Origin of the sequence: Pseudomonas sp. GM60 (assembly GCF_000282415.1) — a bacterium.
Taxonomy (GTDB): domain Bacteria; phylum Pseudomonadota; class Gammaproteobacteria; order Pseudomonadales; family Pseudomonadaceae; genus Aquipseudomonas; species Aquipseudomonas migulae.
On sequence record NZ_AKJI01000111.1, the window covers coordinates 1 to 56,600 of the forward strand.

Genomic DNA, 56,600 nt, shown 5'->3' on the forward strand with positions numbered 1-56,600 from the left:
ATATGGCGGCCCCCGCCGCACTGGCGAATTGGCTGAGCACTTCGGTCAGGCTGCCGCCGGGAATGTTGAACGATTTCACCGGGTTCTGCTGTTGCGCCGGCACCTGTGCCGCAAGCGTTGCCGTTGACCAGACGCCCGCCGTCGTTGCCGCCAATAGCCCGACCGTCACTGCGGTCGCCAGACGATCAGACTTGTACACCCGAGACATGCTTACCCTCCCCCAAAAACAATCAATAAAAACTCACTGAGGGATGAGCCGAACGATGTGTATGAAAAGTGCAAAGGCTGGAAAATTATTTTCAGTTCTATCGCGAGCAAGCCCACATTCAGAGCAAATCACCACGCGACACGTCGACCCAATATCGGCTGAACCGGGTGATCCGCAGCGAGAAACCACTCTCCAGCGCAGCCAGCGCCAGGTCGGTGTTATCAATGGGGAAAGCGCCGGACACCTTCAATTGAGCGATACGCGGATCACAGCGCAGCACACCTGTGCGATAGCGCGAAAGGTCAGCCAGCAACTCTGCCAAGGGGCGATTGATGGCAATGATGCTGCCCGTTTGCCAGGCGCCGACGGCTGCGTCGTTGCGCCGTACCGCCCCCAACGAGTGACCATCAAAGTCCAGGGACTGGCCGGCCTCCAGACGCACCGTCGAGCCACCGCCAACCGAACGGACCTCTACGGCCTTCTCGATCACCGCCACCCCGCCGCCCTGTTCAAGGGAACGGACGATAAAACGCGTCCCGAGCGCCAGCACCTCGGCATGACGGGTGAGCACCTTGAAGGGTCGTTGCAAGGGATCGACAGCGGTCGTCACGAGGATCTCGCCACGCAACAGTTCGAGCACACGCTGACGACCGTCAAAATGAAGATTCACCGAGGTGTCGGTATTGAGCAGCAACGAACTGCCATCCGCCAACCGGATCTCACGGCGCTCACCCACGGCGGTGCGAAAATCGGCGAACAGGTTCTGCGAGGTTTCACTGCGCCAGCCCAGCCAGCCCAGCGAACTGGCTGAGGCAAGCACCAGCACACTGCGCAACACCTGACGCCGGGATCGATCAGCTCCACGCAACGCTGGCGATGCCAGGGCGCCCGGCACACTGGCCATCTGCTCGCCGACGTCCGCCATGCGTTGCCAGGCTTGTCGATGAGCAGGGTCGGCGACCAGCCAGTCGTTCCAGGCAGCCAGGTCCGAATCGGTGGCGACACCCGACCGCAGTCGGGCGTACCACTGGGCGGCAACGCTGATCGCCTTCAACTCAACGGGCGAAAGGCTCATGCCAGTTGCAACTGAATCTGCATCAGGCAGCAATGCTCCATGGCTTTGGCCATGTAGTTGTTGACCGTGCGAGAGCTGATATTCAAGCGCTCGGCAATCTGCGGGTAGGTCAAACCGTCGAACTGAGACAGGATGAACGTCTGTTTGACCTTCGTCCCCAATCCTTGCAGCAGGCGGTCGATCTCCATCAGGGCTTGCAACAGGATCGCCTGTTCCTCCAACGAAGGCTGTTGCCATTCGGGCATGGCCGCCAAGGCTTCCAGATAGGCCTGTTCCAACGACCGCCTGCGGAACAGATCGATCAGCAACCCCTTGGCGATCATCGACAGGTAAGGTCGCGGCTCGCGAATATCGAGTGCGTTACGCGCCTTGATGACCCGGACGAAGGTGTCCTGCGTCAGGTCTGCCGCATCGAACGCATTGCCCAGGCGCTTGCGCAACCAGCCATTGAGCCAACCGTGATGGTCGCAATACAGATCATTGACGGCGCTACGCAGGGATAAATCGTTGGCGGACATGACGATGGAATAATTCGCGAGTGATAATGACTCGCATTGTCATGTGTGCAATGGGTGATTTGCAATAGCCACATTGGCTGACAGGCCCCCTGGTACGAGGGCGCGGCTGATGACACGTCTCTGCAAGTTGCACCGGTGCTGCTAGATCGCGTTAGCCAGGCGGCTTGCCTTGAAGGGAATGGCGTTCAAGCAGCCATTCGGTGAAGGAACTGAGTGCTGCCGAGAATTTAGCGGCACGCGAACTCTATTTATTCCGTTACCCAATTTAGCTCGTGACTTAGGCCCGCCACGGTGGAAGAGCCCCTTCGAAAAGTGAAAAGGCTCGACTCAGAAAACTGTTGAAGCGAACGGCATCACGCCGCAGCCCTGCCTGCTGACCACCAATCAGGCACAGATGGGCCACCCGACCAATCACTTCTGCTTCGCCTGGCAAAGGGACCAAGCGCCGGCACGTCCGTATCGCGAAGTCCAGTCGTCTTGTGTCAACACGCTGCTGAAACTCGCCTACCAACGGATCGTGCAGCGACCAGGCGCGGATGGAAACTTCCCGCCCAGGTTGTTTCTCAGCGGCAATACTCAAGTAGCGTTTCAGGATTTCGCCCGCGCTACGACCCTGCGCCGCATAAGTGAGCATGCGCTCCGTGTAGTCTTCTTCCCAAGCGGCCAGCAAGGTGCGGACAAAGTCTTCGCGATTGCGGAAATGGTGATAGAACGATCCGCGGGTCACATTCAATCGGCGCGATAGACTCTCGGCCGAAACACCACTATGTCCTATTTGGTCGAGGGCCTCAAAACCAGCCGCGATCCAATGGTTGCGAGTTAATTTTCCCACCCGTTATTTCGCTCCATGTTTAGCGCCATACAGACTGTGTATGGCGCGCAACCGATTGATACGCTGCGAACACCAGCAAAGATAGCCGTTGCGTTTTGCACGCTAGCACTTTTCATGGAGCTCGCCTTGAAGAAAATCGTTCTGGTTGCTTTCGACCAATTCACTGATATCGACCTATTCCTGATGTGGGACATTTTGGGCCGCAACACTGAGGACTGGCACGTCCGGATATTGGGTTCCAGCGCTATCGTGCGATCGGCGCACGGCCTGCCTGTTTCGGTGCACGGTCCGCTTTCCGAGGCCAATAGTGCCGACGCGGTATTGTTCGTCAGCGGCAAGGAAGGGATACCCGCTGCACTTGCCGCCCCGGATTTCCTGCCGTCGTTTGAACTTGACTCCAGACGCCAGCGAATCGGCTCCATATGCGCCGGAGCTTTCATTCTCGAACGGCTTGGGCTGCTCAGCGGCCAAGCAACTACACATCCGGATGCACGATCGAGCTTGCAAGCTCTGGGACTTGAACCCCTGGACCAGCCTCTTGTTTGCCAGGGGAACGTTGCAACTGCTGGCGGATGCCTTTCGGCGCTCTATCTGGTGGGATGGCTGGTTGAATCCTGGTTCGATGTCGGCAAGCGCCGTGCGACGTTGCTCCCTGTTTTGCCAGCTGGGCAGCAAGAGCTCTATGATGCGTTGATCGGGCTCAGCATCCGACAAGGAGCGTTATACGACAAACCATCGCAACAAGAAACGCGACATGGCATGTCATCTAATTGGTAGTTGGAACTCAGGAGAGATCCCCGATGCCCCGAGAATTTGAGCTCATTATGTCCGTGCCAGTGCCTTCGAGGTCCGGCATCACCCACCTTTACAAGTCGATGAACCTGGCAGACGCTTTTGCGATTCGGCTCCCGGCGGGCACCTCCAGCAATCCAGATTTGCTGGCTCGATTCATCCTTTCCCACCAGCCATCCTGGATCGGATGGCTCATGAAAGTCCGAGACACTATCGTTGCCTGTTTTGGTATCAAGACAGCCAGACATTTGGCAACGCTTGCTGATCGGATTCAAATCTTCAAGGTCTACAGCTCGAACCAGACTGAAATCGTGTTGGGAGAGGACGACAAGCACCTCGACTTCCGGATATCGATCCTGTGTTCTGGAGAGGCAGAGCCAGAAGGCAGTCGCCAACTCGTTTTTTCAACCGTGGTCCAGTGCCACAACCGTCTAGGCCGGGCCTACATATTCGTTATTGCCCCATTTCACCGCTTGGTTGTTAAGGCCAGCCTCCTCCGTGCAGCACGCATCGGTTGGCCTCTGGCTACCGGCCCCGAAGGCTGAGAGCTGTTGCTGATCCATTGGACACGAGATCGCGTCACTTTGACGGTGCCACGCGGGTGCTGGATTTCAACGCAGATGTTCGATGAAGGAGCCAGGGGATTTCAGGGACGGGATTTCAGGGACAGACCACATTTAGAAAATGTGGTCTGTCCCCTAATGACCCGACACAGATCAGCCGTTGGTGCGATCGGTCGCCTTGGCTTTGCTTTCGGCAACAGCGGCTTCAGCCTTCTGTTTCTGTGCAACCTGGAAGGCTTCCATCGAGACTTTCCGGGCCGACTCCATGCGTGTGAAGGTCCGATCACCGCCACCTGTGGCCATAGCCAGAGTGGAAGCGGTCAGAGCGGCGGCGACGAAAAGAACTTTCATGGATTTCATTTGGGTTTCCTCAAGTGAGAGTTTATTAATAGATAACAGTGGTAGTTATTTGCTAAAGCATTACTTGCTTATTCAACCTGGCTTTAGCATTAAGCCAGGGCGGCGTTTTGTTGCGTCCAGGTGCCTTGCTCCATACGCCCATCGGTCTCTCTGCTTTTTGCCCAGGCGGTGAGCAGTACCATCATTGCGAATCCACCAACGATGAGAACCGGATAGGCTGCCAGCAACTCGATCAGCGAGTATTTCCAGGCCAACGGACGACCAACACCCAACATGGCGGCATAGAACCACGACACACCAGAGAGCGCACCCGAGAACAGCGCCAGCATGCGAAGGCTGAAGGAAAGTTCAAGTAACGAACCGGCTTTTTTCAGCGCCGGCAATACAGCGCTATGCAACAGGAAGCCGTTAAAGGTCAGCAGTACAACGATCCCGATTTTTGCTTGCAACTTTGGATTCTGGAAATACTCCATCCCCTTGCCGGCATAATCGATCCCGATAATGCCAATGCCCGTAATCCAAAGAGCTACAAGTGCAAGTACGACGGTTTTTTGAAGGCTTTCCATATGTGCGTCATCATGGTGACCCGACACGTCCCCCTTCAGGAGTTGCTTGACCATTGCAACGTCACTGGTCAAGACAAGACCGATTGCAACACAGCAGGCGATAAGATGGAAATACACAACGCCCAAACGAAAATATTCCACGGTGGACGAAGAAATCATACTAAGTTCCATGGTTACCTCTTGACTTCAATAGTGAATCAACATAGTTCTCGGCACAGCTTGATTGGAGTTTGCCGTTGCTGATTGTAATTAGGATCCAACAATTATTATTAAATAATCTCGCAGTGTTATGCTGCCAGGATAATAGTGATTTTCGCGAATGAACTTTTAATCATCCGTACTTAGTGCATATGAGGTTTAACTTCCGCTTCTGGAGTCGGCGAGATCCAGAACCCTATCGGCGAGCGGATCAGGCGATGCTGGTGGGATTTGCAGGGCTTGCGCCCCATTCGAGGAAACGGATCTTGTGAACCTCACCCAGGCTGTCTTCATAGACCAGGGTCACCGGTACCACGCCTGTCTTGTTGGATGTATCAGTGCGCTGCAGTACCCGCTTCACATCGATTTCCATACCGTAGTGGTAATCGACGGCTGAGACATGCGCGCCGGGTTCTTGCAGGCCGTTCTGGTCGAAGACAGTTGGCGCGAGACTGGAAATCACGGCACTGACAATTGTGGCCATGTTCATAAGGCTATACCTCCACTGAAGTTCTCTTAACGAGGACTTAATGTGACACGTGATCAAAGTGAAGTTCACTTCACCGCGACGAACGCGCCGATCTGAGTCGCCTGTAGTGGCTTCAGGCCCCTAGCAATTCCCCGCGCTTGACGCCTTACGACCATTCGTCCATTAAACGCCGTATTTGTTGGGCCAAACGGCATTTTCGAGTGAGGTCATAACATGTTATGACGGATTTTCGAGCAAGATTTCACGTGCTGGCTGTGACGGCACATGGACCGAAAACGTCTGCGAGCCAGGGTGAGAAATATCGGGTATTGGCCGATTTCTGCCGTCCATGACTGACCGAAATCGGCCAGTTTCCGCCGTTCGAGCGTCCAGGTTCAGTACTTGATATCCCGGGCTTTTTGACGTCCTTCCTGCTTCGTTTGTCGCTTGTCTTGTCGGCAACCGGGATTGCTCTGGGCATCGGCCGCTCGACAATCCTGTTTCGTCTCGCGCGCACCCTGGCGCGTCTCCTGCCTGACATCGCGCGCGGAACGACGCGTCTCGGCTCGTTCGGTGGCCGCCCAAGCTGCCCCGTTCGCCACCAGAAGAAAAATCATCGCTACCCAACCAAACGTCCTGTGCTTTCTCATAATCTGATCTCCAGGAACTCGATGTCGGATTTTAAGTACAGCTGATTTCCAGACGTCCCGCAGGCTGAGGAACTGCCATTCATCCAAGCGATATCCATTGCTCGAGTCCAAGGGGGCAGCTGGTGAGCATCAGTGTCGATGGTGAACGGCAACAATCAGCCAGAAGCGCTCATTCCAGGTCCTCTCGATTGCCCCCTCGCAAATTCCTGCCAGGGGTTATAGATGCCCTCTCCGCCCCTGACATTGCATAGGTATAGGGGGTATGCCTATCATGCGCAATACATAGGTAGGGGGGGTATCCCATGGGCCATATTGCAGCAAACAAAGGCGATCTTCTCAAACGCGTAAAACGTATCGCCGGGCAAATCCAAGCCGTTGAACGGGCATTGGAATCGGATCTCGATTGTGCCAAAACACTGCATCTTGTTGCCGCCACCCGCGGAGCCATCAACGGTTTGATGGAGGAAATCATCGAGGACCACGCGCGGGAGCATGTCGCGAACCCTGCTCTCAGCGAAGAGGAGCGAAACAAGGGTGTCGAAGAACTTCTTGAGGCCATTCGCCGTTACTCCAAGTGAACGCAGGTACACACTCATGAGCAGCTCCAACATCAACTACACACACGACCACATGTTCCTTGGCTCAGCGCACGACGAAAACGCCAAGCGTACGCTTTGGGTTGTGATACTGACCGTTGTGATGATGGTCGGCGAGATCACCGCCGGGTATATGACGGGCTCGATGGCGTTGCTGGCCGATGGCTTTCACATGGCAACCCATGCCGGCGCATTGGGCATCGCGGCGGCCGCTTATGGATACGCAAAACGCCACGCTTTCAGCCAGCGCTACAGTTTCGGTACCGGAAAGGTTGGAGACTTGGGCGGGTTCGCCTCGGCGCTGATTCTCGGTATGGTCTCCCTGGGAATTGGCGTTGAGTCCGTCATACGTCTCTTGCAGCCAACGGAAGTTCAGTTCGGCACCGCTACGCTCATCGCGATTGCCGGCTTGATCGTCAACATTGTCAGCGCCCTGCTGCTGGGTCACGGACATAGTCATGGGCACGATCACGATCACGATCATGTCCATGCCCATCATGGGAACGACAACAACCTGAAATCGGCCTACGTCCACGTCATCGCGGACGCGCTGACTTCGGTTCTGGCCATTGCTGCACTGCTCGCCGGCCGGTATCTCGGTTGGGTGTGGCTGGACCCGGTCATGGGCATTGTCGGCGCTATCGTTATCGCGCGTTGGGCGTGGATCTTGATGGGGGTCACCGCAGGTGTACTGCTGGATCAGACAGACGCACACGTTGCCGAGGAAATCCGTGAACTGGTTGAGAAACCTGGGGATGCCACCATCACCGACTTGCATGTCTGGCGAGTTGGACCGCAAGCTCATGCGGCCATCGTCAGCGTCCTTGGTGAAGCCACTGCGAACGCCGACAGCATTCGTGAACGTCTGAAGCCGGTTCATGAAGTCAGCCATCTGACGGTCGAGTTTCGACCGGCCTGATTCAGCGCCTCCCCTCCACTGCCTCCAAAGGAAACCGTAATGCCCCCAGGGAAACGTGAACTGGCGCGGATCGAACGCCGATTGATTGCCACGCTCACTGATGCGTGCGAAACAGCAAAAGGTGAAATCAAGGGTTTTACCTGGCTCACCCACATCACTGACCTGAGCGCATTGGCTGAAACCCTGAAGGTGATCTGGGTGTTCGAAACCCTCGCTGACAAAAAGCTCGCCCAGGTTAACGCGAAGACGCGCATCTTTGAGTTGACGGCCATCGCCTTGAATGAGGCCAACATCGATCTGAGCCCTTCAGACCTCAATGTCCGCTTTGACTCCGAGGAAGAATGCCAGCGCACTCACGGTGGTGATTGGCAGAAGCGCCTGGCCAAGGGTTATTGACGATGGCTAAAGAAATCGAAAACCCCTGCATCTCGGTTTGCCAACTGAGTGGCGATCTGTGTGTGAGTTGTGGACGGAGCAAGGAAGACATCAGAAAGTGGAAACGCATGAAGCGGCCAGAAAAAATGGCCGCTGTGCAAAGGGCGAATGTGCGCTTGAAAGGGCTGAAGAAAGCGCAGGGGTAGTCGCTTGAACTGGATGACTACATTGGGTCGTTGGCTACTCCTCGCGATAGGTCGCTATCAACTGTGGATTCAACCGGTCGATGCAACACAACTAAATTCTGTGTAAGCAGAAAGAGTGTTGCATCGACCGTTTGAGTCCACAGCCAAAAGCGGCCTTTCTCGACCGGCTAAATCCATCTCGCCTTAGGGCAAGCAGCCCCTACCAAACGCGGTCGGTGAAACAGGGTCGCTACGATCTCCATAAATGGGGAATTACACCCACCCTACCGGGCGTTTACCACCTGACTTGAGGAATATTCCCCACTCACCTTTTCTCTAACTCGAAACGCCCGGAAGCAGTTTATTAATTAAGTTGAACTTTTTTCGCTCTATTGAAATGGCTCATTAGTTGCACCGCCCCCTCGTACCCGCAATAGCTGTCGTCCCGGACATCATGCAGACGACAGGGCTTGCCAGATTCGGCATGACGGGAGGGGTGAAAAATGAAACGCGCGACACCACCATGCCGCTCCGTCGCCTTTCTGCTCGGGTCAAGCCTGCGCTGTCCGATGCGCCTTACCCTGACCACCGCCAACGCCATGCCGCTGGATGATTTCGGTCCGCCACCACCGACGGCCCCTTCGGCATCTACTAACCCGCCGGCCGCCCCCAAGGCCGCGCCGGATGCCTTGCTGACCTTGCTGACCTTGCTGGCCGGACATCATCCCGCCATCCGTCAGCCTGTGGGCGGCGACATCACCGGCCACCAGTTAGCTGTTCGCCTTGATTGGCACGCTGTTCATCCTGCCGGTGATTCTGATGTACACCTTCAGGAACTATTGGGTGTTCTGCGCAAAAGGGAGGATTGGTGATGTCTTCCACTGTTAAATCAATTGCTCGAATCACGAATAGGCCGATACCCCGTTATAAGCAGGTCGCTCATTTGAGCCTAATGTTTATAGCGTTGCTGATTATGTTGGCGTTGAGCACTCTCGTAGCGATGGAGTTGCCCCTTGGAACGCTCTGACGGTGGATGAGGCCGATCGCCCTCCGGACTGAACCACAGTGTTACCCGTAACGACCCGAACCGAAGTGAGAAAATCCCCCTTCGCTCAACCAGAAAGCCCCACACTTGAGCCGAGTGCGGGGTTTTTTCTTCGAGCACGAAAATCAGTCGCGCCTACCCGGTCTACCTAGACCTGCGTCACTAGTTTGAGACCTTGAGTCCAACACGCAGCTTTCGGCCAATTTGAGCCAATGCTGACCGACAGCTATGGGTCGAGGCTGCGTGGAAACGTTTTAGAGCAGGTTTGACAGTCAGGACTGGAACGAAAATCGCGTTCCTACGCAAATTTCCGCTCTGCTGATGAACCAAACACCGACAGGTTTTACGTAGCAATGCCGACTACAAAACGGTGCATGCGTTTTCACACAGCCTGGGTCGCTTGAAGACATTCGGGTATGGGCAAAGGGTGGCACAGTTTCCGGGGATATTTCGACGTCGTAGCGTCGCCGCGGCAAGGAATTTTAGTGAGTTGGCATGGCTGGGGGATAGCAGTTGCGAGAGAAATAAATCTCATTCGCCATTTTTCTGACGTTCGTCTGAAAATCGTCGGATAAATGGCGCTTCGCGTTGAGCTTTTACCTTCCTGACCTAGGCTCAAGCCATGTGGGAGGAGGTGCAGTCCATGCGCAAATTATTGATTGGCTCGTCGATGCTGGCCTGTCTGATGGTGCTTGGTGGCTGGTTGAGTCGACCACAGCCGTTGCCGGTCAGGCTGCTAGAGGTTGAGCGGGGGCCGGTGGAGACGCTGGTGGCCAACACTCGCGCGGGTACGCTGAAGTCCTGTCGACGCTCGCATCTGTCCTTCAATGTCGGCGGCCAGGTTGCCGAGTTGCTGATCGGCGAGGGCCAGCGGGTTCAGCCGGGGCAGGTGCTCATGCGCCTGCGACAGGACGAGCAACAGGCCCGGCTGCAGGAGGCCGAGGCGCGGCTGGAGGCCCAACGCAACGCCCGCGAACAGCGCTGCCAGCAGGCTAATCTGGATCGGCGCGACCTAGATCGCCTGGGCCTTCTGGCCGACCGCAAGTTGGTTGCCGCCGATCGTCTCGATCAGGCCGAGACCAAGGCTCACCTGGCGAAGCTGATGTGCAGTGCCACTGCCGTGCTGATCCGCGAGGCCGACGCCAGCCTGCAGTTGCAGCGTTCACTGCTGGAGCAGACGACCCTGCGTGCGCCATTCGCCGGCATAGTCGCAGAAATCAACGGCGAACTCGGCGAGTTCGTCACCCCTTCGCCGCCGGGTATTCCCACGCCGCCGGCGATCGACCTGATCGACGACAGCTGCCTGTATGTCGAGGCGCCGATCGATGAGGTGGACGCTGCCCGGGTTCGCCCCGGAACCGCCGTGCGGATCAGCCTGGATGCCTTCCGTGGCCAGCATTTCGCCGGCCGCGTCAGCCGCATCGCGCCCTATGTGCGTGAACTGGAGAAGCAGGCGCGCACCGTCGATGTCGAGGTGCGCTTCGACCAGCCGCCGGCCGATCTGGTCCTGCTCACCGGCTATAGCGCCGATGTCGAGATCCTCTTGGAGCAGCGCGCACGTGCTTTGCGCATCCCCACCGAGACCCTGCTGGAGGGGCAGCACGTGCTGCGATATGACCCGACCGCCCGGGTGTTACGCGAGGTGGAGGTGCAAACCGGGTTGAGCAACTGGCGCTGGACCGAGGTGCTCGCAGGGCTGGACGAGGACGCGCGGATAGTCGCCAGCCTCGAGCAGGAAGGGCTCAAGGACAACGTGGCGGTGATCCCGGTGGATGCGGCGGAGACTGAGCAATGATCCGTCTGCGCGGCGGTAGCCGCAGTTTCCAGTTGGGCGAGCAGCAGGTGATGGGGCTGGACGGCCTGGATCTGGACATCGCCGCCGGTGACTACATGGCGGTGATGGGCCCGTCGGGCTCGGGCAAGTCGACCCTGCTGAACATCCTCGGTTTGCTCGATGCACCGAGCGCCGGCGAATACTGGCTGCAGGGCGAGGCCACGGCGACGCTGAGCGAGGCGCGGCGCGCCCAATTGCGCAGCCAACTGATAGGTTTCGTGTTCCAGTCCTACCACCTGATCGCACGGCTGACGGTGCTGGAAAACATCGAGCTGCCAATGGTCCTCGCCGGCATCGGCGCGGCGCAACGGCACAAGCGCAGCAGCCAATTGGTGGCGCGCCTGGGGTTGGGCGAGCGCATTGCCCACCGCCCGGCCGAGCTGTCCGGTGGTCAGCGCCAGCGCGTCGCCATCGCCCGGGCGATGGTCATGCAACCGGCGCTGTTGTTGGCCGACGAGCCCACCGGCAATCTCGATAGCCAGGCCGGCGCCGAGGTCTTCAGCCTGCTGGAGGAGCTCAACGGCGAGGGCCTGACCCTGATAGTGGTGACCCACGACGCCAGCCTGGGCGCCCGCGCGCAGCGCCAGTTACACATGCGTGACGGGCGAATCCACACTGCTGCGCCGCAACGGGCGCTGACCTGATGCGCGCTGCCGATGCCCTGGGCTTCTGGCTCGGCGCCTTGCGTGGGCATCGCTCGCGCAGCCTGATGCTGCTGCTGGCCATCGCTATCGGGGTGGTTGCGGTCAATCTGCTCACCGGTCTCGGCGCGGGGGCGCGGGCCTTCGTCCTGAACGAGTTCTCGCTGCTCGGGCGCGACATACTTATCGTTTTCCCGGGCCGCAAGGAAACCACGGGGCGCATGCCGCCGCTCACCGGCCTGACGCCGCACGAGTTGACCTTGCAGGACGTCCAGGCCATCACCCAGTTGCCGGGCATCCGCCGGGGCGCGCCGCTGCAGGCCGGACAGTTGGAGGTGATAGTCGGCAACCGCAATCGTGAGGTGCTGACCCTGGGCACCACCCGGGACTTCTTCGCCATTCGCCAACTGACGGTCGTCCAGGGCCAACCCCTGCCGGCGCTGGACCCTGAGCAGGCCGAGGCCGTCTGCGTGATCGGCGGCAAACTCCGGCGCGAGCTATTCGGTGCGCGCCCGGCCCTGGGTGAATGGTTGCGCGCCGGCGACCGGCGCTTCCGGGTGGTCGGCATCCTCGGTGAGCGGGGCGAATCCCTGGGGATGGATTTCGCCGAGATGTTGATCATCCCGGTGGCCAGTGCCCAGGCCTTGTTCAATCGCGAGGGGTTGTTGCGGGTGTTTGTCGAGGTGCGTGGTCCGAGCTTTCTCGACCGTAGCAAGCGGCTGATACTCGCCGCGCTCAAGGAGCGCCACGAGGGTAAGGAAGACATCACCCTGATCAGTCAGGACAGCCTGCTCAGCGCCTTCGACGAGATACTCGGGGTGCTGACCCTGGCAGTGGCCGGGATTGCCGCGATCAGCCTGCTGGTGGCAGGTATCCTGATCATGAACGTGACCTGGATTGCGGTGAGCCAGCGCAGCGCCGAGATCGGCCTGCTCAAAGCCATAGGTGTGACGGCGGCGCAGCTGCGCCTGCTGTTCCTCGGCGAGGCGGCTCTGCTCGCCCTGACAGGGGCGCTAGCGGGGCTACTTCTGGCCGAAACCTTGCTCTGGCTGGGGCGCCTGGCGTTCGATCTGCCGCTCTATGCACCCTGGTGGGCGCGGGCTAGCGCGGTGCTGCTGGCACTCGGCACGGCGCTGCTGTTCGCCTGGCTGCCGGCCGCTCGGGCCTCGGCGCTGGAGCCGGTGGCGGCGCTGCGCCCGCCGGGAGCGCACTGATGCGCTGGCGAGATGGTTTCCGGCTGACCAGCTCGGCGCTGACCTGTCGACCCTTGCGCAGCCTGCTGACCCTGCTCGGGGTAGCGATCGGGATAGCCGCCGTGGCGCTGCTCACGGCCATAGGCGAAGGCGTGCGCGGCTATGTGCTGGAGAACTTCTCGCAGTTTGGTACGCGGATCATCACTGTGCGCCCGGGCAAGACCCAGACCAGCGGCCTCGGCGGTCTGCTCGGCAGCGTACGGCCACTGACTATCAGTGATACCGACGCCCTGCGGCGCTTGCCGCATGTCGAGGCGGCGGTGCCGATCATTCAGGGCAGCGGGGATATCCAGTTCGGTCAACTGAGCCGGCGCAGCGACATTCTCGGTGGCGGCCATCAGCTGGCGCAGGCCTGGCGCATGCAACTGAGCCTGGGCGAGTTCCTGCCCGTGGCCCGTGACGGTCGTTCGCCGCCCTATGTGGTGCTCGGCCATCAGCTGCGTGTCGAGCTGTTCGGTGCACGCAATCCGCTGGGCGAGCTGATCCGCGTCGGCGGCGTGCGTTTCCGGGTGATCGGCGTGATGGCGGAGAAGGGCCAGTTGCTCGGCTTCAACCTCGACGATATCGCCTACATCCCGGTGGATTGGGCAGAAAGCCTGTTCAACCACACCGGGGTGGTCAAAGTCCATGTGGTGTTCGGCGCCGGCACCACTTCTCGGGCGTTGAGCCGGCAGATTCGCCAGGTGCTCGGCGAACGGCACGGCGTGGAGGACTTCAGTCTGAGCACCCAGGACGACATGCTGCGCAGCTTCAACCGCGTTCTCGGCACCCTGAGCCTGGCCATCGCTGCCTTGGGGGGCATTTCCCTGTTGGTCGGCGCCGTCGGCATTCTCACCATCATGACTACCACTGTGGGCGAGCGCACGGCGGAAATCGGCCTGTTGCGGGCGATTGGTGCCAGCCCGCGGCAGGTGCTCGGGCTGTTTCTCGCCGAAGCGACGCTGCTGTCCCTGGCCGGTGGTCTACTTGGTCTGCTGTTGATGGGCCTCCTGCTCGGACTACTGCATCTGGCCATGCCGAGCCTGCCCTTGGCGCTGCAGCCGCTGTTTCTGCTGCTGGCGCTGCTGCTGGCGGCGGTGCTCGGCATTCTCGCCGGCTTGGCTCCGGCACTGCGGGCGGCCCGCCTGCATCCGGTGGCGGCTCTGCGCAGTGAATAGCGGCAGGTCAATGAGCCTGACGGGCTAACTTGCGTACAAACCCCAGAAACGTACTCAAGCCAGCAACTCACTAATCCACCGCGCCTGCCGGGCAACATCCTGCACCTTCTCCTCAGGCACAGCCTGTCGCGCGCGGGCGAACTGGGTCAGGGTCTGTTGCTTGTGGCGCAGGATGCGCTGCCATTTGACCAGGAACGCCGGGGTGCGTGCCTGCATCTGCAGCGGGCCGAAGTACAGTTCTTCGGCAGTGTACGTCACCGGTCCGGCGCGCTCGGCGACGATGATTTCGTAGTCGAAACGGTTTTCGCGCAGCACTTCCTCGCAGAGGATGCGGTAGCCATTTTCCATCAGCCATTGGCGCAGTGGCTGCTCGCCGCCGTTGGGCTGCAGGATCAAGCGTTCCTGGCCGCTCAGGTGCGCCTTGCCGCTGTCGAGGATGTCGCGGATCGTCTCGCCGCCCATGCCGCAGAGGCTGATCGCGGTGATCCCGTCTCCCGGCTCGATTGCCGCCAGGCCATCGGCCAGGCGCACGGTGATGTGCTGGTCCAGACCGTTTTCGCGCACGGTGCGTTCGGCCGAGTGGAACGGCGTCAATGCCACCTCGCCCGCCACCGCCGATGCGATGGCGCCACGGCGCATCAACGCCACCGGCAAATAGGCATGATCCGAGCCGATATCGGCCAGGCGCGCACCGGCTGGCATATGCGCAGCCACGCGCTCCAGGCGCATGGACAATGTCTGTTCGTTCAACTGCAGTTCCTTTTCACCACGGATGTCCGGCACCGTTGGCATAAGTGCGGGCCGCACATGATGCTTTGTGAGGGTGGCAGGGTAAAGCGCCGGCGCGGGTTGTGTGATGAACTGCCTGTCGTCTTGCCTTCGGGTAGACAGGCTCGAACGGTTGAATCGCCCTACTCCCGGTCTTTCGTCGTACGGATGAGGTTGCCCCGTAACTTGACGATTGCCTGCTGCAATTGCACGAAGTCGTCGGCATCCAGACCGGTTTGCGGGAAGCCGTCTTCGGAGAGACCTTCACGCAATTTTCGCCCCTCTTTTGTGAGGCTGATCCGCACCTGGCGTTCGTCTTCCGGATCGCGCTGGCGCAGCACATACCCCATGGCTTCCAACTTCTTCAGGATCGGAGTGAGGGTGTTGGATTCCAGGAACAGTTTTTCGCCGAGGCTGCCAACGGTCTGGTTGTCTTCCTCCCACAGCGCCACGAGGGTGATGTATTGCGTGTAGGTGAGTCCGAGCCGTTCGAGCATTGGCTTGTAAGCCTTGCCGAAGGCGAGGTTGGAGGAATAGACCGCAAAACACAGGAAGTCGGAAAGTTTCAGGTCGAGGGCGGATGTCTTTTCAGTGGGTTTCATGAGCATTCTCCGGGCCAAAGACAAATGGATCGCAAGGCCTGACTGTACATCGCACGCGATGTTATCGGAAGTGCTCGTTCCTCTGATGTTCGTCATCCACGTGCCGCCGGCCCCGTCGAGTGTCACCCCTCCCCCGGGTGACACAAGAATTGACCAGCATGCGAAACGGAACCAGTGACGGCTACCAGCGCCGTCACCGGTTCAACCTCTCAAGCCAGCCGATTACAGATCGGTGATTTCCTTATGGCGCGGTACCAGCAGTTTCATCACGCTCCACGCCACCAGGTAGGCCACCGCACAGATGGCGAACATGATCATGTAGCCGGTGTGAATATCGTTGATCGATTTGTAGTAGTCGAATACCCAACCGCCAAGCTTCGTCATCGCAACCCCGCCCATGCCGCCGGCCAAACCGCCAATGCCGACCACTGACGCGATGGATTTTTGCGGGAACATGTCGGACACGGTGGTGAAGATGTTGCACGACCACGCCTGATGCGCCGACGCCCCGATGCCGATCAATATCACCGGTACCCAAAAGCTGATGTAACCCAGTGGCTGAGCCAGCAACACCAGCAGCGGGAAGAAGGCGATGACCAGCATGGCTTTCATCCGGCCGTCATACGGCGCATCGCCACGTGCCATGAAATAGCTCGGGAACCAGCCGCCGCCGATACTGCCGACCATGGTCATGCTGTACAGCACGGCCAAAGGCAACACGATGGCCGCGCCCTTCATGCCGTACTGCGCCGACAGGTAGGTTGGCAGCCAGAACAGGAAGAACCACCACACACCGTCGGTCATGAATTTGCCGAAGGCGAACGCCCAGGTCTGGCGGTAGGTCAGCAACTTGAACCACGAGACTTTTTTCTCGGCAACGCCCGGTGCCGGGGTGGCAATCACCTGCGCATCGCTGCGAATGAAGGCCAGTTCCTCTGCCGAGAGGCGTTTTTGATTTTCAGGTTTTTCGTACAGCGCAATCCACACGGCCACCCAGACAAAGCCCAGCATGCCGATCACGATGAACGCCGCTTCCCAACCCCACAGGGCGGCAATCAGCGGCACGCAGATCGGCGCCAGGATCGCGCCCACGTTGGCACCGGAGTTGAAGATACCGGTGGCGAAGGAGCGTTCCTTCTTCGGGAAGTATTCGGCCGTGGCCTTGATCGCAATCGGGAAGTTACCCGCCTCGCCTATCGCCAGCACGGCGCGGGACAGCATGAAACCGGCAATCGAGACCGGGATCACCGCAAGACCGAACGCACTGCTCACCGCCGCGATGCCCTCGCCCATCGGCACTGAAAAGGCATGCATCATGGCGCCGGTCGACCAGACAGCGATCGCGATGATGTAGGCCTTCTTGGTGCCGATCTTGTCGACGAAACGGCCGGCAAACAGCATGGATATCGCGTACACAAACTGGAAAACGGAAGCGATGTTGGCGTAGTCGCTGTTGCTCCAGCCAAATTGCGTCGACAGATCCGGTGCCAACAGGCTGAGCACCTGGCGGTCGAGGTAGTTGACGGTGGTGGCGAAGAACAACAGTGCACAGATCGTCCAGCGATATTTGCCGACGGACTGGCCGACACGTTGCGCATTGATGGGCTCGTTCAGATTCATGGCATCACTTTATTATTGGATTGTGGTGATGATCTCTCGGTTTCAAGCGAGATCAATTCTTACGCGCAGCGAACTGCTCCGTGGCAATCGTCAGACGAGTAGCACGTGCAATCGGGAGGTTGCTACAGATAACGGGGATGACTGAGCGCCTGGGCAGGCAATCAGGACCGGACCACAAGAAGCGGTATGCGGGAAGGCTGGAAAGCGGATTGAGTTCATGATGGGACCCGGTTTTTGTTTTTAGGGGTGTAACATCGTATGTCGTCGTACAACTGCGCCTTTTATAACGACTCCCCTACCCGGCTGTCAATCCGGAAAATGGCCGTTCGTCTCGACAGACAACACGCCGAACGGCAAAGGCTGTGCCGCCCTTGAAGAGATTAGTGGTCCGGGTGTGGCCGTGGGTATTTGAAAATCAGATAGTCGTACGACAACGCATGTCGTGACGAACACTTCAACTGTAGGAGCGAGCCTGCTCGCGATGGACGTAAACGAAAACGCGTGTTATCTGGCTAAACGCGGTGTTCTGGAGTCCTTCGCGAGCAGGCTCGCTCCTACAATTTTCGAGGGGGGGGGTTATTTGACCAGCCGTTTTTCCTTGGACGGCCTGTACCCGAAATACGAGCTGTAGCACTTGCTGAAATGACTCGGTGACACAAAACCACAGGCCACCAGCACATCCACCTGGGACAGTTCCGTGTGCTGCAGCAGGCGCCGCGCTTCAGTAATGCGCAATTCCATGTAATAGCGCTGAGGCGTGGTGCCGAGCTGTTCCTTGAACAGACGCTCGAGTTGGCGGCGAGAACGGCCTGCGTAGACGGCCAACTGCTCCAGCTCCAAAGGTTCTTCGAGGTTGGCGTCCATCAGCTTCACCACCTCACGCAAGGGTGCGCTCACGCAGACATTTTCCGTCGGTTTGATCCGCCGGTAACGCGACTCTTCAAACGCGAGGATGTCCTCGATCCCTTCGACAAGAGCCTTGTCGTGCAAGCTCTTGATCCAGTCCAGCGCCATGTGGAACGCGCCCGAAGGACTGGACGCCGTGAGCCGGTCTCGATCAATGACAAAAGGCTCACTGGTGACATGCGTCGCTTTCGCCACTTCCGCGAGCGCGGGACGATGTTCGGGGTGAATCGCGCAGCGATAGCCGTCGAGCAAGCCGGCACTCCCGAGGAACCAGGCGCCATTCCACAAACCGGCCAGGCTCACGCCATGGTCGGCGGCCGCTCTCAACAGACTGGTCAACTCGTCAGAGGCTTTCAGCTCGGTCCTGTAACCACCGCAAATAACCAACAGATCGAGTTCGTTTACGGCGGAACAATCGATGCGCGCATCCGGCCGGATGACCAGCCCCAGATCGCTGACGACCTCCCCGTCGTGCAAGCCGAACGTGCGCGACGAGAACAGTTTTGGCCGTAGCAGATTCGCCGTGACGATCGTATCCAGCGCCTGCGTAAACGCCGGCAGCGAAAAATGTTCGAGCAGCAAAAAGCCTGTCCGTGTCAGCTGAACAGGCTCGTCGGGGTTGTCGTTCAGATAGCGAAGATTTTTCCCCTTCATGCCTCCGCTAAATTGGCGTCGTTCGATCAAAGTTTTTGGCACTCGGTTACGGCGTAGATAAAACCTAATGCTACCTGCTGGCGCTCAAAACACCCTAGCGCCATTTACACCTGATCATGCCAACTGAAAGCCATGACGAAGCGGGTCCTTGTCATCGACAAAAATGGTGTTGTGCCCGGTAATCTGCGCCCAGCCACCGATGCTGGGGCGAATGCCGTCGAAAGGGCCGACTTTCTCCGCAGACTCGACTTTGCCTTCGAAGATCGTGCCGATCAGGCTCTCATTGCGGAACGTCTCGCCCACGCGCAACCGGCCCTTCCCCACCAGCTGCGCCATCCGCGCCGACGTCCCGGTGCCGCCGGGTGAACGGTCAATCGCCTTGTCGCCGTAGAACACCGCACTGCGGCCATCGGCGGCGGTACCGTGTTCGTCGTCGCACCAGATGACATGGTGAACGCCACTGATCCGGCTGTTTTCGGGATGCACGGGATCACACACGCCTGCCAATGCCGAGCGAAGTTTCTGACTCAGGCTGACGATGTCTGCGGTCGTCATCCCTGTCAGGCCGGCCCAACTTTCTTGTGGTTCAACCACTGCATAGAAATTGCCGCCATAGGCAATGTCGACGGTGAAGGTTCCAACGCCCGGCACCTCGACCACCACGTCGGCGCTGTGCAGGTAGCTGGCCACGTTGAACAGTCGGATCGAGTCCACGTATTCGCCGCTCATGACGTAGTCGACATCGACGCGCCCGGCCGGTGTTTCGATGGCCAGCCGGCCCGGCTCGCGCGGCGTGACCAGCCCCTCTTCGATCACCACGGTGGACAAGCCGATCGTACCCGCCCCGCACATTGGCAGGCAGCCGCTGACTTCGATGAACAACGCACCAAAATCGCAATCGTCGCGGTTCGACGGGTAGATGATCACGCCGGACATGATGTCGTGCCCACGGGGTTCGAACATCAGCGCGGTGCGAACCCAGTCATGGTCACGCACGAAAATCTCACGGCGTTCGGCCATCGAAACGGACGGCAGCAGAGGTCCGCCGCCGGTCACGACCCGCACCGGGTTCCCGCACGCATGGGAGTCGACACAAAAAAAGCTACGTCTCATTCTGAAGGTCTCTCAAAGAAGTGCGCGTGGGGAGTGACGCTGCAACGCGCCGCGTGTCAGCCGGTCCAGCAACAGTGCAACTGCGACGATCGCCAGACCGGCGCGCAGCCCCAGGCCCATCTCCATTCTGGAGAGACCTCGTGTCACTTCAGCACCGAGACCTCCGGCACCAACCAGGCCCGCCAACACCACCATCGCCAGGGACATGAGGATGCATTGGTTGAGCCCGACCAACAGCGTCGGCGCGGCTGTCGGCAGTTCGATCTTGAACAGAATGTCCCGGGGTGAAGCGCCGGACGCCTGGCCCAGTTCCAGCAGGTCTTTCGGCAACTGTTTGAACGCCAGGGTGGTCAGCCTGAGCATCGGCGGAATGCCGTAGACGATGGTCGCGATGATCGCCGGCACTCGCCCGAGGCTGAACAGCATCACGGCGGGAATCAGGTAAACCCACGGTGGCACGGTCTGCATGATGTTGAGGATCGGCAGGAAGGCTTCATCCACGCGCTTTACCCGTGCCGCCAGCACACCGAGCGGAAAGGCGATGGCCACCGAGATCAACACCGCCACCGAGACCAGCGCGATGGTTTGCATGGAGGCCGCCCAAAGGCCGGCAAAGAGGCAAAACGCCAACATCAAGGCCGCAAACACCGCGACGCGCTTGTTGGCGAAAAAGAACGCGCCGACCACGACGATGGCGATGAACAGATAAGGATGCGGCGCCAGCAACGCGGACTCCACCGCGCCCAGCACCGCCTCGATGACTTGGCTGATGCCTTTGAACACACCGTGCAGATTGGCGTTCAGCCAATCGACTGCGGGCGCCAGGAATTCGCCCGGGGAAAATTGCAGTTCTGAGGCACTCATTGGCTTTCTCCCATCCGCGAGCGGGCAGCGTGCTGCGCCAACCGGTCCAGAATCATGGTCAGAATGACGATGGCGATGGCCGCGTTGATCGACTTGGCGATATCCAGTGTGCGAACGGCGCCGTAGATCGATTCACCCAGACCGCCGGAGCCGACGATGCCGGCGATAACCACCATGCCGAACGCCATCATCAAGCTCTGGTTCACCCCGGCCATGATGCTGGGCTTGGCGAACGGCAGGCGAATCTTGAAGAACATTTGCCAGCCAGTGACACCACTGGCATCGCCCAGCTCGATGAACTCTCGCGGGGTCATCCGAATCCCCAGGGATGTCAGGCGTATCGCCGGCGGCACGGCCACGATAAAAGTCGCCAGCAGTGCGGTGGCCGGGCCGTAGCCCAGCAGCGCGATGGCCGGCAACAGGTAGATGTAGGGCGGCATGGTCTGGATCAGGTCCAGCACCGGATCGACCACGCGATCAACCGACGGCGCGAGGCCGGCCAGCACGCCCAATGGAATCGCGACCACCAGCGCCAGTACGGTGGCCGTCAGCACCAGCGCAAGCGTGCTGACCGTCTCTGGCCACAAGCCGATCACGTCGCAGAACACCAGCGCGAGGCCGGCGAGAATCGCGAACCGGGCGCCCACCACCCGCCATCCGATCAGGGCGATGGCCAGCGCGACGAGGTAATACGGCGGATAGGCAATGCACCAGAGCACACTTTTGTAGACGCCCGTCAGCAGTGCATTGATGCCGTCGAACAAAAACTCGCCGTGGTCCGAGAGCCATTCCAGACTCGAGTCGATGGTCGTGTCGAATTGATCGGAAAAGTCCGGAATGCTCATGTCGATGCCTCCAGAACGGTGTCGGTTGTTGAAGCCGAGAATTCATTCGGAATGCCCTGAACGCCGCGAAGCAAATCGCGCGGCGTAATGATGCCCACCACCACGCCGTTGTCGATGACTGCCAGCGCGTCGCGCTCGGACTTCATCGTCAATCCGATCAGTTCGTTGATGTCTGCGCCCAGCGAAGTCTTGCTCAGCCTGGAAATGTCGCATCCCGGGTTTGCGACCTTGAAAGGCTCGACTGGCGTCATGACCGAGTGAGCCTTGACCAGGTGCAGCCGGGAAATACCTGCCACAAATTCCGCGACATAATCGTCCGCCGGGTTAAGCACGATTTCCTCGGCGGTGCCGACCTGGATGATCACGCCATCCTTCATGATCGCGATGCGATCACCGATGCGGATGGCCTCGTCCAGGTCGTGAGTGATGAAAACCGCGGACTTGCCAAGCTCCTTGGTCAGCTGGCGAAACTCGTCCTGCAACTGCCGGCGAATCAATGGATCAAGCGCACTGAAAGGCTCATCCATCAAAATCACTTCAGGGTCGGCAGTAATGGCGCGGGCCAGGCCGACACGTTGCTGCATGCCGCCAGACAACTCCGTGGGGTAACGCGATGACCATTCGCTCAGCCCTACTTTGGCCAGTGCCTGCTCGGCCACTTTGTACCGCTCAGCCTTGCCGACGCCCTGCACTTCCAGACCGAATGCCGTGTTCTCCAGCACCGTTCGATTGGGCAACAACGCCACACTCTGGAAGACCATGCCGATGTGACGCGCCCTCACCTCTCGAAGCTGCGCCGGCGTCAGGGAAGACAGGTCCTTGCCTTTGACCAGCACTTTGCCTGAGCTCGGTGTGATCAGTTTGTTGAGGAGCCTGATCAAGGTGGATTTGCCACTGCCGGACAAGCCCATGATGCAGAAGATTTCGCCTCTTCGAACCTGAAGGCTGACGTCGGAGACCCCGACCACACAGCCGTAGTTTTGCAGGATCTGAGTCTTGGTCAGCCCTTGCTGAGTGACAGCGTTCATCGCTGCCGGTGCGGCTTTCCCGAAGATTTTCCAGACTGACTGGCAATCTATCAGCACTTCGTTAGTGTCTATTTTGGCCGTTGTCATTTTCGTAACCCGTGAACCAGTTTTCTGGTTTCTCTAATGAATCAAAGGGCGGCAGTGGCGTAAGGCATCAGCAATCAGTTCTTGATATTTTCCCAGCGCTTTAGCAGCTCGCTGTGGCTATCGGTCCAGCCCTTGATGGCCTGGTCCATGGTCTTTCCATCTTTGACTTCGGCGTTCATCGCGGTGATGTCGGCGATTGGCACGTACACGCTCGCCATCAGTTCACGCGCACGCGGATTGCTTTCAGCGAAGCCTTTGTGGCCGATCCAGTAGTAGCCTTGCAGCGGCGGGAAGATGCCTTTCGGATCTTTCAGGAATTTGAGATCGAATTTCTTGGTCATCCAGGACGGATCCCAAACGGTGACGACTACTGGCTCTTTACGGTCGACTGCCGACTTCAACGCCGCCGTCATTGCCGTGGTACTGCCTTCCACCAGTTTCAGCTTGAGGTCATAGGCCTTAACCACATTGGTCGCATCGTTCATCAGGCCGGAACCCGGTTCGATACCGATGATCTTGCCGCCCAGTTTTTCCGAATTGGCGTTCAACTGGTCGATGGAATCGATGTCGACATAACTCGGTACCGCAAGCCCTTGGTAGAGGCCAAACGAAACCGGCGAGAGTTTCTCGATTTTGTTCTTGTTTTTGTTCCAGTAATCGTTTGCCGCATAGTCCGTTTGCGACGCCAGCACTTGAACATCACCTTTGCTTAATGCCGCATAAGCGATGCCCCACTCGGAGAACTCTACAACTTTTACGGTATAACCAGAGTCTTCAAGCACCTTCTTGGTAATACCTGTAATTGGCGTCAAGTCCTCCCACGTCATAGTACCCATGGTGATATTTTTTTCTTCGGCGTGAACTGGCAAACACATAACGCCGGCCACAGCGACAGCGCAGACTGCCTTCCAAATCTTTTTCATGGCGTGCTCCGATCTACGGTTAAAACTAGAGATTAGGCCTTTATGAAATAAAAGCCGGTGGTTTGAAACTATTCAGCCTTCTCGCCCTGCTCTGAGCGCCTGCCAGCGAATAACCGAGTTGACACCCAACATCGTCAATATCTTTGGTGGAAGCCGGCTAGGCCCTGGCAGTTGACTGAAACTTTGCAAAACCTGTGAATGGTGACCGCTGGCCAACTCGGCAGCCATCACGCCTGCCAATGTGCTTTTAACCGTGCCCAGCCCGTTTTCGCAGCAAGCGGAATAGAGGTTTTCCTCGATTTCGCCAAAGGCGGGAGCGCTGTTGCGACTCAGGCAAAGCCGCCCTGCCCAGCTGAATTCCAGCGGCGTCGATTTCAACTCCGGGAAACGCGCATCCAGAGAGTGCCGTTGTTCTTCGGCCACCGCTGCGACACGCATCGGTGTGACTTGAATACTCGGGTCATAGGTAAACTTGGTGCGGATAACAATCCGCGAAAGTCCATTCGAAGTTATCTTGCGAACTGTCGCGCCCATCGGGTCCGCTGGCAATAAGGCCCAACGATCTTTACCGGTAACCGGCCTTGAAAACTCATCATGACTATAAGCAGCCGTCATTGAGGCGTAAGTAAAGACATGCAGCAACCGGCCTTGAAAGTGACCGAAGTCTTCAATATGACCATTGACCGCAAGAATGACTTTAGGCGCACTAACGGAACCACGATGAGACTTCGCCCTCCAGCCAATTCCCGCCCGGGACAATTCCACAATCGGTGAACGCTCATACAGTTCAATCTGCCGATCAAGTCCGTTTGCAAGATCCCGAATATATTGCGCTGGCTGAATCATCACCGCACCAGGCGTATACAGCCCGTTGTGGTAATAAGTGGAACCGGTGATGTCTCGCATCTGCGCGGCGTCCAGCACTTCAAACCGCTCGCCAATGCCTTTTAACGATTTGGCATAGTTGTCATTGAGTTTCATCCCCCGCTCGGTGGCGGCGGCGTTGATCTTGCCGGAAGGGTCGAACGTCTGCGCAGACATGCCATATTCACGAGCAGCGTCGGCGGCAAACGCAATGGCAAAACGGTTCTGGGCAATCTCCAGTGCCGTTGCCGACTCACCGCCCACCGAATACTCCCCGGAGGAAAGGCTGTGCGGCACATCGATCATGAACCCCGAGTTCCTGCCCGCCGGCCCCTTGGCAATTTCATGGGCATCCACCACCGCGATGCGGCAGCCCGGATGCAGTTGAGCCAGCCTGCGAGCCGCAGACAGGCCGGCAAAACCCGCACCGATAATCAGCCAGTCCGCCGTCACGTTGCCATCAAGCAGGCGAACAGGCGCAGTGCGTACGGAAATTGCCTCCCAACCTGAAACCCCGGTGTCTACCGGAAGGCGCTTGATGGTATGGGTGCTCATTTTTCGTTCTCTTCATCCGACCGATCAGACACATCGATCCAGATGGTTTTGATTTCGGTGTATTGATCGTGGGCAAAAATCGATTTGTCCCGACCGCCGAACCCGGACTCCTTGTAGCCGCCAAACGGCGTGGAAGCATCGCCCTCGCCGAAGCAGTTCACGGTGACGATCCCGGCGCGTATCTCCCTCGCCAACTTGATGGCACGACGCAGGCTGCCGGTGTAAACCGAGGCGGCCAGGCCGTACACCGTGTCATTGGCGAGGGCAATGGCTTCAGAAATCGAGCTGAACGTGGTGACCGACAGAATCGGACCGAAGATCTCTTCCTGGAACAACCGACTCTCTGGCGCGACACCGTCAATCACGGTCGGCTCGACGAACGCACCGCCTTCGGTGCCACCGCCGTACACAACGTCAAGTTTGCCGACGCTGGCATGCTCAAGGTACGACTTCACTTTCGCGAAATGTTCGGGGCTGACCAACGCGCCGACGCGGTTTTGCGGGTCGAGTGGATCACCCATTTTCCATTCGCGGATGTAGGCGCCCATGCGTTCCAGCAGTTCATCTTTCACAGACGCATGGACGATCAGCCGCGAGGTTGCGGAGCAGTTTTCGCCCATGTTCCAGAACGCGCCGTTGACGACATGCTGAGCAACAAGGTCGAGGTTTTGCGCATCGTCCATCACCACGGCCGGGTTTTTCCCGCCGCACTCGAGAACGATGCGTTTCAGGTTCGAATCGGCTGCGTAGTGCAGGAAACGGCGGCCGGTCGCGGTGGAGCCGGTGAAGCTCACCATGTCGACGTCGTGATGCAGGCCGATCGGCTCGCCGACCTCTTTTCCGGTGCCGGTGACAATGTTGAGCACACCAGCAGGGACGCCCGCCTCGAACGCGAGTTGCGCCACACGCAACGTCGTCAGCGTGGTCTGCTCGGCCGGTTTGACGATCACCGAACAGCCTGCGGCGAGTGCCGGGCCGATTTTCCAGGCCAGCATCAGCAGCGGGAAGTTCCAGGGCAGCACGCAGCCCACCACCCCGATGGGCTCACGCACGACCATGGTCAGTGCGTCACTGCCCACAGGGGCGGTGTTGTCATAAATCTTGTCGATCAACTCGGCGTGCCAGCGCAGCGTATGAATGGTGTCCGGCACATCGACCAACTGGCACTCACTGACTGGCTTGCCGCTGTCGAGGCTCTCAAGGACCGCCAGTTCGTGGCTATGCCGTTCAAGCAAATCGGCAAACTTCAACAGGACGGTTTTGCGCTCTTTTGGAGAAATGGATCTCCAGCGGCCATCCTCAAACGCTTCCTTGGCGTTGCTGACCGCGAGATCGACATCTGCCGACGCGCAAGCGGCGACGTCTGCCAGAAACTCACCGGTCGCCGGATTGTTCGTGGCGAAGGTTTTGCCCGAGATCGCGGGTTTGAACGCTCCGTTGATGAAGGCATTGCAGGGGAACGAAATGTCTTTGGCGATGGCGGCATATTCGGCCTTGGTCAGGAGATCACCCATGGCTGGCTCCTGATGTGATGCGTGCAACGTCGCGCTTCACATTGGCAATGATGGTTTGCAGGCTTTGCTTTTCTTCCAGGTCGAGAGGTTGCAGCGGCAAGCGCACGTCCCCTACTTTCAGGCCGGCCAGTTCACAACCGTATTTGATCGACTGCACAAACTTGCCGCCGTCCAGGGCATTCATCAGCGGCATCATCGCCGACATGATCCGGCGGCCCTTGTCGAAGTCCTTTTCGAGCACACAGGCTTCATAAAGCGCCACGTGTTCGGTTGGCAGGAAGTTGGAGCCGGCACACACCCAGCTTCGGGCGCCCCAGGCAAAAAACTCCAGAGCCTGATCATCCCAACCGCAGGACAGCGAGATGTTCGGGAACTCACGGGCCAGCAGATGAACGCGGCCCATGTCGCCGGAGCTTTCCTTGATGGCAACTACATTCCTGGAGGTGCTCACACGGGTGAGGTAATCCTCGTCCATCGAAACCGACATGCGGCCGGGGTAGTTGTAAAGCATGATCGGCAGGTCGGCAGCGCGATCGATGGTCAGCGCGTGGATTGCGTTTTCCTGGGAAGTCGGCAGCGCGTACGGCGGGCTGGTGACGAGAATGGCGTCCGCTTTGATCGCTTTGGCATCCTTGGCGTATTGCACCGAGTCTTCGGTACGAATGGCCCCGGTGCTGACGATCAACTGGACCCGGCTGCCGATGACATCTTTGGCATAAGCGGCAAGCTCGGTACGCTCTTCCGAGGTCTGCGCATAATATTCGCCGGTCGAACCGCCGATGATAATGCCGTGCACTTTCGCCTCGATCAGCGACTCCAGTACTTCGGAGTACACGCTCCAGTCTATTTCCCCATCCGGTTTATGAGGTGTCACTGCGGGTGTGTAGATGCCTTCAAATTTCAAGATGATTTCTCCGGAAATGAATTGCGTGGAAGATCAACGAGCGCGTCCGCCTTGATGCCTTGGGGCGCGATAAAAATCTCCATGTTTTCCCGGGACAGTTCCCAGTGCTCAAACACGAGATCGACTACTGCAGATTCATCGCGGCGTTCAATCGCCTCGATAAACAAATCGTGGTGGCCCGCCGACAGCTCAAGACGCTCTTCCATGTCCTCGTTTTGAGGCCGGAAAAAGGTATTGCCAATACGGGAGTGGTCAATCAGCAATCTTTCCAGGCTGGGCTGGAGGTATTGATTGCCGGCCATTTCGCCCATGATCGCGTGGAAACGGTTGTTCTCGACGACCATGGCCAGCGCATCCCTTGAGGTAGTGGCGATGCGGAACCGGTGCTGCGTGTCCTTCAAGTCGACCAGTTGGCGCGGCTTGTAGTTTTGAACGGCCAGACGGCCAACGGCTGCGTAAATCATCGGTGCGACGAGGAAGAAATTGCGCAGGGTCGAGTGATTCATTGGAATCACCCGGGCACCGCGGTTTTCCCGAATGTCGACATAACCTTCACCGGCCAGGCGTCGGAATACTTCCCGGACCGGCGTGCGGGACAAGCCATATCGCTCGCTGAGAATGACCTCATCCAGCGCTTCGTCAGGGTCCAGTTCCATCGTCAGGATTTGACGTTTCAGATCTTCGTAAAGACTGGTTTTGCCGTTTTTCACAACGACCTCCAAGGGCAGTTTTGCGGTCAGGTGCGGCTGACTGATGAGTCGAGACTCGCACGGGTTTTTGGGTCGGTCAATAGATTGTATTTCTTGTGTATACATAGAAAACACAGGAAAAACACAACGAGATTTCGATTAATTTCTTTTTAATTCATTTAGTTATGCGTTCACCTCAAAAATGAACTAGTCGGTTACAGAAAAGAAACACGTCGTTTTTGGAATGCTTATTTCTAGATCATTCCATCATAAAGCTTATTGCCAAGCGCACTTTGCCAGCAGCCCGGTTGACCCGTAGCGACATGGCGCAAGGCGTTTGCGACACGGCTTTGCGAGCACTTCCCGGCGAGCAACGGAACAAGCGATAGTGTGTCGCCGGTTGAGCGGCTCCGTTCTCCTTCAGGATCGACCAAGATGGGCAGTGAAGAAACCAGTAAGAAGGTCAAGGGCTACCGCCGACTGATACCGTCCATGACGGCCTTGATGGAATTCGAGGCCGTCGCGCGGTTGAGCAGCTTCACGCTGGCGGCGCAAGAATTGGGCGTGACCCAGGCGGCCGTCAGCAAGCAGGTCAAATACCTGGAGGAAACCCTCGGCACCCGGTTGTTTCATCGACTGCACCGGGCGATCAAACTGACCAGCGAAGGCTACGTGCTGTATTCGGTGGTCGCCGAATCCATGCAGCGCATGGCGAACGTGTTCGACAAGATTTCCGAGGGGATTCCCGAGCAGGAACTGGTGCTCGCCTGCACTGCGGCGTTTTCACACCTGCGCATCCTGCCCCGGCTGGCTGCATTGCGCCTGTCGCAACCCAAGCTGCAACTGCGCCTGATCACCCAAGTCCACAATCCGGACGTGCACCGACAGGACGTCGACATCGCCGTGCGCTTCGGCAATTGCAAATGGGAGGACGGCACGGCGATTTTCCTGTTTGACGAAGAAGTGTTCCCGGTGTGTTCCCCCGCCTGGCTGACCACGCACCCTGCCCCGCTGTCGGTCGACGACTTCCTGCACATCGACCTGATCGATTCGGACACCACGCTCGAAGGCTGGATGACGTGGAACAGCTGGTTCAAGGAGCTGGGCGAGAGTCGTCCCAAGGTGAATTACTGCCTGCGCTGCAGCAGTTACAACGACACAGTGCAGGCCGCGTTGCAGGGCTATGGCGTCGCGCTGGGCTGGAACCGTTTGTTGCGCCCGCTGTTGCTGAGCGGCGAATTGGTGCGGATTACTGACTATGCGGTGAAACCGAAAGATGCCTATTACCTGATTGTTCCGAACGGCCGGGAAATAACCCCGCTGGTGCACGCCATCGTCGATTGGTTGCGGGATGAGTCGCTACTTTCACACTAAGGTCAGTTGTCGATTCTTCGCATAACTTTTAGCTATGCGAGGGTGAAATTAAAGCGCATTGACGCAAATCCGGACCATTTTGATACTTGCCTCACCGTCACTTGCTGACGATTCAACATCGCCCCCGTGAGGCAACAGATGACAAACACCGTCGCGAAATCCCAACAAGAACTGGTGACTGCACGCCCCCCCGGTCATGGCATGCATGGCGCGTTGTTCGGGCGTCAGGATATTTTCGACAGCGACGTCGATATATTTTTCACCCGGCACTGGATTCTGGTCGGCGTGACGGCGGACATCCCGGAGCCTGGGGATGTTTCGACCATAGACATCGGCAAGTCCTCGATCATCCTCGTGCGCGATGACGACGAGCAGGTGCAAGCGTTTCGCAACGTTTGCCGCCATCGCGGGGCACGCCTGAAGCAGGCCGGCAAATCAACGGTGGGCATGCTCGTGTGCCCGTATCACCAGTGGACCTACGACCTTGATGGCAGCCTCAAGCACGCCGCTCACATGGGCAAGGATTTCGATCCGACCTGCAAAAGCCTGATTCGTGTTCATACGAAAGTGGTCGGCACTCATGTGTTTGTTTGCCTGGGTGACCAACCACCGGAAGACATCGCCTACCTGGAACAAACCATGGCGCCCCGGCTGGCGCCCTACAACCTCACGTATTCGAAGATTGCTTATGAAGCCGAGATCATTGAAGACGGTAACTGGAAGTTGGTCATCGAAAACAATCGCGAGTGTTATCACTGCTCTGCGACGCACCCTGAATTAACCGCTTCATTCCTCCCGGAGGATTTTGGTTTCTGCGCTGAAGGTCTGAGTGAGGAATCGCTGCAAGCGCTGGATGAATATGAAGAACGCAATGCGGCGGCCAAACGCAGTTGGGAACGTGACGGGTTTATCTGCGACGCAGTGGAGCACCTGGACACAGACGCGGTGACCCAGTTCCGCACGCAGCGGCTGGTCATTGCCGGCAATGGCGAATCGCAAACGCTCGACACTCGGGTGGCCTGCACGCGGCTGTTTGGTGACCTGACCCGCCGCGATCTCGGCGATGTGCACCTGTGGACTCATAACTCCTGGACGCATGTGATGAGCGATCACGCCGTCATTTCGTACATCATCCCGCTCGCGCCCGACAAAACGTTGGTGCGCACCAAATGGCTGGTCCATGCCGACGCCATCGAGGGCGTGGATTACGACATCGAGAAACTGACCGAGGTCTGGAAAGCCACCAACCAGCAGGACGCCAACCTTGTCGCGATCACTCACAGCGGTACGCAAGATCCCGGCTACTCGCCAGGACCCTTCTCGGCATTTACCGAATCCTACGTGGATCAATTCTCTCGCTGGTACGCCGCGCGGCTTGCCGCACAGGGAGTGTGAGCAATGACCATGACCCTCCTTGAAAAGCCGCCGGTTACAGCGAGCACCGTGTCTGCACCGAACGTATTCACCCATCCGGACACGTGGGCCACCTACGGTGCGCAGTGGAACAGTGGCGAGCAAAAAGCGCTGCACTGTTGCGCCGTACGCGACGAAACCCACGACGTAAAAACCTTTACCTTTCGAAGTGCGGATTTCAGCGCCATCAGTTTTGAGCCAGGGCAGTTCATTACGGTATCGCCGACCATCTCGGGGCAACGCGTGTCGCGCTGCTACACATTGTCATCGTCGCCCACCCGCCCTTTTGCGCTGTCGATCACGGTCAAGCGTGTTCCCGGCGGGACCGTATCGAACTGGCTGCACGATCACTTGCGCGAAGGCGACAGGCTGCTTGCCTCTGGCCCTGCGGGCTGCTTCACACCGACAGGCCGTCCAGCCGACAAGCTGCTTTATCTATCGGCGGGCTCCGGCGTGACACCGCTGATGTCCATGACCCGCGCGGGTTTCGACCTGGCAGCCCGACTGGATATCGTCTTCGTGCACAGTGCTCGAACCCCCGACGATATTATTTTCCATGAAGAACTGACACGGATGCAGGCCAGCATGCCGGGACTTCGTGTCGTGAATATCTGCGAAGGACGCGGCGACAGCACGGATTGGGCCGGGCCGATTGGCCGCCTGGATCTGGCCTTGCTCAGCGAACAGGTGCCGGACTTCAGGGAGCGGGAAGTGTTCACTTGTGGGCCGCAAGGTTACATGGGCGCGGTCAAGTCGCTACTCAAACAGGGAAACTTTGATTTCCAGCACTATCACCAGGAAAGCTTCGATATCACGGCGCTGGATGAGGCCCCTCTGATCGAAACGGCCTGCGCGCTCGATCAGCCGGAGAGCCTGTTTACGATCACGCTGTCCCGCTCCGGTAAAACCTTCAGCATGCCGGGCAACCAGACCGTGCTGGCCGCAGCGAAGAAGGCCGGCGCCATCATCCCCTCCTCTTGCAGCCAAGGGGTCTGCGGCACCTGTAAAACGGCGGTGCTGCAAGGCACGGTGGCGATGAACCACAACGGCGGCATCCGCCAGCGTGAAATCGACAAGGGATTGCGCCTGCTGTGCTGCAGTAAGCCGACGTCAGACCTGGTCATCGATTTGTAGGGTCCATCAGAACGCTCAATGTGGTCTACGCTCCAGCCTTGGGTACCTTGTTCTGCCCCGGGCGACGTGCGTTTTCGGCACGGTGGTTTGCAGCGGATGCGGTACGCAACTCTCCACGCATCCTTCCGGGAAAACCACATGATCCGCACCTTGCTGACTGCTTCTTTGCTGCTTGCACTAACCCTGCCCGCCCATGCCGGCGTCACGCCATTCCCCACTTCGTTCCGCACCCAGGAAATCGCCGTGGAAGGCGCGAAAATCCACGTGCGCGTCGGCGGCAAAGGGCCTGCCGTGGTGCTGTTGCATGGCTTCGGCGACACCGGCGACATGTGGGCGCCTCTTGCTGCCGACCTGGCCAAGGACCACACGGTCGTGGTGCCGGACCTTCGCGGCATGGGCTTGTCGTCAATCCCGGACGGCGGCTACGACAAGAAGACGCAAGCGGGCGACGTTCGCGCGGTGCTGGCAGCCTTGAAGATCGACCACTCGGTGGTGATCGGCCACGACATCGGCACCATGGTCGCCTTCGCCTACGCCTCGCGTTATCCGCAGCAAACCGATCGCCTGGTGGTCATGGATGCGCCCGTACCGGGCATTCCGCCGTGGAACGAGATTGTGCGTTCACCGATGTTGTGGCACTTCGACTTTGGTGGTCCGGATACCGAGCGCCTGGTGGCCGGTCGTGAGCGTATCTACCTCGACCGCTTCTGGAACGAGTTCGCCGGCGACCCGACCAAAGTGGACGAAGCCACCCGCCAGCATTACGCCAAGCTCTACGCCCGCCCCGGCGCGATGCACGCGGCGTTCGCGCAGTTCCGCAGCATTCGCCAGGACGCCGTGGACAACGAAGCATCGATGAAGACACGCCTGACCATGCCCGTACTGGCCGTCGGCGGGGAAAAATCCTTTGGCAACAACGAAGCCATCGTCATGCGCAACGCCGCGGACAATGTCACGGAAGTGGTGATTCCGGGGGCAGGACATTGGTTGATGGAAGAGGCGCCTACGCAGACTATTCGGGCGATTCGCGACTTTTTGCAGTGACCGTCTGTAGCAGGGCAAAAACTGTCTACGGATCGTTGTCGAAGCCTGCCGCCCTGCCTATTCGACGGGCACTCGCTCGACACTGCATCTACCCACCACTTAAAGTGCAGCCCCCTCAACAATGGATTGCCACCAAAAATGACTGAGACCTTCCAGGGCAGTTGCCTTTGCGGCGCCATCCAATACCAACTCCGGTCACGTCCCAAAGCTGTTTCGCACTGCCATTGCAGCCAATGCCGCAAAAGCCATGGCGCTGCATTTGCGAGCTACGGCAGTGTCTTGAGGGGCGACTTTGATCTGGTACAGGGTAACGACGACATCCGTTCTTACCCTTCCTCTGAATCTGTCGAGCGCCAGTTTTGCGCTCGCTGCGGCTCGTCGCTCTTCTGGTCAAATAACCAGGGCGAATACTCCGACTGGATCTCCATAGCCCTCGGTACGCTGGACACGCCCTTTACTTGCGATAAACAAAAGCATGTCGAGGTGACGTCCAAGGCTGTATGGCATGACATTCAGGATCACTGGCCGCAGTCCCGATAATCGCTTTGTGGCTCGAGAATACTCATCCGCCCCTGCATCATGCCGCTCGCTCCCCTTTCCCGTGGCACTCGTGCCAACAGTGCAGAGCCTGCTACCACGCATCAGGCATTTACACTGCCAGCCCCAGGGGAGAAGCCTATCGAAATGGAAGTCATCTCATGTTTGAACGTAGCAAACTGGTTCCAGAGTTAATGGTCACCGACCTTAGTAACAGCCTGGTTTTTTGGGTGCATTGCCTTGGCTTCGAAGTAGCGTATCAACGCCCCGAAGATGGATTCGCTTACCTCGACTTGAACGGTGCTCAGGTAATGCTCGAGCAGATTGATCAGGACGCAGGCCAATGGCTTACGGCCCCCCTGACGAAACCATTTGGAAGAGGAATCAACCTGCAGATCGACGTTGCCGCTGTCGCCCCCATCACCCAAAAACTTGGCCAAGCCGGATTTCCACTCTATCGAGCATGCAAAGACACCTGGTATCGGGCTGATAACGTAGAAGTAGGCCAGCGCGAGTTCATCGTCCAGGATCCCGATGGTTATCTCGTCAGATTGGTTGAGCGGTTGGGTGAGCGGCCGGCGGCCAAAAGCTGACCTTTCAGGTCATCTGCCAGACGACCAATTTTCCGCTGCTATGCTGATAAGACCTGTTTCTGCACTGGGGACGAGTAGCATGGCAGCACAAGGCAAGCATTCCCCATTCACGTTCAAGGCTATGGCCTGCTGGGCTGGGATTTTCCTTGTCGCTTGGGCTGCCATAAAGCTGCTCGACACTCACCTCGACCTGAGATTGTTGGCAGATAGCACGAGCTGGCCGCAGCGTTTTTCGGATTGGCTTTCGCTGGAAACGCCAATGCCGAATTGGTCGCTGCTGATGATTATCGCGATTTTAATCAGCACTCTGTCTGCAGCGATTTACTACGCCCGCAACACTGATGGAGATTACGACGAGCTACATGAGATAGAACGAAAAGTTTACAAAATGAACAACCCTCAGTTTCCACGACTGACAGATAACCAAACGCTACTGATGGAGGCGCTGGCTTATCATGCAAACTTCAGGAAAGTTGCAAACCTGAACTCAATTTGCAAACTTGTCTCACTCAGCACATCAGAAGTTGAAGCCGATCTAAAGCAACTTCAAGACAAACGTCTCATCAAACAAAAAGTGACACGGGGTACGTTTGGCGCCACCACTTTTGAACTTACCTTGGCAGGCAAGGATTATGCGTTAGAGCGATTTCAGCTAACGTAGGACAGACAAAGTGGAGGTAGGCTGGAGGTGCTTTTTTGAGCAACATAATTTGCCCATCGGGCGAAACCATTCATCTTTTTTACAAGATTATGTGGCCCAAATGGGAAATGCCCAAGGATGCGATCCTTAGTCTACTGGACCGTCGCTTTCCGGCTAGAACCAAACATACAGCTACTTCCAGACGCCGCTTTGTACACCACAGGCTTACAGACGTTGGTAGCGCCGTTCGAAATCACTGGCCAACTGTTCAAGCGTGACGCTTCCCAAGCGCTCTATAAGCAGCGCCTGCGCCGCATCAAACGCGTCGGTCAGCGCAGCATTCACCGCTTGCTCAACCAGGCATTCTGGATGGTCGGTCGACAGACCGATGGCGAAAAGCGAGGACGAGCCCAAGGCCTGATGGATGTTCAACAGTGTTATATCCGCTAATGGTTTCGCCAGCGTCCACCCCCCACGGTGCCCCTTTTCCGAGCGCACATAACCCCCGTCCTTGAGCAGCGCCATGGTCCGCCGGACCACCACCGGGTTGGTGCCGAGCATCTGCGCGATGGTATCGGACGTGGCGGGCTGTTCGTGGCGAGCCATGTGGATCAGCACGTGCAGCATGCGGGACAAGCGAGTGTCATTTCTCATGGATGGCGGTTTCCTGAAATTGCGTGTGCCGAGTATCGCTCGACACAGCATAAGTTACGAGACTGTTGACACCCCGACATCACGTAACTTACGTTGTGTCTAGAGTTTTCGAGCAGGTCGAAAACCCAGGGAGACTGATCAATGGTTTACGACGTGATCATCGTGGGCGGCAGCTATTCCGGTATTTCCGCAGGCTTGCAACTGGCACGGGCGCGCCGAAAGGTGTTGGTGATCGATGCAGGTCAGCGCCGTAACCGGTTTGCTCACAATTCACATGGATTTCTTGGGCAGGACGGTCGCGATCCCGGCACGATAGCCAGCGAGGCACGTGCCCAGTTGCTGGCCTATCCAACAGTCGAGTGGCTTTCGCAACCCGCCATCCATGCAAAGACGGGCGATGGTGGATTTGTGATAACAGCCGCGAACGGGGAGCAATTCGCAGCGAGGCGCCTGATCCTGGCCACAGGGGTGGTGGATGAGTTGCCTGCGATTCCCGGGCTGTCAGAGCGCTGGGGGCAGCGAGTGTTTCATTGTCCGTATTGCCATGGATATGAACTGTACGGCGGACCGATTGGAGTATTGGCGGCGTCGCCAGTTGCCATCCACCAATCGCTGATGTTGCCCGACTGGGGGCCAACGACACTCTTCCTCAACGAGGTATTCGAGCCTGATGCCGAGCAGCTGGCGAAGTTGGCCAGGCGTGGAGTTGCGGTGGAGCGCGAACCTGTGTTGTCGGTTGGCGGGGAACAAGCCGATGTGACACTCGCCAGCGGTCGTGTGATCAAACTCGCGGGGCTGTTCACTCAGCCTCTCACGCGTATGGGCAGCCCGCTGGCAGCGCTGCTTGGTTGCGAGTTTGAAGCCGGGCCGACGGGTGAGTTCATCAAGGTCGATGCGATGCGCGAAACCAGTGTACCCGGCGTGTTTGCCTGCGGGGATGCGGCAATAGCCGCAGGCAATGTGGCCGTCGCAGTGGGTGACGGTGCACGCACGGGCGGCGCGGCACACCAGTCGCTGATCTTTCGCTGAATACGGGTAGCAAGCGGATTAAGCGCGTCCCTCGCCCTCCGTTCTCAAGCCGATTGCCTGCGCCAGGTGCCGGGTGATGTGCCGAACTGGCGCTTGAATGCACGACTGAACGCGGCTTCAGATTCGTAGCCCACTGCAAAGCCGATTTGCGCCACATTGCCGCGACCTTCGCGCAGGTGTTGAGCCGCCACGTGCATGCGCCAGAGCGTCAGGTATTGCATCGGTGGCTGGCCGACCAATGCCGTGAATCGTTCCGCGAAAACCGAGCGAGACATGCCCACTTCAAGCGCCAGGGCTTCTGCCGTCCAGCCCTCGGTTGGGCGAGCATGAAGCAGCGCCAATGCGCGCCCGATATGCAGATCCCGCAAACCCGCCAGCCACCCGCGCCGCTCAGCGGGGAGGCTCGCGACATACTGGCTGACGGCTTCGACGAAGAGCAATTCCGATAGCTTGGCGATGACCGTTGTCGAGCCGACGCGCCCCGCCGCGATCTCACTGACAGCAAATCGGAATGAGCTTTCAATCCAGGCTCCCGAAGCCGTCGCGCGCACGTCCAGTTTCAATAAGGATGGCAGCGACGAGAGCAAAGGACTGAAAGGGGTTTCAGTGCCGAGGAACCCACACAATAACTGCGTGACCTCGCCACCCCCGCCGCACTTGATACGCGAAATGCCGCCGACTTCCGGCGGCTGAATAACGTCGCGCGCCGACAGGGGAGCAACGTTCAGGTCGCTGCCAAACGTATGAACGTCATTGCGCGGAAGCAGAATGAGTTCGCCTGCCCCCACGTCGAGGGGGGCTTCACCGTCGACTCTTAATTGCATGTGCCCCGCAGCGACAAAATGCGAAGCAATGACATGTCGAGGGGCTGCCAGGAACGGTTTGCAATCGTCCGCAGAGATTTTTCCGCTGAGGCACCAGGGCGCAGTGAATTCCGCCTCGAGGAAGACTCCTCCAGAGAGCCGAATGACACGCAAGACATCAGAAAGCGCATCCAGCAATTGCCAGCCCTCCTTTCCGGAGTCCGGAGCATGTAATCAGGCGCACCGGTCATTCTGCGCCTGAACGGCGAGGCCTAGATTAGCACCAACGCGGACTCAGTGATCGGGACGCTCCCCAGAGGCTTCACCCAGGGTCACTGGCTCCGATGTTAACCGTAATGGCCCCCTTCCAATTCGACCAGGAAGCAGGAGATCGATATGAACACCGTCGCTACCCTACCCGGCGCAGATTCAGGCAACGCCGCCCGTTATGCTCAACTTGTCAGATCATCGAAGAAAGCAGAATGGCAGATCGATCGCGATTTGCTGCAGGACCGCCGCTTCGACTTCTCGCGCAAATTCTTGCCCGACGGACTCTCGCGGATCGACCGCCTGACCTTTCTCACCCTGGAAGAAGCGCGCCTGCTCAGTCAGATTCAGGGCCGAACCTATGCGTATATTTTTGGCCTGGTCGAGCGTTTCATCAGTGCCAAAATGCTCGATCAAGGTCGAGCCCATGTCTTTGACGATCAACTCGCGCTCGAAGCGCTGGTGCGATTTTCCAATGACGAGATCAAGCATCAGGAGCTGTTCCGGCGCATAGAGACGATGATGGATGCGCAATTGCCGGCGGGATATCGTCAAGTGGCCGATCCGAACGATGTGGCGCGTGCGGTACTGGCGGCCAGCACCTGGTCGGTGCTGGCGCTGACCTGCCATATCGAACTGTTTGTTCAAACGCATTACGCAAAAAGCATCGCCCCGCGCGAGGAGTTGTGCCCACTCTTCAAGGATGTCTTCAAATTTCACTGGAAGGATGAAAGCCGGCACGTCGTACTCGATGAGCTGGAATGGAAAGCGGAGCACGCGAAACTTTCGCCAGTCGAGCGCGACCAGGCCGTGAACGATCTGATTGCGCTGGTGGCAGCCGTCGACGCAATCCTGCAGGCACAATCGGCATCCGACGCCGACTACTTCATTCGCAATGTTCCACGCTCGTTCAGTGTTGACGAGACCGCGCAAATCAAAGCCTCCGTGCTGGGCGCCTACCGCTGGCAATACATTATCTCGGGCGTGCAGCATCCACACTTTGGCCAACTGCTTGCGCGCATGACAACGCCCGCGCAGATGTCCAGGATTCAGACCGCACTGGCTCCCATCATGAGCAACTGATCTACAGGGTGCGGCCGACCTCGCGTCGGTCGTGCGGGTGTGCAATGACGTGCTGGATTGAGGATGGCAGCCATGACGATACCGATGTGGATGTTGCTGGGATTCGCGACCTGGACTTTGCTGCTGTTGATGGCAACCGTCGGGGTGTATCGCTGGGTCAGAATCCTGTTCTCGAATGTTCCGATTGCCTCTTTCCGAAGCGATCAGCCCGATGGCGAGGATTGGTATCGGCGCGGAACACGAGCGCATGCGAACTGTGTGGAAAACCTGCCGGTCTTTGGCGCCATCGTGTTCGTGATTTCAGCCCTTGGTATCAACACACCGGCCGTTGACTACTTGTCCATGCTCGTCCTGATCGCTCGCGTGTGCCAGTCTCTGGTTCACGTATCTCATGTGCAGACAAACAGGTTCGTGGCGGTGCGGTTTACCTTCTTTTGCGTTCAGTTGGTCTGTTTCCTTGCGCTCATTGTGATAGCGGCGAGTTACGGCGTATGAGTAAGGGATGAATCCAGGACTCGACGTGCTTGCTTGCCGCAAACGTCGAGGGCAATGCTTTGCCGCTCTCGGCAAGCATATGCCACCGACTCACCTCAGCGCCCCGCCAACGCCCTGAAGGACAAGGCACTCAGCGAATGGCCTGACTTTTGCTCTGCTACCCGGTCACCAACCAAGGAGTGTCAACATGATCGGAAGCAACTTACCTCCGCTGCCTTACGTAGATGCGCTCAAAAGGTCTTTGGCGAGCGGCAACGTGACCGCCGGCAAGATCCAGGTCGCCAATGCGACAGCGGAAATCCAGGCACAGATCGACAAAAATTTTCGTGAGACAGAACGCGATCTGGAGCAGCTGAAAGCCCACTATAAACCTGATCAAAACCTGGCAACGTTCGACGCGAAAAGCAACGCTATCGAACGGCCCAACGTGCAGTCCCTCAGCAAAAGCGCCGCTTCGCCTGTGCAGGAAAACCTCCAGCCTCTGATCGAGGCCGGAAGCCATGAAGAGAACACAATCAACGCTAACCAAGGCGACTTTTCGATTGATAGCGCTGCGGTCTATCAGGAGTGGCTGCTGGCTCGTGGGAGCGTTGATGTAACTGTGTAGGCAATTGTGAGGGGCACCCAAGTAACCCTGCGAATGCTAGATCACACGGTTGAAAACCGCTTCCGATAGTCACTCGGCCCCACCCCGAGACGTCGCATAAATGCCCTTCTGAACCCGTCCCTATTGGCATAGCCGACGGTATCGGCCAAGCGCTTGAGTGAAACGTCCGAACCTTCGATCAGCCGCCTGGCCTCATCGATGCGCGCCAGTTCGACAAATTCGGCCGGGGACGAGCCAGTTTCGGCTTTGAAGGTACGGGCGAATGTTGACGATGGCGTTGCGGGTGCTGCCCGTAGGAACCGCTTTGCGGTCTGGACCGGAATCGGCGCCGCCGGCACAGCCATTGTCGGAATGTATTGGTTGGGTGATGCGGTATCGTTCTGGAAGCTTGTCTGGATCAGCTTGATCCTGTTGAGTGTCGCCGGCCTACGCTGGGCGACTTGAACACCCATGCTACTTACAGCCTTCAGCCTTGGAATAACTGGAGCTGTTAAGGCAGGAATCCCCCGCTCCGAGTCAGAGATATCCGGACCATTCGGGCAACTGATACGCCGCACGGAGCGGACACCTTCGTGCCGGGGGTCATAACAACACCCATGGGTTACAAATCGATCCGGCAACCATCGTCACATTGCGCGACGTGATTGAAACGCGTTGTTCAAGGTGAACATCAAGGCCAAGGCCCTCTACTTCCCGAGAGCCTCGACGACTACGTCAACGTCACAGAGGTTGCCAAAGACGGTCCCGTACAGGTAATCGCCAAGTATTGCATGACTGAAAGTCATTCCGTTTGTTCAGGCTTTTTTGCAAAAAAGATCTTTTGGTACACGTTATAAGAAATCAATCTGTTTTTAATCGTATTGAACTCATTACCAAGAACGACTTGAGGCGCTTTCTCTTGCGGATCGTCTTCAAGATTATATTTCGCAATAGTATCCGGACTGTACTCGTATATGTATTTATATGGATGATCAACCAGTGCCGATGACAATTCATCAAAAAATGTAGACATAAAAAACACTCGCTTCCCTTGTTCTCGCAACAAACTAACACCTTGGACATTGAGAGAAGAGTCAGCAACCCCAAAAAAATCAGCAATTGTTGGTGCGATGTCAGTCTGATGACTTGTTGTCGATGTGTTTTTAGGCAGTACTTTGCCATTCGCCCAAAATATCAAAGGCACAGTAACCTCCTCTTCGTGCATGGAGGAATTATGAATAAACATCCCATGCTCGCCAAAAGATTCTCCATGATCGCCAACAAGCACAAACAATGTTGAGTTCAAGATGCCTGTCTTGTCAAATTCATTTAGCATCCCACCTATCAGGGTGTCTATTTTCATTATGCACTCTTCATATCTTTCTATCTCTGCCTGCGAAGCTGATTTATCAGTGCAATTGTATGGATAATGTGCTGCGCTTGGGAAATATAGCGCAATGAACCCTTTGCCTTCTTTAGCAACATCCTTCAAGTACGGAACACTTGACGAAAATAGATACTCATCACCTTCTCCGAAGCTACTATTGTTCCGGGAGTGATCTTTATCTCGGGCAATGTCAGAAACAGCATATGAATTCGACACGCCTATGGATTTTAAAAAACCGCCCATGTTTTCAAATTGTAAAAACAATGAACTAAAGGCAACCGCCTCCATGTTTTTTTTCTTTTTTAATTCATGAATTACACTGGGCTGATACAGGTGCATCGCCTCTTTGATTTCAATATCCGGGTACGCATGCAACCCGGTAAATATTGAGTAATAGCCTTTAGATGAATGAGGCACTGACACGTACGATTTAGAAAGCATTCCTTCCTGAGAAAGCTTTTCAAAGACTGGATATTTTTCACCGGTTTTTACACCTGCACCAAAAATGCTGTTCCATCGAACCGACTCCAGCACAATAAACACCAGGTTCTGAAAGTCTGGCACGGGCTGAGAGCCAAGCTTTTGAATGTCGTTGATTGCTGACAAAGGGTAAGCGGGCTGTTCGAATTTCTGTATCGTTTTAGCTTGAGTGGCATCTAAAGAAACGACATCTTTAAAAGTAGCAACCAAAGGATCCACAAATATATTTTTATTCAAATCGTAGCGAGCGTCTTTTGTATAAATCGACCACAAAAACATGCCCGACAAGAACAACACGAATACCACCCTGTACTTGCCTCTCCCTTCTTTAACTGCCATTTGGCTTTTAGGTGTCTTGTATGCTGCCAGTCCAACCAGAAACCAAGCCGCGAGATAGGCAATAAAGAGAACAAATACAATAAATCGAAAAGTCAACCCAAAACCAGATAACTGATTTAAAAATATTTCCACCCCCGAAATCAAATCACTTGAATGCTGCAGACTGTATTGTATCAGTGAAAAATCCAGAGGTTTGAGCCATAGCTCTCTGACTCTCATATCCAGCAGCAGACACAGTAAAATAGCCCCTGAAAAAACACTCAACAAGAAAAAATACAACCGACCCTTGCTTATTACAGTTATTGCCACCAGATATACAACTACCGAAAGGATCAAGTCTTGCAACAAAAACAAAAAAACACTGGACACCCCGGTATCAATCCACCTATTAGAAAAAAACTCTATCAAAATAATCTTAGGCACAAGAAAAAGAGAAACAGCCAGAAGGAGAGTTATTTTTAGTAGATATGCTCTTTTCCACATATTATTCAGCCCCTGAATTCATAGAACAAGTGCTAACCTTTGAAACGAGAAATAAGCAGGGAGCCGGCCACCTGCAGAATCCACATGTCATCAACTTAAGCACCCAGTCTCTGTTTAGGCAAGTAAACCCAAGGCTTGAGTGAGCAGTGACATCAAGGCCCGCATCGTTATTTTTGCCAATTGACGGGCCATCGCGTATCGCAAAGGCCAAAAGGGACTGATTTATTTAACCCGTGAGCGCAATTGCGCAAATATTAAAAGCCCCTCCAGGGCCAGGTTATCGGATAGCCGGGAACTCTTCGGCGCTGTCAGGCCAGGCAGATAGAACCTCAAAGCCATCGTCAGTGACCGCCACCATGTGCTCCCACTGGGCCGAAAGGGAGTGATCCTTGGTGACAACGGTCCAACCGTCCGCCAGGGTTTTCACATGACGCTTGCCCGCATTCAGCATGGGCTCAATGGTGAAAATCATGCCCGCTTTCAACTGCAATCCCTGGCCGGGGTAACCGTAATGGAGGATCTGCGGTTCATCGTGATAGACCTTGCCAATACCGTGACCGCAGTATTTGCGCACAACACTGAGTCCATCCCTTTCGGCGACCGACTGAATGGCATAACCGATATCGCCCAGCGTGGCGCCGGGGCGAACGACTCGAATACCGGCGCACAGCGCTTCGTAGGTGGTCTTGACCAAATGCCGAGCCTGCGGACTGGGTTCACCCACGAAATACATTCGACTGGTGTCGCCATACCAACCGTCCTTTTTGACAGCGACGTCGATATTCACAATGTCGCCATCCTTCAGGACAGTGGCCGAAGGCAGGCCATGGCAGACCACCTGGTTGACGGACGTCAGCACGGTTTTCGGGTAGCCGAGATACCCGATATTCCCCGCAATGGCCTTTTGCACATTGACGATGTAGTCGTGACAGCGCCGATCAAGCTCGTCGGTGGTGACACCCGCTTTCACATAAGGCGCAATCATGGCCAGCACCTCGGCCGCCAGCGTTGCAGCGACACGTGACCTGGCGATGTCTGCCGCGGTGTTGATACGCACGTTGGCCCTCATTTCCTGGCTCCGATGGCTGCATGAATCTGAGAGGTTTGCGAACTGTCCGCGAGGGCGCAGAGCTGCTTCAAATCAAGACCGCCTTGCAGTTCTGCACGAATCAGCATGCGGCAAATGTCGCTGTGATCCAGGTTGGGGTGTAATTCGGCAAGCATCCCGATACGCATCCAGTGCTCGGCCTGAGCGTTGATCGAGCGACTCAACGCGTCGCTGGCGACGCGCAGATGCTCATGCATGTCTTCAGAAATTTTTACGATCCCCATGAGCTTCACTATATGAAATGGATATGGAACGTATATTAACCGGTTAGAGCTTGAAATCAAATTTGCGTAATGGATTCGGGATGGATTAGAAGCGTTATGACGGATTTTCGTAGCGTTTTAGCGCAGCAGTAGCCAAAGCCAAAACTGATGGTGCCTGCCGATAGCAGGGTGAGTGAATATTTCGCAGGTACAGAATCTCGACGTCTGTTCAGAAACGGGTGCCAGACAGATCCGGATCAGATTTTCTCCCACCTCATGATCGGCAACGAGCTACCGCCACGTTATTAGTGGTCAGTGGCGTCCCTGGCCATAGACCTGACAAAGAGGTCTGCTTTGATTCAAAAATCGCCTTCAATCAGCGCCGCTGTTGAAAAAGTCGGGAGTCGTCACGATCTCATTTACATGCCCAAGCGCCGATTCTTCATCCAGATAGTGTTCCAGTCGCTGAGCTGAGGTGAGGTTACGGGTCATGCGTCGACGGGCATACGTCACCAGTTTCTGGTCATCCGGCATCAGTGTTATTTCTGGCTTGAGCGATAACACGCGAACTGTCCCATCATTGCCGGCCACTACGATTCGGCCGGTGTCCGCATGTTCGCCAATCTGGCGCACAGCACCGCGCAGGACAGCAATTGGCACGAGCGAGGGACCATTGTCTAACGTAAACTGAAATACGCGTGGACCAATGGCCATGAAGGCACATTTATTTTGCCGACTGATCCGTATCAATGGTCTTTCATCCCCTTCGAACTCACCGTTCGGCTCTGGCACAAACCTGCCGACATCCTCTCGCCAGACAATGCCGAGATCATGATTTCCTTGCGTCTGCCCGATACTCAGTAAATACAGCCTGCCGGCTTGCCGGACCACGGCGATAGCCGTAGACCCGGCGGCGCCGATACTTGCACGCACAACGCCGTCAACTTGTCCGCCCACTCTATAGAGACTCCATCGAGCATTGCCCCTCTGCCCTACTCGATTGATTCTCCATTTGGTCATGCACCCTTCTTCATCGACAACCAATAACACCGGAACATCCGTTGCACTGGCGCACGAAAGCGTCCTGATCGGCTGATCACTTTCGTTTTTACGGGAGAAATATGGCATACACGGTTCAAGGCTTTCGGTCTCCCAGAGAGCCAATGAGCCATCCTCATGTCCAGAGACCCAGCACCTGGCTGAAACGTGCCAAGCCATTACGGTGATAGATGAATTCGGCAACCAATGGGCGTTTCGAATCTTCGGTGACTCCACAAGTTCACCATTGATCAATAGTTCCGGCCGAAAGGCACTCGGAGGTACTATTACGAAGTTACGACCTATCCCGTTGTAATGCACGTATGTACCAGGTGTCAGATAAGTGGTGTTAACAAGTTGTGTCGAATCACCTTGATACTCATGCAGTTGCAGTTGTCCGCCCTGGGATAACACCGCCAATGTTTGATTATCCCGAGAGATCCAGATTCGTATTATCGGAGCGTCCAATTGAATGAGTGGAAAACGAATTCTCGCGCCGGTCACGGCGTCCCATAAACCTACGCGTCCATCATCCCCACCCGATAACACCCTATTACCAGTTTGGTCGAACCGCGCGCACCGAACTCTACCCAGGTGACCGATGAGTACCGCCACTTCGTTATGGCGATTCAGGGCATTACGTAAAGCCAGACGAGCTGCTTCGGTTGCAGGCCGGTCAATGCCCAGGTCTGAATCCGGCAGAGCTTCCAGAGCCAACAACAATGCAGTTCCACTGTCTCCTGCATTCAACGCCGCGCGCGATTCGGCGGCCAGAAACAGCGACTGCATGCGCATTGCCCGGTCACGCTCATTACGCACCCGTGCGTCTGTCTCCTCTCGAATTTGTTCGGCCGCCCTTTCTTCCTTAAGTTTTTCGGCTTCGCTTTCATCAATGAGAGCCAGCAGTCCCGGGTCTGCCTCTAACTCAGGCAAAAATTGCTCTCGTCTGAGCAGGGCACTTTCGAGAGCAGGTCCGGTTAGCAATTGTTTTATGTGCGGTGAGGGCAACCTGCCACGCATGTCGTCGCGCCACGCACGGAATGCCTGTGTTTCGTGCAGCCATTGTTGCAAGCGCTTCCAGGTCACGATCAGACTTTCGTGACCGATTTCTACGAGTTTGCCATGCCGATCGTCTCGAATCGAGATCAGCCCAGACTTTGTCAGCTGCTGAAGCACTTCCTGTTGCTGTGGGGTGAACGTCGTCAGAGGCTGAGCTTTTCTGCGGCTATTTGAAGTCTCAACAAGTTCCAACATCGCTCTGCGTAACTGCCCCTGCTCTTCCGGAGACAGTTCTTTAAGCGCCAGATCGGCAAAACTTGCGAAAGCCCCCTCAATGCCAGTCTGGGCTTCTCCACGCAATGCAACATAGGTTTCGCGCGTAATGACTCCATCGCCGTCTTTGGGCCACATGGCATCGAGTAAAATCTGCAGCATTGCTGTAGGTGCCTGTACTCGTAGTGCATCGGTTGCAATCAATTCCGGCAACCCACGATCGAACCGTGCCGAAAAATGTTTCGCCGGCCTGACGATGGCATCAAACAATTCCTTCTCATCCAGTGGAAGCACAAAGCTAAGAGCGTTTTCTATTCTTTCACGCAGTGCCTCAGACGCCAGCACGAGAAGCTGGCGAAGGAAATCCTCCCGAATAGCCAACACAACACGTAAATGTTCAGGATCGAAATGTAATGCCCTGGAAATGACCTCAAGGGCAGCCAATGACTTACGCGTGTGAGTTTTGTTGCTGTTTGATGGAAACATTTCTTCGAGTTGATCTATTACGAGAACCACCCCCTGATATCTTTCGCTGACTGCCAACGCCTTCAGTCTGGAGTAAATATCTTCAACACTTGGTTTGCCCTTTAACTCAAGCGCGTGGCCGAGATCTACCAGCGGGTCCAGAAATCTAGGAACAAGTCGAGTACAAAACCCCTTGCGTTGCCAGGCCGCTATCAGGCCCGCTCGCAGTACTGACGATTTTCCGCAGCCTGTAGGCCCGGCTAACACAACAAACTGCGATCGGCGAGGATCCTTCAAAATGCGTTCGCAAAAATCATCTCGTCCATAGAAGAACGCCACGTCACTGGATTCAAAGTGGCGCATGGGTCGATAGGGATTACTGACCCCCCGGAGGACCCGTGCAATCATTTCTGCTGGAATGATCCGCCCGGTACGCAAACTCGGGTCGCCGTCGGAGGAAACGGCAATTCCCAGGAAACACTCGCCATTCACCTGGTCTTTTCCGGCGAAGATGGGTGCACCGCTGAAACCTGGCGAGAGAAATTGGCCGATTTGAGAGTCTGCGACAATAGGAATCCAGCCTCGGGCGTCAGCTGCCTGGACCGTTCCTGTCGCGAGAGATCCAGCGGGAATACTGGGTGGAAATCCGTACGCCGAGACCTGACTTCCAGATTCCACAGCCTTCGAAGAAAGTATGCAAGGGGTCGGTCCTGTGGACTTGAATCTGACCGAAATGACAGCGAGATCGGATGGGCGCCTGGCGTACTCCGCTTCTACGCGTAACGGTGCAAATGCTACTAAAGACCCAACCCCTTCAAAACCTCCGACTCCCTGACCTTCTAGATCAGCAAATGGAAAGTCGAGTCTCACCGTTTCACCCAGCTTTACTGATGCATCAATATCGAGGCCCAGCGCCTTGCATACGACATGGGCGCATGTAACGACATAACCCGGTAGCGCCAAGACACCAGCACCACTGACTTTGCCGTTCTTGCCCCATATACGAACAATTGGCTGGGACCACATGGCTCAAACTCCTGTATTGCGCTTCCAAAGGAGTTTTATCGTGATTTGCCCCTCGACGCTGGTTTTCGCTACGACAATACCCGCCTCACTACTTAGCTTTACACCAAACTCCAGAGCAACTTCGTCGGGGCGTTGTGTTAACGAGGTAAGCTGAGCCAGCAGCGCATCAGCAAGGGGGCGGATTCGTCCGACTGACTCCTCCAATGTCTTTGCTGCCTGTTCGGCGGCGACACCGGCACCACTGATTCTTACTTCGCCGGAGGGTGGCTCGTCTGTCGAGGCTTCTACAAAGATCACCTCACCTTTTTCGGTTTTGAACTGAATCAAGCGTGCCATGTTGCCTCCGTAAAAAGTCTTCGAACTTGCCCTGTCACCTTGGTTGAAAGAGAACGCCTGCAGGGACATACACCTTTCATTCTCAGGACTCAGCTTAGCCAACCGGGGAGTAACGGTAAGATAGGATCCAAACCATTTATCGGGAATACCGATCAAGGCTGGCCTGACAACATCTGGACTTCCCATTACCAAACCGGAAATCGTTTCCACAACTAAATTGTTGGCTCTGCTACGCACTTAAACTCAACAGGTGAATGACATCCACGCGAGCACTGCGATGTTGATCACCCCTGCACCTGTAACGATTCGAATGCCTGCAAAGGGTTGAAAACTGTTATCTGCCTGAGACTGGCGTCGATGCACTTCTCAGCCTCGGCCAACCGACTAATCTGATAAGTACACGACTACACACACGCTGCTAGCCGCCTCTTGCAGGAAAACGCCATGACCGGAAAAACAGCACGCCAATATTCGTCATGGATCCTGCCCTCCCTGCTTGCCATCAACCTGGCGATGATGGCGGGATGTTCCGGCAAAGCTGCCACGGCTCGCTACTCGGCCTCAAACGCAGGCTCAAGCTGTTATGCCAAAGCGCTGCCCACTTCCGGCGAGGGCGGTCTCGCTTGGGGAGACACCTTGGACATGGCGCGCCAGAAGTCCTTGAGTAACTGCATTCGCTATGCCGGCCGCTCCGGTGGCACGCCGGATACCTGCCAGGTTGTGTTGGCCGAGTGCAGGAATTAGTCGGGCAGCCATGTGTGCTCGCGCAAATTAAGCATCTGCGGAAGGCGCGTGTTTAAGCGCCCTCATGCTGACTTCCTGAAAGCTACAAGACCTTGCGCCGTTGCCAACGGTTACGCCAGAAAGGAATGAATCAGCCCTGCGGGCTGTGCAGCGGTCTCTTTCTCAGAGACCGCATTTCTGCAATGACCCTGACAGGGACTGAATTGCCAATCAGGCAGCGTTTGACCACTCCATATGGAAAAACGTATATTCGATTAACCATATGTACCAAGAGAAGTCACCATGCGCGTTTTGTTCATGTGCACCGCCAATAGCTGCCGCAGCATCCTCTCCGAAGCGATGTTCAATCATCTCGCGCCGCAAGGTTTTCAGGCAGTCAGTGCCGGCAGCTTCCCCAAGGGCCAGGTTCTGCCGCGCAGTCTTGTGACGCTGCAAGAGGCCGGCATCGCGATTGACGGGTTGAGCAGTAAAGGCAACGACGCCTTCGAAGCCAACCCGCCGGACATTGTCATCACCGTCTGCGACAAGGCTGCCGGCGAGGCATGCCCGGTTTACTTCGGGCCGGCGCTGAAAGCCCATTGGGGTTTGGAAGATCCATCCGAGGTGAAGGGCGACGAAGCAGTCGTGACCGCAGCCTTCCACTCGACCCTGGCCCGCATCGAAACACGCTGCCGGGCCTTCCTCGCCCTGCCCTTCGGCGAACTTGATCGGGATGCCTTGAAGCGCGAACTCGATCGCATCAGCACCCTGTAACCGGAGCCCTCATGTCCCACGAACTGCCCAATCTCGACGCCTCCCTGATTCAATCCATTGCTGGTGGCGACACCCCGCACAAGCCGCGAATCCTGCTGTTGTACGGATCGACCCGACCGCGTTCATTCAGTCGTCTGCTGATCGAGGAAGCCGCCCGATTGCTCGAACATTTCGGCGCTGAAACACGGATCTTCAATCCATCCGGCCTTCCTCTGCCGGACGATGCACCGACCGATCACCCGAAAGTCCAGGAACTGCTCGAACTGATGCAATGGTCCGAAGGACAGGTCTGGTGTTCACCCGAGCGTCACGGCTCGATGTCGGCCGTGTTCAAGGCGCAGATTGACTGGGTGCCGCTCGCGCTAGGCGCCATTCGCCCGACCCAGGGCAAAACCCTCGCGGTCATGCAAGTCAGTGGTGGCTCTCAGTCGTTTAACGTGGTGAATCAACTGCGCGTGCTGGGACGCTGGATGCGGATGTTCACCATCCCCAACCAGTCTTCCGTGCCGAAGGCTTATCTGGAATTCGACGAAGACAACCGCATGAAACCGTCCGCGCTTTATGACCGGGTGGTGGACGTCATGGAGGAGCTGGTGAAGTTCACCCTGTTGCTGCGGGAGCGCCCGGACCTGGTTGACCGTTACTCGGAACGCAAGGAGTCGGCAGAGGAACTGACCCGGCGGGTGAATCAGCGGTCGATTTGAACATCAAGCATGAGCGCTTGAATGCCTCATTTTGACAGTGACGAACATTTTGACGCGGTCGTGAATTTCCTGGAGAGCATGTCGAAAAGGTTCATGCCGTTCACTGCTCGCCGGATCCTCAAAATTCCACGTCATCACTTCGTCAGAGATCGGCATCTTGCCCGCCTCTTCCGATGATTTGTCACACAGCGTGATGACATAGTCGAACTGCTGGCCTTCAAACTCGCTGATTGATTTGCTGCGCAAGCCGGTTGCGTCGACGCCGATATGTTCCAGCGACTCAAGCGTTCGCGGATCGACTTCACTGGCTTCCAGCCCCGCGCTGAAGGCTTCAAAGTGTTCGGAGTCGGTATGTTTCAGGAGAGACTCCGCCATCAATGAACGAATGTCATTTTTAGCGCAGACGAACAGCACCCGGAATTTTTCGCTCATGAGCAACGCCCCCTCTTTAAAGACAGTGAACGGAACATCGGTTGCTGTTATTAGAGCAGTGATTGCGCCGAAGGGAAGTCCTGACCGATGGGAAGCACGTGAAATAAAGTGCGGATTGAGGAACCGTCACGAGGCTGTCATTTATCTTTAGTAATACTGACTTCAACCCGTTGCGGGCTCTTTCAATGGCTGCCATTTTGGCAGCTTTTTTTTGCCTGCCGCTTTTGCCGCCTCGAACGTCAATTAATCCCCGCGACCCTGCCTCCCCCCCAGCGCTTTATAGATCGCAACAAATAAACACCGATGTGGCGAGATAGAGAAAACCCTATCTCGCCACACCGATGTTGTCGTAGTCGGCAGCCCCCACTATCAACCCTGCGCTTTGCTCATTTTGGTGAACAGCTCGGTTGGCACTTTCTTGCCGTTGGAGGTGAACTGGTTGGTGCGGAATTTGTAGACCTCGCCTTCGGAAAGGAAACCGTCGTTGTTGGTGTCCATCGCCTTGAACTCTTCAGCACCTTTTGGGGCCACGGTCAGCAATTCTTTCAGGGAAACGCGGCCGTCGTGGTCAGTGTCGGTACGGGCGAAGGAAGCGTCGCCGCATTTGCCTTCACCGCACTTGCCTTCACCGGCCTTGGTGACTTTGGCGCCGGTTTCGCTGGCGCCGCACTTGCCTTCGCCACACTTGCCTTCACTGGTCTTTTCCGCCGCGGCGAGTTGGTAGCCTTGAGGCAGTGCGTCAGCGGCGAAGGCGGACGAAGCGAGGTTCATGCAGCCGACCAGTGAAACAGCGATCAGGCCAATACGGGATTTGTTCGAAAGACAGGACATGGTTATTTCTCCGGATACTGTGTGCGGTATGGCCGCTCAGGGTCATGCCACCAGGGCGATAAGCCGTGGTGCGAGGTGCGTTTGCTTTCTCGCTAAGGCCAGCCTATTTGACTGCAACCGTGTATCCCGGATGTATCCGGATCGAGGGGCATTTGTACGCCAGCATCTTTACAGCAGGTCTGGATACACAGCGATACATTTGGCCCACTGTTTTTTATCCTGGTGGCCTGGAAGGCCCTGAACAAATCGGCATCAAACCTATCCCTGAGCAATTCCAATACGATCGTAGTCGGGGCCCCGTCGGAGAAGATGTCCGGGCCAGACTCGCTCATCCTGCAGCCCTGCCATACTGTTCATCATGGCCAGTGCAACCTTCCGCTTCTACGAGGAGCTCAACGATTTCCTGCCGGCCGAACGGCGGCGGCAGTCATTCACCTGCGAGTGCGCGCGAGGGGCGACGGTCAAGCACATGATCGAGGCGCTCGGGATACCGCACACGGAGGTCGAGCTGGTATTGCTCAACGGCGAGTCGGTGGGTTTCGAGCGGGTGATCTTCGATGGTGACCGGTTGGCGGTATATCCCAAGTTCGAAACGCTGGACATCAGCCCGCTGTTAAAGGTTCGGGCTCAACCTTTACGGGTGCTGCGCTTCGTCGCGGATGCGCACCTGGGCGGGCTGGCCAACCTGCTGCGCATGAGCGGCTTTGACACCCTCTACAACAATGGCTTCGAGGATGGCGAGATCGCTGAGATCGCCGCACAGCAAGGACGTATTGTGCTAACCCGTGACCGCGAATTGCTCAAGCGGCGGATCATCAGCCATGGCTGTTACGTGCATGCCCTGAAACCGTCGCTGCAGCTGCGCGAATTGTACGAGCGCCTCGACCTGGCGCGTAGCGCACGGCCATTCAGCCTGTGCCTGCATTGCAATCTGCCGCTGCACGAGATCAGCCCGGAACTGGCCCGGCCGCAGGTGCCGCCACGCGTTGCCACCCTCTATTCGCACTTCCTGCGCTGCGACGCCTGCCAACGGGTTTATTGGGAGGGTTCGCACTGGCGCAGCATGTGTGCACTGCTGGCACCTCTGCTGGACCGATAGCCGAACGTATCGGTCGAAAAGGGATTGCGAGGACCGTCTACTCGGGAATTCCGGTCACCGTATGCACTACGCACATCGCACAAGGAGGTCGGGCCCCTCCGGGGTTGAGCTGTTCGCATTTCCTCAGCAGCGGATAGGCATCGGCAAACTTCATGGCTTGCCTAGCCGTCCAGTTCCATCACCACTGCCGCCATCCTCATCAGTGTTTCGGAGCGTGTGACTGATTCCCAAAAGAAGTCGCAACCCCCGCGACGCTTCAGGGCTTGCAACTAATTGCCGATACGTCCTTCAAACTCTCGAACGTTTGCTACGGGTATGCCTGCCGTGTTCATTGCGGAACGTGCAGGCCTAGTTTTGCACCTCAACCACATCGATATCCGGGGCGTCCGCCACATCCTCTCTGGCTGCGTTTGCCTCAACCTTGGCAGCGTCCCTCGGCATGTTCACCAGCCCTGCTCGGGTTTAAGTCGCCTATCGCCAAGGCGAATGGCGACCTCTGTGAGGGCCAGGAAAACAAGTCACGCTGTGGCTCTACTGGGCTGATTTCAGATCTGCGGCAACGAACTTAGTGCTTCTGCATATTTTGCAGCTATAGCTCGGTACCCACGCTTCGTGGGATGCAGTTCGTTATCCCACCAATCTGTGTATGTGTTGTCGTTTTTCAGTGTGCCGCGCAAGTCTAAATGGCGCACATGCCCTAGCCCGTTGACATTACCTAGTGACGCCAGCATTTCGTTCAACCGATCAATCAGTTGAGTCACAATCTGCTGGCGCTGATACGGATCCTCATAGCCTTTTTCCCGAAATCCAGGTTCCAGCCATGGTCCCGGTAACGGTCCCCAACCGCCTAAGTAGCCCCTGCCGTCTGCGACGGCATAATCGTAGCCATGTAAAAGAATGGGTACGGGATATCCCAACTGCCGTTTGGTTATTTCCGTCACAGCCGAGAGGATAGTTATGTAGGCTGAGCGAATTCGCACATCCAAAAAACCGCTCACTACCTGTTGGTTAAGACCCGGAGTCCCGCTTTTGGCATGATTCAAAAGTGCTGCAAAAGACTCCCCCGCCACATCATTTCCGCCTCCCGAAATCAGGATGGCTTTCGGCGTCTTGTTGGACCGAATCATTTTCTCCAACTTGCGCACTAACGGAACGAGCTGCCCCGTGTTGTAGGCCATATCCTCAATCCGGTCGCCTCGATGGCTGACAGAATCGACATCGAAGCCGTGATGGTCTTCGAGCTCCGATAGGACATCGTGCCACGGATAATCAAACCAAGAGTCGCCCTCAGCCAGGAGAGTCCCTGCTTCAGGAGGGGCTAGTCCCATTGGATGAATCTGCTGACTGCGGTACTCGTAGGCTTCTTCCGCCTGCCGCGACCCAATTTCGATAGCATCTTTGTCTGGCGTACTCATGTGTCCCTCCTTGTGTCTTGGTCAAGTATCGAATTCCAGTAGAAGACTGTCGGGAAACGGTCCGTCGTATTTCCTGGAACGGATATTGCGATGACCTGCTGACTATAGAAGGAATTATTCGTCATACCTTTAGTACAGGCGCGCACGTTTAAACAGACATACTAATGGCGGCGCAACAACCTTAATAGGCATCGACAACTTCATAAATCCCTTACCAGCCAATACCAATGGACGCTCAGCAGGCCATTCATCTACTTACCAGAATACTTTGCACCAAAAACCTTAATAAATAATTTCCAACTTTCTTAGTTAAAAAACCATCACTTTAATAAGTCACCTGAAGCGTAGCGCAGGGGTTATATATTGCAAACTGTAATTCAAAAAATCAGCATCGAACCCTCCTTGAAGGAGCATACTCACTCACTTCCACGGACAATCCAATGGTTACTGAATCATGGTAAAGATCCCGGACTGGGTCCTCCGGAAATCGGCTGCCTTAGAGCAGACAGCCTCAGGTTAAACAGCTAAACGCGATAGCTATTAAAATAAAAAAATATAAATTCTTCCACCCTGCCAGCAAATCCTCTCCGCACATTTTTAGCTTAGGCTTCTCTGAAAATGGTTCAGACTTGTCCCTACTTCTATTTTCCATGCAGTCGAGGAATGCAAATTACGGAATGAGATTCGCGGCGCGCCCAAAAGCCGTCGCTCATTGAAGCTGCTTTCGACCCAAGCCAAACATCCGAAATATCCGACCGGCCGCCCCACACCGTCAGCGTAGGGCGACAGATCTCACGCCAGCATCAGTTCGTGGCTACCACTTTTTTGCCGCCACTGTCCCACCCTCCTCCCAACGCCTTGTAGATCGCGACGATGCCCCGGTACTGATCAATCTCACCCAACGCCTGCGCATCCTCGGCGTTCAGGCGTTCACGCTGCGCATCCAGCAACACCAAATAATCCACGGTGCCTTCCTTGTACTGGATCGCCGCCAGGTCTGCCGCAGCTCGGCTGGATTCGCTTTGCCGGATCAACGACAGCAGCCGCTGCTGGCGTTTGCCGTAGTCGCTGAAGGCGTTTTCCGACTCTTCCAGCGCCAGCAGCACTTGCTGTTCGTAGGTGGCCAAGGCGCCTTCGGCATTCGCGTCGGCGCCCCGGATGCGCGCTCGCACACTGCCCAGGTCAAAAGCTGCCCAGGTAATGCTCGGTCCCAATCCCCAGGCTCTGGCGGCACTGGAACCAATCTGCGATCCACGGCCAGCGGTGAAACCGAGGAAGCCGCTCAAGCTCACTCTCGGGAACAGGTCGGCGGTGGCCACGCCGATTTCCGCCGTGGAGGACGCCAGCCTGCGCTCGGCGGCGAGCACATCGGGACGCCGGCGCAGCAGCTCGGCGGGATCACCGATCGGCAACGCTTTGGCGATGGCGGGCAACTGCGCAGGGCTCAACGACACGCTCAACGTATCCGGGCGTTCCCCCAACAGCGTGGCGATGCGGTTTTTCTGCCGCACCTGTTCCGCTTGCAGTTGCGGAACAGTCGCCTCAACAGCCGCCAAACGTGCGTCGGCACGCACCACGTCGAGCTCATTGCCCACGCCGGCATCGCGCAGGCTGACCGTCACGCTGCGCGAATCCTGCTGATTCTTCAGGTTGGCCAGGGCAATTTTTTCCCGCAACTGCGCGCCGCGCAATTGGCCGTAGGCATCCACCAGCTCGGCGATCATTGTCACGCGAAGCTGGTACAAGTCTGCGGCAGCAGCGTCTTCCTGGGCGCTGCTGGATTCCAGTTGACGCTGGATCCGGCCGAACAGATCGACTTCCCAAGCCATGTCGAGGCCCAGGTCGTAGCGCTCGATATTGACGCGGCTTTCGGTCAGGCCAGGCACTTGCGACTTGCCCTGCTGGCTGCTGACACGACTGGTGACGACCGGCAAATTGTCATTGCTGACATCATCACGAATCGCCCGGGCCGCTTTCCAGCGGGCAAACGCGACGCGCAAGTCGCGGTTGCCCTCCAGGGATTTGCTCACCAACTGATTGAGCGTGGGGTCATCAAACTGTTGCCACCACACCGTTTCAAAACGCGATTGATCGTAGGCACTGCCTTGGGCAGACACGACGTTGGCAGGCGCGGTGTCTGGCGTTTTGTAGTCGGGGTCTACCGTACAGGCGCCGAGCGCGACGACCAGAAGGCTGGGTAAAAAAAGCTTCAAGGTGTTCATGAGTGTGCCTCCTGATTGAGTGCGTTTGCCTGATGAACCTTGGTGACCTTGCGCGCGTTCTTGCGCTCGATGTAGCGACGAATCAGCACGAAGAACACCGGCGTCAGCAGCAACCCGAAGAAGGTCACGCCGAGCATTCCGGAGAACACCGCGACGCCCATCGCACGACGCATTTCCGAGCCGGCACCCGTGGACGTCACCAGCGGAATCACCCCCATGATGAACGCGAAGGACGTCATCAGAATCGGCCGCAGACGCATGCGGCAAGCGTCCAGCACTGCATCCAGCGGCGACATGCCCTGGTCCTGTTTGTCCTTGGCGAACTCGACGATCAGGATCGCGTTTTTGCAGGCCAGGCCAACCAGTACGATCAGGCCGATCTGGGTGAAGATGTTGTTGTCGCCCTTGGAAATGATCACCCCGGCAATCGCCGACAGCA

At 56.9% G+C, this 56,600-nt stretch carries 59 protein-coding genes and 2 pseudogenes (1 of these 61 running past the window's edge); 27 read left to right on the forward strand and 34 right to left on the reverse strand.

Features of this window, described 5'->3' with window-relative positions; genetic code table 11:
- The 4 genes from PMI32_RS05045 to PMI32_RS0129160 all read right to left on the reverse strand — a co-directional run.
- A partial coding sequence (locus PMI32_RS05045) for a hypothetical protein (protein WP_008033353.1) occupies positions 1-208 on the reverse strand: 208 nt, incomplete at its 3' end.
- Positions 209-326: 118 nt separating this feature from the next.
- Positions 327-1,283, reverse strand: coding sequence for a FecR domain-containing protein (locus PMI32_RS05040; protein ID WP_008033355.1), 957 nt, complete (start codon positions 1,281-1,283; stop codon positions 327-329).
- The gene (locus tag PMI32_RS05035) at positions 1,280-1,801 is read right to left on the reverse strand and encodes a sigma-70 family RNA polymerase sigma factor (RefSeq protein WP_008033356.1); all 522 of its coding nucleotides are present in this window, start codon (positions 1,799-1,801) and stop codon (positions 1,280-1,282) included. Before PMI32_RS05035 ends, PMI32_RS05040 begins: the two co-directional genes overlap by 4 nt.
- A gap of 277 nt (positions 1,802-2,078) precedes the next feature.
- Entirely contained in the window at positions 2,079-2,633 is a 555-nt protein-coding gene (locus PMI32_RS0129160; RefSeq protein WP_032829094.1) for a TetR/AcrR family transcriptional regulator, read from the reverse strand.
- 126 nt (positions 2,634-2,759) lie between these two features.
- Between PMI32_RS0129160 and PMI32_RS05030 the strand changes: the two genes are divergently transcribed.
- Entirely contained in the window at positions 2,760-3,410 is a 651-nt protein-coding gene (locus PMI32_RS05030) for a DJ-1/PfpI family protein (protein WP_032829099.1), read from the forward strand.
- Between the two features lie 23 nt (positions 3,411-3,433).
- Positions 3,434-3,970, forward strand: a complete 537-nt coding sequence (locus tag PMI32_RS05025) for a DUF2867 domain-containing protein (protein WP_008033359.1) — start codon at positions 3,434-3,436, stop codon at positions 3,968-3,970.
- Positions 3,971-4,141: 171 nt separating this feature from the next.
- Here PMI32_RS05025 and PMI32_RS05020 read toward each other — a convergent pair whose 3' ends face one another.
- The 4 genes from PMI32_RS05020 to PMI32_RS05005 all read right to left on the reverse strand — a co-directional run bounded on the left by PMI32_RS05020 (position 4,142) and on the right by PMI32_RS05005 (position 6,318).
- Positions 4,142-4,348 carry a co-regulatory protein PtrA N-terminal domain-containing protein gene (locus PMI32_RS05020; protein WP_008033360.1) on the reverse strand — a complete coding sequence of 69 codons (207 nt, stop codon included), beginning with the start codon at positions 4,346-4,348 and terminating at the stop codon, positions 4,142-4,144.
- Between the two features lie 89 nt (positions 4,349-4,437).
- Complete coding sequence (locus PMI32_RS05015) at positions 4,438-5,085, reverse strand: hypothetical protein (protein ID WP_008033361.1); 648 nt, start codon at positions 5,083-5,085, stop codon at positions 4,438-4,440.
- A 238-nt stretch (positions 5,086-5,323) separates the two neighbouring features.
- The gene (locus PMI32_RS05010) at positions 5,324-5,602 is read right to left on the reverse strand and encodes a DUF2790 domain-containing protein (protein WP_008033362.1); all 279 of its coding nucleotides are present in this window, start codon (positions 5,600-5,602) and stop codon (positions 5,324-5,326) included.
- 374 nt (positions 5,603-5,976) lie between these two features.
- Entirely contained in the window at positions 5,977-6,318 is a 342-nt protein-coding gene (locus tag PMI32_RS05005; RefSeq protein WP_223449543.1) for a hypothetical protein, read from the reverse strand.
- A 215-nt stretch (positions 6,319-6,533) separates the two neighbouring features.
- Here PMI32_RS05005 and PMI32_RS30040 point away from each other — a divergent pair, with 215 nt between their 5' ends.
- The 9 genes and pseudogenes from PMI32_RS30040 to PMI32_RS04970 all read left to right on the forward strand — a co-directional run bounded on the left by PMI32_RS30040 (position 6,534) and on the right by PMI32_RS04970 (position 14,236).
- The gene (locus PMI32_RS30040) at positions 6,534-6,809 is read left to right on the forward strand and encodes a metal/formaldehyde-sensitive transcriptional repressor (protein WP_008033367.1); all 276 of its coding nucleotides are present in this window, start codon (positions 6,534-6,536) and stop codon (positions 6,807-6,809) included.
- Positions 6,810-6,825: 16 nt separating this feature from the next.
- Positions 6,826-7,746: a CDF family Co(II)/Ni(II) efflux transporter DmeF gene (gene dmeF / locus PMI32_RS05000; RefSeq protein WP_008033368.1), complete on the forward strand. Its 921-nt coding sequence runs from the start codon at positions 6,826-6,828 to the stop codon at positions 7,744-7,746.
- 39 nt (positions 7,747-7,785) lie between these two features.
- A complete protein-coding gene (locus PMI32_RS04995) occupies positions 7,786-8,142 on the forward strand; it encodes a hypothetical protein (RefSeq protein ID WP_008033371.1) in 357 nt (118 codons plus the stop codon).
- 2 nt (positions 8,143-8,144) lie between these two features.
- Entirely contained in the window at positions 8,145-8,327 is a 183-nt protein-coding gene (locus PMI32_RS30045) for a DUF1289 domain-containing protein (RefSeq protein WP_008033373.1), read from the forward strand.
- Positions 8,328-9,017: 690 nt separating this feature from the next.
- A pseudogene (locus PMI32_RS30780) lies at positions 9,018-9,194 on the forward strand (ubiquinol oxidase subunit II); the annotation flags it as partial.
- Positions 9,195-9,994: 800 nt separating this feature from the next.
- A complete protein-coding gene (locus PMI32_RS04985) occupies positions 9,995-11,146 on the forward strand; it encodes an efflux RND transporter periplasmic adaptor subunit (protein WP_177318893.1) in 1,152 nt (383 codons plus the stop codon).
- Positions 11,143-11,829 (forward strand): ABC transporter ATP-binding protein, encoded by a 687-nt coding sequence (locus PMI32_RS04980; protein WP_008033381.1) that lies wholly within the window; start codon positions 11,143-11,145, stop codon positions 11,827-11,829. Before PMI32_RS04985 ends, PMI32_RS04980 begins: the two co-directional genes overlap by 4 nt.
- Positions 11,829-13,040: an ABC transporter permease gene (locus tag PMI32_RS04975; protein WP_008033382.1), complete on the forward strand. Its 1,212-nt coding sequence runs from the start codon at positions 11,829-11,831 to the stop codon at positions 13,038-13,040. Before PMI32_RS04980 ends, PMI32_RS04975 begins: the two co-directional genes overlap by 1 nt.
- Entirely contained in the window at positions 13,040-14,236 is a 1,197-nt protein-coding gene (locus PMI32_RS04970) for an ABC transporter permease (RefSeq protein ID WP_008033383.1), read from the forward strand. The genes PMI32_RS04975 and PMI32_RS04970 overlap by 1 nt, the downstream gene beginning before the upstream one ends.
- Positions 14,237-14,290: 54 nt before the next feature.
- Here the strand turns inward: PMI32_RS04970 and PMI32_RS04965 are convergent, their stop codons facing one another.
- From PMI32_RS04965 to PMI32_RS04905, 13 genes are all read right to left on the reverse strand, one after another.
- Complete coding sequence (locus PMI32_RS04965; protein ID WP_318652974.1) at positions 14,291-14,986, reverse strand: tRNA (adenine(22)-N(1))-methyltransferase; 696 nt, start codon at positions 14,984-14,986, stop codon at positions 14,291-14,293.
- A gap of 161 nt (positions 14,987-15,147) precedes the next feature.
- Entirely contained in the window at positions 15,148-15,606 is a 459-nt protein-coding gene (locus PMI32_RS04960; RefSeq protein WP_008033385.1) for a MarR family winged helix-turn-helix transcriptional regulator, read from the reverse strand.
- A gap of 222 nt (positions 15,607-15,828) precedes the next feature.
- A complete protein-coding gene (locus PMI32_RS04955; protein ID WP_008033386.1) occupies positions 15,829-17,226 on the reverse strand; it encodes an MFS transporter in 1,398 nt (465 codons plus the stop codon).
- A gap of 576 nt (positions 17,227-17,802) precedes the next feature.
- The gene (gene souR / locus PMI32_RS04950) at positions 17,803-18,786 is read right to left on the reverse strand and encodes a transcriptional regulator SouR (protein ID WP_008033389.1); all 984 of its coding nucleotides are present in this window, start codon (positions 18,784-18,786) and stop codon (positions 17,803-17,805) included.
- A gap of 114 nt (positions 18,787-18,900) precedes the next feature.
- The gene (locus PMI32_RS04945; RefSeq protein WP_008033391.1) at positions 18,901-19,899 is read right to left on the reverse strand and encodes a 4-hydroxyproline epimerase; all 999 of its coding nucleotides are present in this window, start codon (positions 19,897-19,899) and stop codon (positions 18,901-18,903) included.
- Positions 19,900-19,911: 12 nt separating this feature from the next.
- A complete protein-coding gene (locus PMI32_RS04940) occupies positions 19,912-20,763 on the reverse strand; it encodes an ABC transporter permease (protein WP_008033394.1) in 852 nt (283 codons plus the stop codon).
- On the reverse strand, positions 20,760-21,608 hold the full coding sequence (locus tag PMI32_RS04935; RefSeq protein ID WP_008033395.1) for an ABC transporter permease: 849 nt from the start codon (positions 21,606-21,608) through the stop codon (positions 20,760-20,762). The genes PMI32_RS04940 and PMI32_RS04935 overlap by 4 nt, the downstream gene beginning before the upstream one ends.
- Positions 21,605-22,723 carry a quaternary amine ABC transporter ATP-binding protein gene (locus PMI32_RS04930; protein ID WP_008033396.1) on the reverse strand — a complete coding sequence of 373 codons (1,119 nt, stop codon included), beginning with the start codon at positions 22,721-22,723 and terminating at the stop codon, positions 21,605-21,607. Before PMI32_RS04930 ends, PMI32_RS04935 begins: the two co-directional genes overlap by 4 nt.
- A gap of 74 nt (positions 22,724-22,797) precedes the next feature.
- On the reverse strand, positions 22,798-23,646 hold the full coding sequence (locus PMI32_RS04925; RefSeq protein ID WP_008033397.1) for a glycine betaine ABC transporter substrate-binding protein: 849 nt from the start codon (positions 23,644-23,646) through the stop codon (positions 22,798-22,800).
- 72 nt (positions 23,647-23,718) lie between these two features.
- Complete coding sequence (locus tag PMI32_RS04920; RefSeq protein WP_008033399.1) at positions 23,719-25,065, reverse strand: NAD(P)/FAD-dependent oxidoreductase; 1,347 nt, start codon at positions 25,063-25,065, stop codon at positions 23,719-23,721.
- Positions 25,062-26,579 carry an aldehyde dehydrogenase gene (locus tag PMI32_RS04915; RefSeq protein WP_008033401.1) on the reverse strand — a complete coding sequence of 506 codons (1,518 nt, stop codon included), beginning with the start codon at positions 26,577-26,579 and terminating at the stop codon, positions 25,062-25,064. The genes PMI32_RS04920 and PMI32_RS04915 overlap by 4 nt, the downstream gene beginning before the upstream one ends.
- A complete protein-coding gene (locus PMI32_RS04910; RefSeq protein ID WP_008033403.1) occupies positions 26,572-27,483 on the reverse strand; it encodes a dihydrodipicolinate synthase family protein in 912 nt (303 codons plus the stop codon). The genes PMI32_RS04915 and PMI32_RS04910 overlap by 8 nt, the downstream gene beginning before the upstream one ends.
- Positions 27,480-28,193 (reverse strand): GntR family transcriptional regulator, encoded by a 714-nt coding sequence (locus PMI32_RS04905; RefSeq protein WP_008033405.1) that lies wholly within the window; start codon positions 28,191-28,193, stop codon positions 27,480-27,482. The genes PMI32_RS04910 and PMI32_RS04905 overlap by 4 nt, the downstream gene beginning before the upstream one ends.
- 414 nt (positions 28,194-28,607) lie before the next feature.
- Here PMI32_RS04905 and PMI32_RS04900 point away from each other — a divergent pair, with 414 nt between their 5' ends.
- From PMI32_RS04900 to PMI32_RS04870, 7 genes are all read left to right on the forward strand, one after another.
- Positions 28,608-29,546 (forward strand): LysR substrate-binding domain-containing protein, encoded by a 939-nt coding sequence (locus tag PMI32_RS04900; protein ID WP_008033406.1) that lies wholly within the window; start codon positions 28,608-28,610, stop codon positions 29,544-29,546.
- A 138-nt stretch (positions 29,547-29,684) separates the two neighbouring features.
- Positions 29,685-30,941, forward strand: coding sequence for an aromatic ring-hydroxylating oxygenase subunit alpha (locus tag PMI32_RS04895; protein WP_008033408.1), 1,257 nt, complete (start codon positions 29,685-29,687; stop codon positions 30,939-30,941).
- Between the two features lie 3 nt (positions 30,942-30,944).
- Positions 30,945-32,093, forward strand: a complete 1,149-nt coding sequence (locus PMI32_RS04890; protein WP_008033410.1) for an FAD-binding oxidoreductase — start codon at positions 30,945-30,947, stop codon at positions 32,091-32,093.
- A gap of 138 nt (positions 32,094-32,231) precedes the next feature.
- The gene (locus PMI32_RS04885) at positions 32,232-33,137 is read left to right on the forward strand and encodes an alpha/beta fold hydrolase (protein ID WP_008033412.1); all 906 of its coding nucleotides are present in this window, start codon (positions 32,232-32,234) and stop codon (positions 33,135-33,137) included.
- 138 nt (positions 33,138-33,275) lie between these two features.
- Positions 33,276-33,677, forward strand: a complete 402-nt coding sequence (locus tag PMI32_RS04880) for a GFA family protein (protein ID WP_008033413.1) — start codon at positions 33,276-33,278, stop codon at positions 33,675-33,677.
- A 158-nt stretch (positions 33,678-33,835) separates the two neighbouring features.
- Positions 33,836-34,267 (forward strand): bleomycin resistance protein, encoded by a 432-nt coding sequence (locus tag PMI32_RS04875; protein ID WP_008033414.1) that lies wholly within the window; start codon positions 33,836-33,838, stop codon positions 34,265-34,267.
- A 79-nt stretch (positions 34,268-34,346) separates the two neighbouring features.
- Positions 34,347-34,928 carry a hypothetical protein gene (locus tag PMI32_RS04870; RefSeq protein ID WP_177318894.1) on the forward strand — a complete coding sequence of 194 codons (582 nt, stop codon included), beginning with the start codon at positions 34,347-34,349 and terminating at the stop codon, positions 34,926-34,928.
- Positions 34,929-35,132: 204 nt separating this feature from the next.
- Here the strand turns inward: PMI32_RS04870 and PMI32_RS04865 are convergent, their stop codons facing one another.
- Positions 35,133-35,561, reverse strand: a complete 429-nt coding sequence (locus PMI32_RS04865; protein ID WP_008033417.1) for an Rrf2 family transcriptional regulator — start codon at positions 35,559-35,561, stop codon at positions 35,133-35,135.
- Between the two features lie 141 nt (positions 35,562-35,702).
- Between PMI32_RS04865 and PMI32_RS04860 the strand changes: the two genes are divergently transcribed.
- Positions 35,703-36,590: an NAD(P)/FAD-dependent oxidoreductase gene (locus tag PMI32_RS04860; protein ID WP_008033419.1), complete on the forward strand. Its 888-nt coding sequence runs from the start codon at positions 35,703-35,705 to the stop codon at positions 36,588-36,590.
- 44 nt (positions 36,591-36,634) lie between these two features.
- On the opposite strand, the gene PMI32_RS04855 is transcribed toward PMI32_RS04860, so the two are convergent.
- Positions 36,635-37,591 carry an AraC family transcriptional regulator gene (locus PMI32_RS04855; protein WP_008033420.1) on the reverse strand — a complete coding sequence of 319 codons (957 nt, stop codon included), beginning with the start codon at positions 37,589-37,591 and terminating at the stop codon, positions 36,635-36,637.
- A 198-nt stretch (positions 37,592-37,789) separates the two neighbouring features.
- Here PMI32_RS04855 and PMI32_RS04850 point away from each other — a divergent pair, with 198 nt between their 5' ends.
- From PMI32_RS04850 to PMI32_RS04840, 3 genes are all read left to right on the forward strand, one after another.
- Entirely contained in the window at positions 37,790-38,743 is a 954-nt protein-coding gene (locus tag PMI32_RS04850; RefSeq protein ID WP_008033423.1) for a diiron oxygenase, read from the forward strand.
- Positions 38,744-38,815: 72 nt separating this feature from the next.
- Entirely contained in the window at positions 38,816-39,238 is a 423-nt protein-coding gene (locus PMI32_RS04845; protein WP_008033431.1) for an MAPEG family protein, read from the forward strand.
- A gap of 187 nt (positions 39,239-39,425) precedes the next feature.
- On the forward strand, positions 39,426-39,845 hold the full coding sequence (locus PMI32_RS04840) for a hypothetical protein (RefSeq protein ID WP_008033437.1): 420 nt from the start codon (positions 39,426-39,428) through the stop codon (positions 39,843-39,845).
- Positions 39,846-39,886: 41 nt separating this feature from the next.
- Here PMI32_RS04840 and PMI32_RS30050 read toward each other — a convergent pair whose 3' ends face one another.
- Positions 39,887-40,297, reverse strand: coding sequence for a helix-turn-helix domain-containing protein (locus tag PMI32_RS30050; protein WP_032829097.1), 411 nt, complete (start codon positions 40,295-40,297; stop codon positions 39,887-39,889).
- Between the two features lie 192 nt (positions 40,298-40,489).
- Here PMI32_RS30050 and PMI32_RS31145 point away from each other — a divergent pair.
- Positions 40,490-40,603: pseudogene (locus tag PMI32_RS31145) on the forward strand (hypothetical protein); the annotation flags it as partial.
- A gap of 23 nt (positions 40,604-40,626) precedes the next feature.
- On the opposite strand, the gene PMI32_RS04835 reads toward PMI32_RS31145, so the two are convergent.
- The 5 genes from PMI32_RS04835 to PMI32_RS04815 form a co-directional block, all read right to left on the reverse strand.
- Positions 40,627-42,513 (reverse strand): LTA synthase family protein, encoded by a 1,887-nt coding sequence (locus PMI32_RS04835; RefSeq protein ID WP_008033441.1) that lies wholly within the window; start codon positions 42,511-42,513, stop codon positions 40,627-40,629.
- 277 nt (positions 42,514-42,790) lie between these two features.
- On the reverse strand, positions 42,791-43,582 hold the full coding sequence (gene map / locus PMI32_RS04830) for a type I methionyl aminopeptidase (protein WP_008033443.1): 792 nt from the start codon (positions 43,580-43,582) through the stop codon (positions 42,791-42,793).
- On the reverse strand, positions 43,579-43,845 hold the full coding sequence (locus tag PMI32_RS04825) for a ParD-like family protein (RefSeq protein ID WP_008033444.1): 267 nt from the start codon (positions 43,843-43,845) through the stop codon (positions 43,579-43,581). Before PMI32_RS04825 ends, map begins: the two co-directional genes overlap by 4 nt.
- Before the next feature lie 351 nt (positions 43,846-44,196).
- Positions 44,197-47,625 carry an nSTAND1 domain-containing NTPase gene (locus PMI32_RS04820; RefSeq protein WP_008033445.1) on the reverse strand — a complete coding sequence of 1,143 codons (3,429 nt, stop codon included), beginning with the start codon at positions 47,623-47,625 and terminating at the stop codon, positions 44,197-44,199.
- Positions 47,626-47,628: 3 nt separating this feature from the next.
- Positions 47,629-48,198: a CU044_2847 family protein gene (locus tag PMI32_RS04815; RefSeq protein ID WP_157214378.1), complete on the reverse strand. Its 570-nt coding sequence runs from the start codon at positions 48,196-48,198 to the stop codon at positions 47,629-47,631.
- A 207-nt stretch (positions 48,199-48,405) separates the two neighbouring features.
- Between PMI32_RS04815 and PMI32_RS04810 the strand changes: the two genes are divergently transcribed.
- The 3 genes from PMI32_RS04810 to arsH all read left to right on the forward strand — a co-directional run bounded on the left by PMI32_RS04810 (position 48,406) and on the right by arsH (position 50,162).
- Positions 48,406-48,705, forward strand: coding sequence for a hypothetical protein (locus tag PMI32_RS04810; protein WP_008033447.1), 300 nt, complete (start codon positions 48,406-48,408; stop codon positions 48,703-48,705).
- 282 nt (positions 48,706-48,987) lie between these two features.
- Entirely contained in the window at positions 48,988-49,458 is a 471-nt protein-coding gene (locus PMI32_RS04805; protein ID WP_008033448.1) for an arsenate reductase ArsC, read from the forward strand.
- Positions 49,459-49,469: 11 nt separating this feature from the next.
- Entirely contained in the window at positions 49,470-50,162 is a 693-nt protein-coding gene (gene arsH, locus PMI32_RS04800) for an arsenical resistance protein ArsH (protein WP_008033450.1), read from the forward strand.
- Positions 50,163-50,165: 3 nt separating this feature from the next.
- Here the strand turns inward: arsH and PMI32_RS04795 are convergent, their stop codons facing one another.
- Together PMI32_RS04795 and PMI32_RS04790 are read right to left on the reverse strand one after the other, a co-directional pair.
- Positions 50,166-50,594 (reverse strand): arsenate reductase ArsC, encoded by a 429-nt coding sequence (locus PMI32_RS04795; protein WP_008033452.1) that lies wholly within the window; start codon positions 50,592-50,594, stop codon positions 50,166-50,168.
- A gap of 369 nt (positions 50,595-50,963) precedes the next feature.
- Complete coding sequence (locus tag PMI32_RS04790) at positions 50,964-51,425, reverse strand: HvfA family oxazolone/thioamide-modified RiPP metallophore (RefSeq protein ID WP_008033453.1); 462 nt, start codon at positions 51,423-51,425, stop codon at positions 50,964-50,966.
- Between the two features lie 358 nt (positions 51,426-51,783).
- Between PMI32_RS04790 and PMI32_RS04785 the strand changes: the two genes are divergently transcribed.
- Positions 51,784-52,524, forward strand: coding sequence for a Mut7-C RNAse domain-containing protein (locus PMI32_RS04785; RefSeq protein ID WP_008033458.1), 741 nt, complete (start codon positions 51,784-51,786; stop codon positions 52,522-52,524).
- A gap of 545 nt (positions 52,525-53,069) precedes the next feature.
- On the opposite strand, the gene PMI32_RS04780 is transcribed toward PMI32_RS04785, so the two are convergent.
- From PMI32_RS04780 to PMI32_RS04770, 3 genes are all read right to left on the reverse strand, one after another.
- The gene (locus tag PMI32_RS04780; protein ID WP_008033460.1) at positions 53,070-53,939 is read right to left on the reverse strand and encodes an SGNH/GDSL hydrolase family protein; all 870 of its coding nucleotides are present in this window, start codon (positions 53,937-53,939) and stop codon (positions 53,070-53,072) included.
- An 803-nt stretch (positions 53,940-54,742) separates the two neighbouring features.
- Complete coding sequence (locus PMI32_RS04775) at positions 54,743-56,161, reverse strand: efflux transporter outer membrane subunit (RefSeq protein ID WP_008033462.1); 1,419 nt, start codon at positions 56,159-56,161, stop codon at positions 54,743-54,745.
- Positions 56,158-56,600 carry the final stretch of an efflux RND transporter permease subunit gene (locus PMI32_RS04770; protein ID WP_008033464.1) on the reverse strand. 2,752 nt of this gene lie beyond the right edge of the window, so the window shows 443 of its 3,195 coding nt (coding positions 2,753-3,195); its start codon lies beyond the right edge, outside the window; its stop codon occupies positions 56,158-56,160. The genes PMI32_RS04775 and PMI32_RS04770 overlap by 4 nt, the downstream gene beginning before the upstream one ends.

Coding starts and splice junctions, on each gene's coding strand:
- PMI32_RS05015 (WP_008033361.1), bottom strand. CDS start 5,085: ATGGAACTTAGTATGATTTCTTCGTCCACCGTGGAATATTTTCGTTTG.
- PMI32_RS04900 (WP_008033406.1), top strand. CDS start 28,608: ATGGGCAGTGAAGAAACCAGTAAGAAGGTCAAGGGCTACCGCCGACTG.
- PMI32_RS04840 (WP_008033437.1), top strand. CDS start 39,426: ATGATCGGAAGCAACTTACCTCCGCTGCCTTACGTAGATGCGCTCAAA.
- PMI32_RS04995 (WP_008033371.1), top strand. CDS start 7,786: ATGCCCCCAGGGAAACGTGAACTGGCGCGGATCGAACGCCGATTGATT.
- PMI32_RS05025 (WP_008033359.1), top strand. CDS start 3,434: ATGCCCCGAGAATTTGAGCTCATTATGTCCGTGCCAGTGCCTTCGAGG.
- PMI32_RS04825 (WP_008033444.1), bottom strand. CDS start 43,845: ATGGGGATCGTAAAAATTTCTGAAGACATGCATGAGCATCTGCGCGTC.
- PMI32_RS04795 (WP_008033452.1), bottom strand. CDS start 50,594: ATGAGCGAAAAATTCCGGGTGCTGTTCGTCTGCGCTAAAAATGACATT.
- PMI32_RS05035 (WP_008033356.1), bottom strand. CDS start 1,801: ATGTCCGCCAACGATTTATCCCTGCGTAGCGCCGTCAATGATCTGTAT.
- PMI32_RS05010 (WP_008033362.1), bottom strand. CDS start 5,602: ATGAACATGGCCACAATTGTCAGTGCCGTGATTTCCAGTCTCGCGCCA.
- dmeF (WP_008033368.1), top strand. CDS start 6,826: ATGAGCAGCTCCAACATCAACTACACACACGACCACATGTTCCTTGGC.
- PMI32_RS04915 (WP_008033401.1), bottom strand. CDS start 26,579: ATGGGTGATCTCCTGACCAAGGCCGAATATGCCGCCATCGCCAAAGAC.
- PMI32_RS04820 (WP_008033445.1), bottom strand. CDS start 47,625: ATGTGGTCCCAGCCAATTGTTCGTATATGGGGCAAGAACGGCAAAGTC.
- PMI32_RS04940 (WP_008033394.1), bottom strand. CDS start 20,763: ATGAGTGCCTCAGAACTGCAATTTTCCCCGGGCGAATTCCTGGCGCCC.
- PMI32_RS04845 (WP_008033431.1), top strand. CDS start 38,816: ATGACGATACCGATGTGGATGTTGCTGGGATTCGCGACCTGGACTTTG.
- PMI32_RS04925 (WP_008033397.1), bottom strand. CDS start 23,646: ATGAAAAAGATTTGGAAGGCAGTCTGCGCTGTCGCTGTGGCCGGCGTT.
- PMI32_RS04955 (WP_008033386.1), bottom strand. CDS start 17,226: ATGAATCTGAACGAGCCCATCAATGCGCAACGTGTCGGCCAGTCCGTC.
- PMI32_RS04805 (WP_008033448.1), top strand. CDS start 48,988: ATGCGCGTTTTGTTCATGTGCACCGCCAATAGCTGCCGCAGCATCCTC.
- PMI32_RS04790 (WP_008033453.1), bottom strand. CDS start 51,425: ATGTCCTGTCTTTCGAACAAATCCCGTATTGGCCTGATCGCTGTTTCA.
- PMI32_RS04960 (WP_008033385.1), bottom strand. CDS start 15,606: ATGAAACCCACTGAAAAGACATCCGCCCTCGACCTGAAACTTTCCGAC.
- PMI32_RS04975 (WP_008033382.1), top strand. CDS start 11,829: ATGCGCGCTGCCGATGCCCTGGGCTTCTGGCTCGGCGCCTTGCGTGGG.
- PMI32_RS04880 (WP_008033413.1), top strand. CDS start 33,276: ATGACTGAGACCTTCCAGGGCAGTTGCCTTTGCGGCGCCATCCAATAC.
- PMI32_RS05040 (WP_008033355.1), bottom strand. CDS start 1,283: ATGAGCCTTTCGCCCGTTGAGTTGAAGGCGATCAGCGTTGCCGCCCAG.
- PMI32_RS04875 (WP_008033414.1), top strand. CDS start 33,836: ATGTTTGAACGTAGCAAACTGGTTCCAGAGTTAATGGTCACCGACCTT.
- PMI32_RS04920 (WP_008033399.1), bottom strand. CDS start 25,065: ATGAGCACCCATACCATCAAGCGCCTTCCGGTAGACACCGGGGTTTCA.
- PMI32_RS04785 (WP_008033458.1), top strand. CDS start 51,784: ATGGCCAGTGCAACCTTCCGCTTCTACGAGGAGCTCAACGATTTCCTG.
- PMI32_RS04890 (WP_008033410.1), top strand. CDS start 30,945: ATGACCATGACCCTCCTTGAAAAGCCGCCGGTTACAGCGAGCACCGTG.
- PMI32_RS04985 (WP_177318893.1), top strand. CDS start 9,995: ATGCGCAAATTATTGATTGGCTCGTCGATGCTGGCCTGTCTGATGGTG.
- map (WP_008033443.1), bottom strand. CDS start 43,582: ATGAGGGCCAACGTGCGTATCAACACCGCGGCAGACATCGCCAGGTCA.
- PMI32_RS30050 (WP_032829097.1), bottom strand. CDS start 40,297: ATGGGTGTTCAAGTCGCCCAGCGTAGGCCGGCGACACTCAACAGGATC.
- PMI32_RS04780 (WP_008033460.1), bottom strand. CDS start 53,939: ATGAGTACGCCAGACAAAGATGCTATCGAAATTGGGTCGCGGCAGGCG.
- PMI32_RS30045 (WP_008033373.1), top strand. CDS start 8,145: ATGGCTAAAGAAATCGAAAACCCCTGCATCTCGGTTTGCCAACTGAGT.
- PMI32_RS04980 (WP_008033381.1), top strand. CDS start 11,143: ATGATCCGTCTGCGCGGCGGTAGCCGCAGTTTCCAGTTGGGCGAGCAG.
- PMI32_RS04860 (WP_008033419.1), top strand. CDS start 35,703: ATGGTTTACGACGTGATCATCGTGGGCGGCAGCTATTCCGGTATTTCC.
- souR (WP_008033389.1), bottom strand. CDS start 18,786: ATGAAGGGGAAAAATCTTCGCTATCTGAACGACAACCCCGACGAGCCT.
- PMI32_RS04865 (WP_008033417.1), bottom strand. CDS start 35,561: ATGAGAAATGACACTCGCTTGTCCCGCATGCTGCACGTGCTGATCCAC.
- arsH (WP_008033450.1), top strand. CDS start 49,470: ATGTCCCACGAACTGCCCAATCTCGACGCCTCCCTGATTCAATCCATT.
- PMI32_RS04945 (WP_008033391.1), bottom strand. CDS start 19,899: ATGAGACGTAGCTTTTTTTGTGTCGACTCCCATGCGTGCGGGAACCCG.
- PMI32_RS04810 (WP_008033447.1), top strand. CDS start 48,406: ATGACCGGAAAAACAGCACGCCAATATTCGTCATGGATCCTGCCCTCC.
- PMI32_RS04885 (WP_008033412.1), top strand. CDS start 32,232: ATGATCCGCACCTTGCTGACTGCTTCTTTGCTGCTTGCACTAACCCTG.
- PMI32_RS30040 (WP_008033367.1), top strand. CDS start 6,534: ATGGGCCATATTGCAGCAAACAAAGGCGATCTTCTCAAACGCGTAAAA.
- PMI32_RS04970 (WP_008033383.1), top strand. CDS start 13,040: ATGCGCTGGCGAGATGGTTTCCGGCTGACCAGCTCGGCGCTGACCTGT.
- PMI32_RS04835 (WP_008033441.1), bottom strand. CDS start 42,513: ATGTGGAAAAGAGCATATCTACTAAAAATAACTCTCCTTCTGGCTGTT.
- PMI32_RS04930 (WP_008033396.1), bottom strand. CDS start 22,723: ATGACAACGGCCAAAATAGACACTAACGAAGTGCTGATAGATTGCCAG.
- PMI32_RS05020 (WP_008033360.1), bottom strand. CDS start 4,348: ATGAAATCCATGAAAGTTCTTTTCGTCGCCGCCGCTCTGACCGCTTCC.
- PMI32_RS04775 (WP_008033462.1), bottom strand. CDS start 56,161: ATGAACACCTTGAAGCTTTTTTTACCCAGCCTTCTGGTCGTCGCGCTC.
- PMI32_RS04895 (WP_008033408.1), top strand. CDS start 29,685: ATGACAAACACCGTCGCGAAATCCCAACAAGAACTGGTGACTGCACGC.
- PMI32_RS04850 (WP_008033423.1), top strand. CDS start 37,790: ATGAACACCGTCGCTACCCTACCCGGCGCAGATTCAGGCAACGCCGCC.
- PMI32_RS04870 (WP_177318894.1), top strand. CDS start 34,347: ATGGCAGCACAAGGCAAGCATTCCCCATTCACGTTCAAGGCTATGGCC.
- PMI32_RS04935 (WP_008033395.1), bottom strand. CDS start 21,608: ATGAGCATTCCGGACTTTTCCGATCAATTCGACACGACCATCGACTCG.